The 57671-nt window shown below is 38.7% G+C and carries 50 protein-coding genes, 1 tRNA gene and 1 pseudogene (2 of these 52 running past the window's edge); 27 read left to right on the plus strand and 25 right to left on the minus strand.

What is annotated here, in order from left to right:
- Both K2F45_RS20890 and K2F45_RS20895 read left to right on the plus strand, forming a co-directional pair.
- Positions 1-5, plus strand: partial view of a nuclear transport factor 2 family protein gene (locus K2F45_RS20890; RefSeq protein WP_248932365.1) — the end only. 370 nt of this gene lie to the left of the window's left edge; the window shows 5 of its 375 coding nt (coding positions 371-375); its start codon lies off the left edge, out of view; its stop codon occupies positions 3-5.
- Positions 6-64: 59 nt separating this feature from the next.
- A complete protein-coding gene (locus K2F45_RS20895; protein WP_420833009.1) occupies positions 65-1159 on the plus strand; it encodes a DKNYY domain-containing protein in 1095 nt (364 codons plus the stop codon).
- A 104-nt stretch (positions 1160-1263) separates the two neighbouring features.
- Here K2F45_RS20895 and K2F45_RS20900 read toward each other — a convergent pair whose 3' ends face one another.
- Positions 1264-2193, minus strand: a complete 930-nt coding sequence (locus K2F45_RS20900) for a ketopantoate reductase family protein (protein WP_248932367.1) — start codon at positions 2191-2193, stop codon at positions 1264-1266.
- Positions 2194-2446: 253 nt separating this feature from the next.
- On the opposite strand from K2F45_RS20900, the gene K2F45_RS20905 reads away from it, so the two are divergent.
- Complete coding sequence (locus K2F45_RS20905) at positions 2447-3628, plus strand: MFS transporter (protein ID WP_248932368.1); 1182 nt, start codon at positions 2447-2449, stop codon at positions 3626-3628.
- A 97-nt stretch (positions 3629-3725) separates the two neighbouring features.
- Here the strand turns inward: K2F45_RS20905 and K2F45_RS20910 are convergent, their stop codons facing one another.
- Together K2F45_RS20910 and K2F45_RS20915 are read right to left on the minus strand one after the other, a co-directional pair.
- Positions 3726-4109: a YidH family protein gene (locus tag K2F45_RS20910; RefSeq protein ID WP_145330970.1), complete on the minus strand. Its 384-nt coding sequence runs from the start codon at positions 4107-4109 to the stop codon at positions 3726-3728.
- 209 nt (positions 4110-4318) lie between these two features.
- The gene (locus K2F45_RS20915; protein ID WP_248932369.1) at positions 4319-5530 is read right to left on the minus strand and encodes an enolase C-terminal domain-like protein; all 1212 of its coding nucleotides are present in this window, start codon (positions 5528-5530) and stop codon (positions 4319-4321) included.
- A gap of 395 nt (positions 5531-5925) precedes the next feature.
- Between K2F45_RS20915 and K2F45_RS20920 the strand changes: the two are divergent.
- Positions 5926-6378 (plus strand): annotated as a pseudogene (locus K2F45_RS20920) (NAD-dependent epimerase/dehydratase family protein); the annotation flags it as partial.
- Here the strand turns inward: K2F45_RS20920 and K2F45_RS20925 are convergent.
- The 5 genes from K2F45_RS20925 to K2F45_RS20945 all read right to left on the minus strand — a co-directional run bounded on the left by K2F45_RS20925 (position 6367) and on the right by K2F45_RS20945 (position 11461).
- Positions 6367-6798 carry a hypothetical protein gene (locus tag K2F45_RS20925; RefSeq protein WP_248932370.1) on the minus strand — a complete coding sequence of 144 codons (432 nt, stop codon included), beginning with the start codon at positions 6796-6798 and terminating at the stop codon, positions 6367-6369. The pseudogene K2F45_RS20920 and the gene K2F45_RS20925 overlap by 12 nt on opposite strands.
- 214 nt (positions 6799-7012) lie before the next feature.
- Positions 7013-7669, minus strand: coding sequence for a CPBP family intramembrane glutamic endopeptidase (locus tag K2F45_RS20930; protein ID WP_248932371.1), 657 nt, complete (start codon positions 7667-7669; stop codon positions 7013-7015).
- Between the two features lie 99 nt (positions 7670-7768).
- Positions 7769-8401 (minus strand): VIT1/CCC1 transporter family protein, encoded by a 633-nt coding sequence (locus K2F45_RS20935; RefSeq protein WP_248932372.1) that lies wholly within the window; start codon positions 8399-8401, stop codon positions 7769-7771.
- A 216-nt stretch (positions 8402-8617) separates the two neighbouring features.
- Positions 8618-11029, minus strand: coding sequence for a TonB-dependent receptor (locus K2F45_RS20940; protein ID WP_248932373.1), 2412 nt, complete (start codon positions 11027-11029; stop codon positions 8618-8620).
- A 3-nt stretch (positions 11030-11032) separates the two neighbouring features.
- Positions 11033-11461 carry a PepSY-like domain-containing protein gene (locus K2F45_RS20945; RefSeq protein ID WP_248932374.1) on the minus strand — a complete coding sequence of 143 codons (429 nt, stop codon included), beginning with the start codon at positions 11459-11461 and terminating at the stop codon, positions 11033-11035.
- Between the two features lie 357 nt (positions 11462-11818).
- Between K2F45_RS20945 and K2F45_RS20950 the strand changes: the two genes are divergently transcribed.
- The 9 genes from K2F45_RS20950 to K2F45_RS20990 all read left to right on the plus strand — a co-directional run bounded on the left by K2F45_RS20950 (position 11819) and on the right by K2F45_RS20990 (position 23851).
- Positions 11819-12898, plus strand: coding sequence for a fatty acid desaturase (locus tag K2F45_RS20950; RefSeq protein ID WP_237241780.1), 1080 nt, complete (start codon positions 11819-11821; stop codon positions 12896-12898).
- A gap of 139 nt (positions 12899-13037) precedes the next feature.
- Positions 13038-13601: an RNA polymerase sigma-70 factor gene (locus tag K2F45_RS20955; RefSeq protein ID WP_237241782.1), complete on the plus strand. Its 564-nt coding sequence runs from the start codon at positions 13038-13040 to the stop codon at positions 13599-13601.
- Positions 13602-13622: 21 nt separating this feature from the next.
- Positions 13623-14222, plus strand: a complete 600-nt coding sequence (locus K2F45_RS20960; RefSeq protein WP_248932375.1) for a hypothetical protein — start codon at positions 13623-13625, stop codon at positions 14220-14222.
- Positions 14223-14231: 9 nt separating this feature from the next.
- Positions 14232-15434: a hypothetical protein gene (locus tag K2F45_RS20965; protein WP_075993759.1), complete on the plus strand. Its 1203-nt coding sequence runs from the start codon at positions 14232-14234 to the stop codon at positions 15432-15434.
- A gap of 132 nt (positions 15435-15566) precedes the next feature.
- Entirely contained in the window at positions 15567-17990 is a 2424-nt protein-coding gene (locus K2F45_RS20970; protein ID WP_075993760.1) for a TonB-dependent receptor, read from the plus strand.
- 23 nt (positions 17991-18013) lie between these two features.
- Positions 18014-19237 (plus strand): DUF4374 domain-containing protein, encoded by a 1224-nt coding sequence (locus K2F45_RS20975; RefSeq protein WP_145330488.1) that lies wholly within the window; start codon positions 18014-18016, stop codon positions 19235-19237.
- A gap of 121 nt (positions 19238-19358) precedes the next feature.
- Positions 19359-20057: a DUF4198 domain-containing protein gene (locus K2F45_RS20980; RefSeq protein WP_248932376.1), complete on the plus strand. Its 699-nt coding sequence runs from the start codon at positions 19359-19361 to the stop codon at positions 20055-20057.
- Between the two features lie 7 nt (positions 20058-20064).
- Entirely contained in the window at positions 20065-21420 is a 1356-nt protein-coding gene (locus K2F45_RS20985) for a PepSY-associated TM helix domain-containing protein (protein WP_248932377.1), read from the plus strand.
- A 73-nt stretch (positions 21421-21493) separates the two neighbouring features.
- Positions 21494-23851 carry a TonB-dependent receptor domain-containing protein gene (locus K2F45_RS20990; RefSeq protein WP_248932378.1) on the plus strand — a complete coding sequence of 786 codons (2358 nt, stop codon included), beginning with the start codon at positions 21494-21496 and terminating at the stop codon, positions 23849-23851.
- Positions 23852-24195: 344 nt separating this feature from the next.
- Here the strand turns inward: K2F45_RS20990 and K2F45_RS20995 are convergent, their stop codons facing one another.
- Positions 24196-24543 carry a winged helix-turn-helix transcriptional regulator gene (locus tag K2F45_RS20995; RefSeq protein ID WP_075993765.1) on the minus strand — a complete coding sequence of 116 codons (348 nt, stop codon included), beginning with the start codon at positions 24541-24543 and terminating at the stop codon, positions 24196-24198.
- A 103-nt stretch (positions 24544-24646) separates the two neighbouring features.
- Here K2F45_RS20995 and K2F45_RS21000 point away from each other — a divergent pair, with 103 nt between their 5' ends.
- The gene (locus K2F45_RS21000) at positions 24647-25534 is read left to right on the plus strand and encodes an NmrA family NAD(P)-binding protein (RefSeq protein ID WP_075993766.1); all 888 of its coding nucleotides are present in this window, start codon (positions 24647-24649) and stop codon (positions 25532-25534) included.
- A gap of 206 nt (positions 25535-25740) precedes the next feature.
- On the opposite strand, the gene K2F45_RS21005 is transcribed toward K2F45_RS21000, so the two are convergent.
- On the minus strand, positions 25741-28554 hold the full coding sequence (locus K2F45_RS21005) for a PAS domain S-box protein (protein WP_248932379.1): 2814 nt from the start codon (positions 28552-28554) through the stop codon (positions 25741-25743).
- 598 nt (positions 28555-29152) lie between these two features.
- Between K2F45_RS21005 and K2F45_RS21010 the strand changes: the two genes are divergently transcribed.
- On the plus strand, positions 29153-29875 hold the full coding sequence (locus K2F45_RS21010) for a ferritin-like domain-containing protein (RefSeq protein WP_248932380.1): 723 nt from the start codon (positions 29153-29155) through the stop codon (positions 29873-29875).
- A 21-nt stretch (positions 29876-29896) separates the two neighbouring features.
- Entirely contained in the window at positions 29897-30730 is an 834-nt protein-coding gene (locus K2F45_RS21015) for a ferritin-like domain-containing protein (RefSeq protein WP_075993771.1), read from the plus strand.
- Positions 30731-30799: 69 nt separating this feature from the next.
- Here the strand turns inward: K2F45_RS21015 and K2F45_RS21020 are convergent, their stop codons facing one another.
- The 3 genes from K2F45_RS21020 to K2F45_RS21030 form a co-directional block, all read right to left on the minus strand.
- A complete protein-coding gene (locus tag K2F45_RS21020; RefSeq protein ID WP_075993772.1) occupies positions 30800-31636 on the minus strand; it encodes an anti-sigma factor in 837 nt (278 codons plus the stop codon).
- A 2-nt stretch (positions 31637-31638) separates the two neighbouring features.
- Positions 31639-32205: an RNA polymerase sigma factor gene (locus tag K2F45_RS21025; RefSeq protein ID WP_075993773.1), complete on the minus strand. Its 567-nt coding sequence runs from the start codon at positions 32203-32205 to the stop codon at positions 31639-31641.
- 297 nt (positions 32206-32502) lie between these two features.
- The gene (locus K2F45_RS21030) at positions 32503-32877 is read right to left on the minus strand and encodes a hypothetical protein (protein WP_248932381.1); all 375 of its coding nucleotides are present in this window, start codon (positions 32875-32877) and stop codon (positions 32503-32505) included.
- A gap of 385 nt (positions 32878-33262) precedes the next feature.
- Here K2F45_RS21030 and K2F45_RS21035 point away from each other — a divergent pair, with 385 nt between their 5' ends.
- From K2F45_RS21035 to K2F45_RS21050, 4 genes are all read left to right on the plus strand, one after another.
- The gene (locus K2F45_RS21035; protein ID WP_248932382.1) at positions 33263-34252 is read left to right on the plus strand and encodes a preprotein translocase subunit SecD; all 990 of its coding nucleotides are present in this window, start codon (positions 33263-33265) and stop codon (positions 34250-34252) included.
- Between the two features lie 162 nt (positions 34253-34414).
- A complete protein-coding gene (locus K2F45_RS21040; protein ID WP_248932383.1) occupies positions 34415-34858 on the plus strand; it encodes a hypothetical protein in 444 nt (147 codons plus the stop codon).
- A 194-nt stretch (positions 34859-35052) separates the two neighbouring features.
- The gene (locus K2F45_RS21045; RefSeq protein WP_248932384.1) at positions 35053-36111 is read left to right on the plus strand and encodes a hypothetical protein; all 1059 of its coding nucleotides are present in this window, start codon (positions 35053-35055) and stop codon (positions 36109-36111) included.
- A 194-nt stretch (positions 36112-36305) separates the two neighbouring features.
- Positions 36306-36387 (plus strand) — tRNA-Leu (locus K2F45_RS21050).
- A 64-nt stretch (positions 36388-36451) separates the two neighbouring features.
- On the opposite strand, the gene K2F45_RS21055 is transcribed toward K2F45_RS21050, so the two are convergent.
- Both K2F45_RS21055 and K2F45_RS21060 read right to left on the minus strand, forming a co-directional pair.
- The gene (locus K2F45_RS21055; protein WP_075993777.1) at positions 36452-36835 is read right to left on the minus strand and encodes a hypothetical protein; all 384 of its coding nucleotides are present in this window, start codon (positions 36833-36835) and stop codon (positions 36452-36454) included.
- 249 nt (positions 36836-37084) lie between these two features.
- A complete protein-coding gene (locus tag K2F45_RS21060; protein WP_075993778.1) occupies positions 37085-38053 on the minus strand; it encodes an ROK family protein in 969 nt (322 codons plus the stop codon).
- Between the two features lie 257 nt (positions 38054-38310).
- Between K2F45_RS21060 and K2F45_RS21065 the strand changes: the two genes are divergently transcribed.
- Positions 38311-39603 (plus strand): TIGR00341 family protein, encoded by a 1293-nt coding sequence (locus tag K2F45_RS21065; RefSeq protein WP_075993779.1) that lies wholly within the window; start codon positions 38311-38313, stop codon positions 39601-39603.
- Between the two features lie 143 nt (positions 39604-39746).
- Here the strand turns inward: K2F45_RS21065 and K2F45_RS21070 are convergent, their stop codons facing one another.
- On the minus strand, positions 39747-40439 hold the full coding sequence (locus K2F45_RS21070) for a CPBP family intramembrane glutamic endopeptidase (RefSeq protein WP_075993780.1): 693 nt from the start codon (positions 40437-40439) through the stop codon (positions 39747-39749).
- Positions 40440-40515: 76 nt separating this feature from the next.
- Between K2F45_RS21070 and K2F45_RS21075 the strand changes: the two genes are divergently transcribed.
- Positions 40516-40965 carry a helix-turn-helix domain-containing protein gene (locus K2F45_RS21075; RefSeq protein ID WP_172840727.1) on the plus strand — a complete coding sequence of 150 codons (450 nt, stop codon included), beginning with the start codon at positions 40516-40518 and terminating at the stop codon, positions 40963-40965.
- 13 nt (positions 40966-40978) lie between these two features.
- Here the strand turns inward: K2F45_RS21075 and K2F45_RS21080 are convergent, their stop codons facing one another.
- A complete protein-coding gene (locus K2F45_RS21080) occupies positions 40979-41470 on the minus strand; it encodes a hypothetical protein (RefSeq protein WP_075993782.1) in 492 nt (163 codons plus the stop codon).
- A gap of 169 nt (positions 41471-41639) precedes the next feature.
- On the opposite strand from K2F45_RS21080, the gene folE reads away from it, so the two are divergent.
- On the plus strand, positions 41640-42311 hold the full coding sequence (gene folE / locus K2F45_RS21085) for a GTP cyclohydrolase I FolE (protein WP_075993783.1): 672 nt from the start codon (positions 41640-41642) through the stop codon (positions 42309-42311).
- A 66-nt stretch (positions 42312-42377) separates the two neighbouring features.
- Positions 42378-43388: a CobW family GTP-binding protein gene (locus K2F45_RS21090; RefSeq protein ID WP_075993784.1), complete on the plus strand. Its 1011-nt coding sequence runs from the start codon at positions 42378-42380 to the stop codon at positions 43386-43388.
- A 91-nt stretch (positions 43389-43479) separates the two neighbouring features.
- Here the strand turns inward: K2F45_RS21090 and K2F45_RS21095 are convergent, their stop codons facing one another.
- Positions 43480-44967: a SusD/RagB family nutrient-binding outer membrane lipoprotein gene (locus K2F45_RS21095; RefSeq protein WP_248932385.1), complete on the minus strand. Its 1488-nt coding sequence runs from the start codon at positions 44965-44967 to the stop codon at positions 43480-43482.
- Between the two features lie 23 nt (positions 44968-44990).
- The gene (locus K2F45_RS21100) at positions 44991-48158 is read right to left on the minus strand and encodes a SusC/RagA family TonB-linked outer membrane protein (protein ID WP_248932386.1); all 3168 of its coding nucleotides are present in this window, start codon (positions 48156-48158) and stop codon (positions 44991-44993) included.
- 458 nt (positions 48159-48616) lie between these two features.
- On the opposite strand from K2F45_RS21100, the gene K2F45_RS21105 reads away from it, so the two are divergent.
- The 3 genes from K2F45_RS21105 to K2F45_RS21115 all read left to right on the plus strand — a co-directional run bounded on the left by K2F45_RS21105 (position 48617) and on the right by K2F45_RS21115 (position 53003).
- Positions 48617-50656 (plus strand): M13 family metallopeptidase, encoded by a 2040-nt coding sequence (locus K2F45_RS21105; protein WP_075993787.1) that lies wholly within the window; start codon positions 48617-48619, stop codon positions 50654-50656.
- 251 nt (positions 50657-50907) lie between these two features.
- Complete coding sequence (locus K2F45_RS21110; RefSeq protein WP_075993789.1) at positions 50908-52716, plus strand: glycoside hydrolase family 2 protein; 1809 nt, start codon at positions 50908-50910, stop codon at positions 52714-52716.
- A 110-nt stretch (positions 52717-52826) separates the two neighbouring features.
- Positions 52827-53003: a DUF6496 domain-containing protein gene (locus K2F45_RS21115; protein WP_167450483.1), complete on the plus strand. Its 177-nt coding sequence runs from the start codon at positions 52827-52829 to the stop codon at positions 53001-53003.
- A gap of 58 nt (positions 53004-53061) precedes the next feature.
- Here K2F45_RS21115 and K2F45_RS21120 read toward each other — a convergent pair whose 3' ends face one another.
- The 6 genes from K2F45_RS21120 to K2F45_RS21145 all read right to left on the minus strand — a co-directional run.
- Complete coding sequence (locus K2F45_RS21120) at positions 53062-53469, minus strand: hypothetical protein (protein ID WP_157626181.1); 408 nt, start codon at positions 53467-53469, stop codon at positions 53062-53064.
- Between the two features lie 178 nt (positions 53470-53647).
- Positions 53648-53851, minus strand: a complete 204-nt coding sequence (locus K2F45_RS21125) for a DUF417 family protein (protein WP_083663729.1) — start codon at positions 53849-53851, stop codon at positions 53648-53650.
- Complete coding sequence (locus K2F45_RS21130) at positions 53844-54578, minus strand: YoaK family protein (RefSeq protein WP_088162525.1); 735 nt, start codon at positions 54576-54578, stop codon at positions 53844-53846. The genes K2F45_RS21125 and K2F45_RS21130 overlap by 8 nt, the downstream gene beginning before the upstream one ends.
- Before the next feature lie 39 nt (positions 54579-54617).
- Positions 54618-55430, minus strand: a complete 813-nt coding sequence (locus tag K2F45_RS21135; protein WP_248932387.1) for a glycoside hydrolase family 16 protein — start codon at positions 55428-55430, stop codon at positions 54618-54620.
- 197 nt (positions 55431-55627) lie between these two features.
- Positions 55628-56479, minus strand: a complete 852-nt coding sequence (locus tag K2F45_RS21140; protein WP_248932388.1) for a universal stress protein — start codon at positions 56477-56479, stop codon at positions 55628-55630.
- A 229-nt stretch (positions 56480-56708) separates the two neighbouring features.
- A protein-coding gene (locus K2F45_RS21145; protein WP_070566904.1) for an NAD(P)-dependent alcohol dehydrogenase crosses the window boundary here: on the minus strand, positions 56709-57671 show its 3' portion. 63 nt of this gene lie beyond the right edge of the window; 963 of the gene's 1026 nt are visible here — the last part of the coding sequence; its start codon lies off the right edge, out of view — the gene reads right to left on this strand; the stop codon is at positions 56709-56711.

Genomic DNA, 57671 nt, shown 5'->3' on the forward strand with positions numbered 1-57671 from the left:
CTTAATAAGGAAACGGAAAACTGAAAATTCGGTTTTCTAATTTTGTCGTTGTAAATTTATATAGATGGGCATAATAAATAATAAATCTAGGATTATATGCAATGCAAAAATGAAAAAATATATTTTTTTTCTGGCTTGTATTTTACTTTGCTTTTTTATTTCTTGTCGAAATATTGGCAAACCTGTTGATAAACAAAAATCCGGTTCTTACTTCATCGATTCAAAAGGGCAGATAGCTTATTGTCAGAATGGAAATTGGTTTAGTTTGGGCATTTCGCAAATGCAGGCTGATACAAAGTCATTTGAGGTTTTGTCAGAAGATATAGCTAAAGACAAAAATGCAGTATATTTTCGTGGCACGACTCAAAAACTTGTGGACAAGAATTCCTTTTATGTCGACAATCAGATTCCAAAAGATCGTTTTCATGTCTATTATATCGATCAGGCTCTAGGTTTTAATATCATCCAGGGAGCAGATCCAAAAACATATGAGCTCGTAAAGGATCATATAAACTGGGCACGCGACAAGGACCATTACTTCTACAGTAATGACATGATAAAGGCAGATCGGAAAACCTTTTCGTTCGTCAATGACTATTTTTTAATGGATAAAGATTCAGTTTATGTCTCTCCGAATATAGGTACCTTTAAAGCAGTTGTTGCTAACTCCGGAAACATTGAAGCCATAAACAAATATTACATAAGAATTGGCAATACAATTTATTACCCACCATTTCAGCAGGGATCAGATGTCATAACGAGGTCCTTTAAGACCATTGATAAAATTCGTGTACTTGATCAGGATCATATTAGTGTTGACAACAAAACGATCCTATTCAGGGGGAAAAGCTTCAGATATGAACAGGTAAATGCTCCTTCCTTTGCGTTATTCCCGATTGATGAAAAGAATGATGTGTATGGAAGCAACTCCTATTCAAAAGACAAGAATAATGTGTATTATAATCAGGAAATAATTCCAAATGCCGATTTTAAAACGTTTATACCTTTAGGTCACGATTTCGGAAAAGACGCAAAAAATGTCTTTTATCAAAAACAGCTGCTTGAAGGAGTAGATGCGCATAGTTTTAAGAAGGACGGTGATTTTTATAAAGACAATCGAGGCAATAAATTCAGTGGCCTTACAGGAAATAAAATCTAATCAGCTTTCTTTTGACAGCTAAACCTACTTTTTGTATTCAAAAAAAGCTTGTCCAGAGGAACTTATCGATTAAAATTTCCAACTTGCAAACTATTTTAATACAGCTAGTCAGATTTTAGGCGCAATACATCAAACATGCGTTGATATTCAGGTGTCTCGAGATTATACTTTTTAGATTCACGAATAACGTAAGCTGTCAAAGATGCCAACTCTGTTTTCGGTCGTTTATTAAGATAGTCCGTATGCATGGATGAAGTCGCATCGTAAGGCATTTTTCCCATTTTGTCCAACGTCATATGTACAATATGATCAGCAATAACAACTCCTTTTTCCTGAGCTAATGCTGCAACCTCCTGAATAAGTTTAACAACCGCATCTTTCTTTTTTGGATCTTCCATTATCTGACCAATAGAACAATCAAAATAAGAAGTAGCTGTGGCCATAGCGGAAATAAAAATAAATTTATCCCATATTATTTTCTCAATTTCATCGGAATAATTCACATGGATATCAGCCTGTTGAACAAGATGATATAACCTATCCAGTCTTTCATCATGTTCTCCATTCAATCCGAAACTCATTGTACCCCATTTCCCTGTCACTTCAATTACTCCGGCAGCCTTTAACCGGGACACAATATAGGCGCAACCATCCACAACCAAATTATTCGGATAATATCTGTTGATACGTTCTTTACTGTCCACTCCATTCTGTAAGGGTATAAATACTGTATCTGCACTCACACACGGTCCTATTAAGGCCATAGAATCTTCAAGATCATAAGATTTAGTACAAAGAAAAATGTAATCCATTTTTGTGAAGTTTTCAGCCTCACTGGAAGCCTTATAAGGCTTCGCTGTAAAACTTCCCTTTTCTAATAACAGCTTTAAACCATGTTGGTTAATCTCCTCAAGATGGTTACCTCGCGCCAAAAAATTGATATGAATATCAGTGTTTTCATACTTACGCGCTAACATACCGCCAAAATATCCGCCTACTCCCCCCAGGCCCACAATTAGTATATGCTGTTCCATTAGTTTTTTTATTTCGTATTCCTTATCTGTATTCAACCCTTAAATAAATCTAAAGTGAATATAAAGGAACTTTTGACAACACACAACTTATCAATGTCAGGCGGAGATCAATTATTCAGGAACAACTTTTCTTTTACCATTACTTACAAATTTGTTAGTAACACACAAATAGCCGCTTTACACCCAGAAGCAAGTATTTGCCTTTACATTTGCTCGTATAATTAATCATGTACAATACAATAGGTTTTTATTTATGAAAAAATACGCATATATCGGAGCTTTGGGTTTTCTCGCAGTAATCACAACCGAGTTTGGCATTATTGGCATCTTGCCCCAAATAGCCGATCATTATCATATCAATATCGACAAAGCAGGTTATTTATTAAGTGCTTTTGCCTTGATCATTGCCATAACTGGGCCATTTATGACATTGTTGGCTTCGGGATTCGACCGCAAGAAAGTCATGTTAACTGCCATCGCTATTTTCTTAGTCACGGCGATTGTCTCTTCATTATCCCCTCCTTTTTGGTTATTACTTACTGTAAGAATTCTTCCTGCCTTTCTCCAACCTGTCTATATTGCGACAGCATTGTCTGTCGCCATTTTAAAAGGGGGGAAGAAAAATGAAAATGAACTTATGAGCATTGTTTTTAGCGGTGTTGCAATTGCTATGGTGACAACAGTCCCCTTCGCCACCTACATTGCCAGTCTCTACTCCTGGACATATTCTTTCACGATACAGGCCATTGTCAGTATAATAGCACTACTGGCGATCTATTTTACCATTCCTTCTTTGCCTGTAAAAGAAAAAAAATCCTACGGTAGTCAGATGAAAATATTAACCAAACCCATTTTTATGGTCAGTACCGCAATGAATTTCTTTATGGTATCCGCTTGGTTTTCTACCTATAGTTATTTCGCCGAATATTTAAACAAAGCAAAGAATATGGACAGTACCATGGTTAGTTATATGCTATTTGTATTTGGTATTATTGGAGTCATCGCCAACTGGGTGGCAGGGAAAATGCTCAACCGAAATATTACGTTTACCACAGCATTCTTCTTATCGGGTACACTTATTATTCCTTTATTACTGTATTTTTCAGATGGCAATATGTTCGCTACGGTCTGTACGATTGCCTTATGGGGATTTCTTTATTCTCCTAGCTTCTTAAACGCATCTACCTATATGATTTCTTCCGCTCCCGAGGCGCTAGAATTTGCCAATAGTCTAGCGACTTCATTTGGCAATCTCGGGGTAACTTTGGGAACTACCGTAGGTGGCTGGATTATCGTTTCGAAAGGTGTAGAATTTTCGCCCTGGCTTACGATGGGTTTTGGGTTTCTCGCCTTTCTGATGATCGCCCTACGACAGTTTTTAGAAAAACGTGGCACAACAAATCAAATCACCGTGGTACAGTGTACACAGCAATAATATATTTTGCCGGTATTATAAATAGCCAATGCACGACAATTTAGATCTAGTTAGCCTGGATAATCATTCCAGCGCGAACTGGATCTAATGCATCTCCTTAAAGACCGTCGACAAGATACCAGCTCAAAATAATACCTATGACAAAAATCAATATGGCCACAATTGTAATACTATTTGAAGTTTGAGCGAAGTTCTCCTCTTCAATTTGTTTGTTTGTTTTACGATATTTAAAAAAGGCGACAATAACCGTCAATGCTCCAATGACTACAATAGAAACACCAACAGCACCCGAATGTTCATGCTGGGATCCTGCAACTACATCTTTTTTTAAAATGAGCTCAATCTGACGAATAAATAGTGAAAACTTAACAACCACAAAACCGAAGCCCATAATGCCCAGGCTTGTCCGGATCCAAGCAAGGAAAGTTCGTTCATTCGCAAGATGGTCATTTATCTTCTGGGTTACAGTTTTATTAGACATTTGAAATAAATTTTGATCAACAAAAAGTTAAAGGAATTTTAAAAAGTATTTCATAGCCTTAACCAATACTTTATCGCCGTGAATATGCTTCAGCACATTTATTTCACGGGTTAGTAAAGATGTTAAGGTTAAGAAATTCCATTGTTCGCTCCTCTATGAACGTTGCAAAACTTTGAAAGGTTTGAAAAATAATTCAAAGCTTCTTTCTTTCAAATCTTTTTTAGCAACGGCATACCGAACCCTGCAGATGAGGAAGGAATAAGTTTCCCATCTTTGACGAGATATCCCGACAAATCCACATCATCAGATGTACTTGTAACTCCTTCAATGGTTACGGTATTTCCGAGCCCTCCGGCTAAATGCGCCGTATAGTAGCTCTTGAGAAGCGATCCCCAGGCATGTGGAGATGCTTGCGCTCCGAGTTGTATTAACTTTGGCATTAAATTCCTCCAATTCGTAAATCCAAGGCCTTCAATATCCGTAAGGTGGACATCCAGCAGTTTCTTTTCAAATAAGGTTCTCAGCAAGTTCTGATCAGGATCTGCTTCGCCATCCGCCAGCAAAGTATTTATGCCTTCTGATTTTAAAAAGCCACTAAGCTTTTGATAATCCACCACCGTTTCATGAAAAGGTTCTTCTATCCAAAAGAGATTTACCATTGGGATACCTTTTAAATACTGAATAAACTGGTCTGATGTAAAACCGTTATTTCCATCAACTAAAATTCTGCAGTCGGGAAATGCTTCTGCCACTGCTTTTGTAACCTCAATATCCCGTTGAAGTCCTTTGGAAAAAGGCATCCATTTATGCCCCCTTCCAATTTTTAACTTGAATTGCCTGTAACCCACTCCATAATCATATTGGCATTCCTCAAGAATACGGTCAATTCCTGATGGTCTATCCGCTGGTTCTAAGTCATCGAAATAGATCATACCACTATAATAATCTGTTATGATCGGATCTTTTCGACCAAGTATTTCATAAACAGGTTTATTTAAAATGACTCCTGCGAGATCATGAAGAGCCATATCAAAGGGAATATGTGTCTGCAGCAGTGTACCGACTTTGGGAGAAAAAAGATCTGACATTTTCTTGCCTATCAATTCTCCCGAAATTTTTTCAGCTTCACGTCTTGAGCCACGGAGTGAGGCCCAGCCCATTGCTCCCTGATCTGTCCTTATAACACATATTTCCACATCAGGTCCATAACCATGTAGGTCGAGACGGGCATTTTTCCCCACAAGCCTCGGATAATTCATCTTTACGGTAGAAAATCTGATATCTTTTATCTTGTGATAGGACAGTACCTTGTTTCCTGGTTCAGCATCAGAGGAAAATAAAATTTCATTTGCGTAACCTTTATACAACGTAGCTGAGGCAATGCCAAAATTCAGCGCCTGAATAAATGTTCTTCTTTTCATAGTTGATCTATTTCGATTATCCGAAACCGTCAGGAAAGACTTGTTTCTAGTTTTTTCCTTTACACCAGCGTAGGTATAACTAGCCACCTAACCAAAGCTTTATAATTAGTTTATAAATATCCACATGAAAGATACTACATACGCGTTTGTATTTATTGACAGGGCGTATCAATTGCTGTGCAATTTGTATCATTTTTTTTATCAATGTCTCTGACGTGTACAATTTCCGTATGACTATCTTTACCGCTTCGAGCGGCCTTATTACCTCATACCAATACCGCATAAAAAATTTGCATATAAATACCTATATCTTAAATTTTCCTTTATTTTGTATACATGCGCATATTGGTAACAGGATCTTCGGGAAAATTAGGAAGTGAACAGTTCGGAATCTACGTCTTGCTGGACACGATGTTACGGGAGTTGATTTATTAGAAAGCGATACCACTGATCATTGTTTAGATGTACAGCGAACTGAGGCAGTTATTGAATTCACAAGTGGTTATGAAGCCATTATCCATACTGCAGCGCTGCATGGTAGACATATGGATTTGAATTATAGCCGACAAAGTTTTATAGATACCAATATAACAGGAACATTAAATCTGTTAAATGCCTGTGTAAAGAACGGAATAAAGCGTTTTCTTTTTACCTCTACAACCTCCATATACGGCAATGCACTTGTTGATGCGGAAAAAGCGGTGTGGGTTACAGAGGAACTTATAGCCCAACCTCGTGATATTTATGATATTACTTGGTTACACTCCGCAGTATACTTTCGAATTTCTTCTCAATCAACTTCAATAAAACAGCAAGACGGCACTTTAGTTATTGATCTACACCGATAAAAACGCCTTCATTTTATTTATTGCTTGCAAGGAAACAGCTAAATCTTTATTGAGCACGATTTGTCCACTTGATTTTTCCCGAATAATTAAATTAGCATATTGTGTTCTAAATAATGAAAAAAGTGGCCTTTCCTTTAGCGGTAGATACTTTTCAACAATAGAAACTGCGTAACTATCGAAAACATATTCTTTTTTTCCAATGCTTATCCGGTCACTGAATAACGTACAGCGGTTTTGCCGATAGGTGGAAACAAGTAAGGCGGGTAAAAGAACAAATCCAAAGAGAGCGAAGGCCCCAAAAGATATAACCGTACTTGTACCTGAGATAATTCCCAAAAGATTATAGATTGATCCGAAAATAATAAAGGGCGCCAAGACACCATAAAAAATAAGTGTACGCTGTGATAGATTGATTTTCATACTAATTATAAAAAATTGATTTAATACACCAAAATAGTTAAAAGCAAATGAATCTCCTGCATAATATAATTATCGCTTTGATCTCCTTAATATTCGTCCACTATCAATAAATAAGGGTAATACTTTTGCCATTTTTAATCGGGAGTTTTTCTATCGTCAGGTTCTTGTCGAAGCTTACAAAGCATTTGAAACAAGTCTCAAAAAACGACAAGATCTATATAAGATTTCCAAATTTTCCAGTATAGATTAGGATAAGGGTAATCATATCGAATAGCGCATGTGAAATGATTGAAACCCAAAGATTATTATTCCATTTTTTATATAAGATACTCCAGTAGAATCCTCCCAAACAAGCAGCTATAACAGCAAATATATCTTGCTGCAGATGATAGAGACCGAAAAGAATACTGGTTATCACGATAGGCAACCAACGTCCCATTCCTTTAAACAATCTTTTTTCGAGTATATTCTGGATACAGCCCCGAAATACAACTTCCTCATAAAATCCACCAATAATCCAAGCTGCAACAATTGTCATGATCAATCTTGCCATACTACTCCTGATAAAATTATACTCCATATAATCGGGAACATTAAATAGATGTTTGATAACTGGAATATATATTATCTGCATAAATATTACCCAGGCTAATGCAGAGAGAATTCCTAAAAGAATAACACGCGAAGAAAGGTTTTTCTTATTTAATCCCAAATCCTTCAATGACCTGCCTTCTCTTCTTAAAACAAGAAAAATTGCTAAAAAACAAATCACTGCATAAGAATAAAAAGGTAATGGCACAGCATGCGGAAATACGACAAGAAATAGGATGAACCCGATATCCTGAATTATTGAAAATGCTTTGCTTTTCATAGCTTGAGTTATGAAGTGCGTATTATCTTCAAAAATTTAAGCAACCGTAACGCCGAAGAAATGTCCTATTAACGCGGTCACTCCCATTGCTATCGTTCCCTAGAAACATATTCTGCCTACTGCAATTCCGATACTCGAGCCTCCAGTCTTGGCCGCAATCGCTCCAAGAACCATTAAAAAAATAATCGTAAAACCATACTGCAGATAGACCATCTGCCTAATTGGTGCAAGCAATGAAACCATAAATGGAAGTAGCGCTCCTAACGCAAATGAGCCCAGAGATGCCTGTGCAGCTTGTAGAGGTTTAGCTTGTGTAATCTCATTGATACCCAATTCATCATGTGCATGGGCGCCCAATGCATCATGTGCAGTTAGTTCGCGTGCAACCTGTAAGGCGGTTTCTTGACTGACGCCTCTTCTTTCATAAACTTTGGCTAATTCCTGTAGCTCGATTTCAGGCATTTCTTCAAGTTCCTTTTTCTCACGTAGGAGATCGGCCTTTTCGGTATCTTCCTGCGAGCTTACGGAAACATATTCTCCTGCTGCCATAGACATTGCTCCCGCAATCATGCCCGCTAATGCTGCCAAGACAATGGTATTGCGTTCAGGGCTCGCCGCTGCAACTCCAATCACAATACTCGTCGTCGATAATAAGCCATCATTGGCACCTAACACAGCAGCGCGAAGCCACCCAACCCGGTTGACATAGTGTTTTTCTAATGGATGATGCATATCAGTATGTATTTGTGAAAGATACTTAAATTTAGCAATTATATTTATTTAAAGCTACTCTGATCTCACTGTAAGTCAACAACCTATCAAATTACCTACAGTGCCATCCTGATTTTTTTCAATTGTGGTTATGCCTTTTAACCATTACCTTTCAACATTTCGCAAACTTTATTCTACTCAGGAGCTTAAAGAGAAGGTGTAAAGAATCTTGCTTCTTTAAAATTTATAATTATATCCTAGTCTCAGCACCTGCGTTTCGTAATAATCATGGCTTGTATAATTAAAACCAATACCATCTATTTTTCGCTTAATAACCATCGTATTTAATAAATCCGTAGCATTAAAGAAAAGCTCGCCTTTTCCTTTTTGAACGGATTTTTTTAGTCCGGCATCTATTGAAAACCTCGATTGGATTTTTCCCTGCGGTATAATATCCGGTGCCAAATAAATTGCTGTAATCTGCCCATCCCATCCTCTTGCAAAACGAAACATATTGTTAAACTTCAAGTTACCTGAAAGTGCAGTCTGCCGATCTGCTGAAAAAGTATTGGGTTCGGGATAAAGGTTTTCTACTGTAAAGGCATTGATTTGGTTTCGATAGAGATTACCATTAATACTAAAGGAGTAAATTGAAGATACTTTTTGATTCAAGATTGTTTCAATCCCCGTATTGAAGCTCTTTCCTGCATTTTGGAACACAGCATAAATTAATTTACTGTCCGGAACAGTACTCGATATCCGTGTAATAGTTCCATCAGCGAAACGGTGATACATTGCGGCGTAAAAGTAACCATTGCTCCAGGTGTTCTTATATCCCAGTTCGACAGAATTGGTAAACTGAGGACGCAAGCCTGGATTTCCAACCTTGATAATTTCAGCATCATCATACTTTGGAAAAATACGAATGTCAACTTCATTAGGTCGGTCCACTCGCCGATTATAAAAAGCCGAAAGCTTGTTATTGTCGTTAAGTTTGTAGGCCAATCTCACATTGGGAAAGGGTTGCGTATAATTGTACCCATCGCTTTTATAGGTGTTATGATTTGGATTTACATCATATTGAATTTTCACATATTCTAGACGCAAGCCTAATTCAGCCTCCCATTTTTCATTTTCGAAAACATAATTCCCATACACTGCTGGTATTAATTCTTTGTAATTTGCCCAGCCGCCAGCATTCATATCAAAAACAGAGTTGGCGCCCGGTTTAAACTCCATATTAGTTGGAATATTCCGGTTTCTCACCTTTATTCCGGTTTCAATACGTCCATATTTCAGCGGTTTGATATAATCTACATTAACATCATAAACCTGTTCGTCGGATAGCAGCTTAAAAGAGTCTGTTCCCTTCGAAGAAGGTAGATAATTGTCATAGAAGTACTTTTCGTCTTCGCGATGAAATGTATAATTAAAACCAACATTGAGCAAATGCCCGGCATCTTTAAATTTGTGCTGATAAGAAGTTGTCGCCATGGCTGTTGTCTTCAATTCATCTTCCAAAAATTGCCAAAGACGCAAGCGTGTTGAAATATCAGCATCGAAAAAAGGTTGATCGCCCCGGTCAATAATCTTCTCACTTCCATACATCCCCGAAATAGTCAGATTGTTCTGTTCGTCAATATGCCAATCTATCCCCGCTTTCGTCGTTAGAAAATTCGTATTCCGATTTCGTTTCAGCTGTGAGTTAATAATTGTACCATCTTCATATTTACGAGTTACAAATTCATTCTTGTTCAGTGTCTGTGTATAGAGATTATCGGCCTGTATGAAAATGTTGACTTTATCTTTTCTGTAATTTAATGATACACTGGGATTGATTTTAGGTGTTAAAGTATATTGTGGTCTTATGGTTGGTAGATTCTCCTTCCGTATCCATAATGAGCCCAATCCAGAACTGAAACCAACTTTACCATTAAATCCATTTTGATTACTTTTCTTCATAATGATATTAATAATACCTGCATTCCCGTTGGCATCATACTTCGAAGAAGGATTATTGATGATCTCTATTTTATCTATCGCTGATGACGGAAGATTATCCAACCCAGATTGGCTACCAAAACCTGTCAAGGCAGTTTGTTTTCCATCGATAAGCACGGTGACTTTGTCATTGCCTCTCAGTTGAACTTTGCCATCCTGAACCGTGATTCCGGGCAAATTTTGCATCGTCTGCAAAACAGAACCGCCGGTCTGACTTATATTATCGGCAACGGAATAGATTTTCTTATCCAGTTTATTACTTACATGACCTGCCTGAGCAGTCACGGTAACCCCTTTCAATGCGATGGAACGCTCCTCCAACTCGATCGTTGGGATATCCAAAAACTCCGAAAGACTACCAACAAATAGGGATTGCTTCTTATCCTCAAACCCTGTAAATGAAATGTTTAATTGGTAATTTCCTGGCTTAATTTTGGAAATGGTAAACCGGCCTTCATCGTTTGTCATCGTTCCGGCGATAAAAGCGCCGTCTTTATCAGATTTGACCACAACATTAACGTATTGAATAGCCAATTTATCCGTCTTATTTTTTATAATACCTGAAAGGGTAACAGACGATACCTGTGCAGAAACAACCGAAGAAACTATGACTAAAATAAAAATAAAAAATAACCGTAATTGAACCATAATCTAATCCCTAACCTCCTGTAGAAATTTACCCTTATCATCAAAAATTAAGTCCCTACCATCGACTTCAGCCTCATAGCTAACATTATTTCTAGCGTCAGTAATTTTGGCTGCTTCTTTGATATTTTTATGGGAATAGTTTTTGATTACATAAGCTTTAGCGTCTGCAGGAAGCTCTCCGGCGGGAATTCCAACCTCGGTTTCAATGATATGTCCTGCGGCATTTATAAGGACGGAATAATTAATTTTCCCATCCTTAAATCCAGCTTCATAATTTCCCTTTTCTTTTTCCCATTTTACAGACTTTACATTCGGGTATTTCTGTTGAAACGCCAGCCTAATTACTGATGGAACTTTCTTATCTGAGACTTCTTGAGCTTTGACCAATGATACACTTACCATCAGAGCCAAAATAAAAATTAATCTTTTCATGTTCTTTTTTATTAATGATTTCATAAAATTCAAAAACAATTTAGAAGAAATTTAGAACTCAATACCAACCAGGATGATGGAAATTGTAGAGCAAATGAATAGCTATTATCTTCGGAGATTACTCGGTGCTTGTTCGGTGCTTGTTCGGAACTTCTTCGGTGCTTCTTCGGTTCAGAGCGAATAAATAGCGACTAAGCTCCGAGGAAAAAACGTCGATTGTATGAATGAATATCGAAAACTATATAAGATTAAACTTACCGCGTATGGGATTCGCTTTCCCTACAGTATTTTATTTTTCCAAATAGCCTGATACATCTTAAGGATATGTTAAACTTTTCGTATTAACACTTTTTAACGATGTTAAATGGTAGCTTTAGCAAATATTATAATTTACATCAACCACAAATGCCCTTTTTAGACCATGTTCTGCAAGTTCCTACCTACGGATGGAAAGACAACGATGGAAACCTCGTAAAGCCAAGCAAAAAAGAAATTTTCAGCGAATTCTTCAAACGCCTCAATATTTTTAAAGATAAAAGAAATTGGTTACCCTTTTTTAGCTGGCTAAAAGTAGCTTGCCTCATCCCCTTTTTTTTCATCTTTTTGGTGTACCACTTCAGTTGGTGGACTGTCTTGGCAGCATTTATCTACAGTATGATTGTAATGGGAACCCATGGTACGATATGGCACCATCGATTTGCAACACACGGCGCATTTAAATTCCGGAACGGATTCTGGCGTTTTTTCACACAGAATCTGACTATTAATGTAATTCCAGAAGAAATATATGTGATTTCACATCATGTTCATCACGCAAAATCTGACACCCCTGGTGACCCTTATAATGCCCAGGCTGGTTTTCTATACTGTTTTTTAGCCGATGTAAATCATCAGCCTATTGCTAAGGACCTTACGGAAAATTCATATAACCGTGTCAAATTACTGATGCGACATACAGGTGTAACCGCCAATAGTTATGCACAATATCGAAAATGGGGGTCGTACGTAAATCCTTCTCATGCTATCGGATCCTGGATACTAAACTGGGCTTTTTGGTATGCCATTTTCTATTTGATCGGTGGCCACGCGCTTGCCTGTACACTCTTTGGCGCGGCCGGTTTCTGGGCAATCGGTGTACGGACATTCAACTATGAAGGCCATGCAAAAGGTGAAGACAAGCAACGTGAAGGTATTGATTTCAATGAGAAAGACAAATCAATAAATCAGTTATGGCCCGGCATTGTAGCCGGTGAATGGCACAACAACCATCATTTATATCCTAAGAGTGCGCGGAGTGGTTTTAAACCTTATCAGATTGACCTCGCTTGGTGTTATATCAAAATGATGCATAAACTCGGCGCAGTCAGTAGTTATCGGGATGACAAGAAAAGATTTGACGAACAATATCGTATCCCCTACCTAAAATCTAAGGAATAATCAATCGCTCTTAATTATAGTTTTAACCTGTTACCGGCTTCAGCTGGATAGCACGAGAGCAACTAAGTCAACGTAGCGCGATATTAGATTACCGCATTTTATTTGGAACAAGTCTAAATAGAGTGTATATTTGGGTGCTTTGAAAACCTCCGTACGTAAAATAGAGATCAACAAACAACAATTTGAAGAGTTCTTTCAACTGTATTGGAAGAGAATGTTTTCATTTGCGCTTAAAAGTGTAGACAATGAAGATGATGCAAAAGAAATTGTTCAAGATGTCTTCAAATCTCTGTGGGAAAGAAGATATCAGCTAGAACTTCAGGATGCGGAGCGTTATCTATTGCGTTCGGTTAAATTAAAATCACTAGAATTTCTTCGGAATAAAGGAAATAAAGAGAGACATCATGAGCTGATCTTAAATAGCAAAGCAGCATCTTACGAAGACAATTATATTTATTACAAAGAACTCAAAAATCACTTGGATCAAGCTGTTGATTCTTTACCCAAACAATGCAAAAATGTCTATAAACTGAGTCGCGACGAAGGGTTAACTAACAAAGAGATTGCAACAAATCTACTTATTTCAGAGCGAGCAGTCGAATATCATATCAGTAAAGCATTGTCAGTTATCAAAATAAGACTTAAAAAGTATTGCAATATCAATATTGCGAGATTCCTATTAATTACTTTTTTGTACTTTTGAATATACGTGGATTATCAAAAGATGGAAATCAACCAAGAAATACTTAAAAAATATGCTTCAGGTGAATGCTCTGAAGCTGAAAAGCATGCGGTTGAAAAATGGTTGGATAATAATTCATGGGATAGTATTGCGGAAAATAACCATGTCGATGAACTAGTTGGATCTGACATGTGGAATAAAATTAATGCCGATGTATATCGATATAGAAAATTCCTTTGGGCCAAAATTACTGCCGCCGCCGCAGTTCTTGTAATCGGTTTTTCTGTTTTCTATCTATCTCCCCCTGCTCTGGATAATCATACCTTTACCAATACATCAATTGAGAATAGCAAGCTCTTTACCGAAGATCATTATGATTTACAGTTAAGTAAAAATAGCACGGCCAATATTGATCTGGTCAATAAAAAACTAACCTTCAGCGGAGACTTTATGATCACACCTAAACGGGACTTTGAGCTTGTGGATAGCACCCATAATGTTCTTGTATTTAAGGCCGGGCGAGAATACTTTGTTTCTGATTCTCCGGATTTTGGTAAAATCGTTGCTTTTCAAAAAAGTGATTTGGCATTCCTCCCGTCCAATATGCAGATTAAAATTAGAGAACAATTTCAAAGCATTTAATAGGCAAACATGAAGCGATTAGTATTGTTGTCTTTCCTTGCAACTTTTATTTTTTCTTGTAAACAAATTTCCAACAAAAACATAGATCCTGATTTTGTTTTTTGTCTGTTCAACAAAGATGAAAGCCCAACCAGTTTGTTTTTCTCCGAAAGTTTGGAGGATACCCGACAACCGACTTTACAAATTCCTTTGTCCAGCTCACGAATTCAGGAACGGGAATATATCTATAAAAATGGCTTCTTTTATCGGTTGTCAAGCCAAACCAGTGTATTTACAAAACATCGATTACAGGGGGCGTCCTTGGTCCTTATTGACAGTATACAATTAAAAAATCGCGACTTTGAAACCATCACCTGGAAGGATGACAACAATTTAATTGCGCTATGTCGAGAGGATCTTATTGCAAAAAAAGCCCAGGCTCGACTCTATCAGATTAATGTTGCAGAGATGAAAATTATTAAGGAAGATACCATCACACTTCCCTTTGCAACAAAAGAATATAACGCACTACACCTCGGGCTTGTTGATATTGAAAACAATAACCTTTGGCTGGCTTATTCCTTCTTCAAATCACGCGGGAAATATGGACATACCACATCTGATACGACCTATTACGCCACAATAAACTATCCTAGCTTTACATTGCAACAAATTCAGAAAGAAACTCGTTCGACCTATCCCGGTGGCTTCAACATCATACAATCCTATAGTTTTAAAGACGAATTAGGGGACTATTATTTCATGACCAATCCTGGCATAGCGCTGGGCAATAATTTAAGGCTTCCAACAGCAATTTTTAGAAAGAAGAAAGGGCAGCAGCTCGTCGATCAGCACTTTATGATCAATATTTCCAAGGCAATTGGTAATCATGCATACGGGATCTGGTATGTGGGCAACGGAAAGGCGATTGTTCGCAATGAACAGAAGAATTTATACACCGATTTTTCCAATTATCACGCAGTTTATCAGTTCGAATATAGACTGGTGGATTTAAAATCTGGTTCCATCGAAAGAATTCCGCTCCCATTGGATAAAGGTACCCAAAAAGAGAATGTCTGGAGTGACAAAAAGGATGTTTATATAGCGATAGATGATGCAAATGATGAGCATCGTGTATGGAAGTATAATTTGCAGACAAAAGAAATCTCCAAGGGGATCCAACTCCCCAATAGTACAAACTTTATTGTACGCATGGATTATTTGAAAAAATAATCTATAGTTCTTCAAAAAAAACAAAGCTCATAATCAACTATTTGCATATTTTTCAAAAAAAATAGCTGAAATCAACATTCGGTAAGTGATCGGTATAGGCAACTCTCTTGTATATACTTAATCTAAATAAAAATGTTGAAGTCAACATCTACTTTTTTACTCTTATTAATTTTTACCGTATTTACACAGGCCCAGACCTCCCAAAAGAACGTTATTTCAGGTTTTGTCAAAGATAATTTTGGAAGACCAATCCCAGGTGCAACAATACTTCTAAAAGATCAGGTCAATGGTACCTCATCCGATGTAGATGGATATTATAAGCTACATACGAATATCCCGAACAAGGCCATCATACGTGTCACTGCGGTGGGATATAACTACGAAGAGCGACCTCTAAACGGGAAAAATATTCAGGACTTTCAACTTATCGAGGATCGCAATTATATCGACGAGGTAACCGTAACAGCACATAGGAAAACTGAAAATGAGCAGAAAGTAGCGGAAATAAAGCGATCGGGCTTTAATGTCAGTGTCATTGACATGAATAAACATGCCAACGAAGCTGCCAATTTAACACAGGTTTTAAAGCGCGCCACAGGAGTTACTATTCGTGAAGATGGTGGATTAGGCTCCAACTTTGTATTCCGTATCAACGGGCTCGATGCAAAAATCTATATTGACGGTGTTCCCATGGAAAACTTTGGGTCATCGATGTCCTTAAATAATATTCCTGTCAATCTGATTGATCGGGTCGAAGTTTACAAAGGTGTTGTTCCTGCTTTTTTGGGTTCCGATGCGCTCGGGGGTGCTGTCAATATTATTACAAAGCGCCGAGCAAGACCTTATCTGGATCTGAGTTATTCCTACGGCTCATTCAATACACATCAGGCAGCCGTAGTCGGCACATTTACCAATCCCAAAAACAAACTTTCCTTCCGGATGAATGCATTTTACAATCATTCCGACAATGATTATAACATGTATACTAACGAAAAGTACAACGTTCTTATCGAGAACACTGTCGACAACAAGTATGTCACGATCCCCAAAGCCAAGCGTTTTAACGATGCTTACACTTCAGCCATGGGACAATTGGAGGTCGGTTTTCGCGACGTATCCTGGGCTGATCAGTTCTATGCAGGTCTGACCTATTCACAAAATCACAAAGAAAACCAGCTTGGGGCCTCACTTAGCAAAGTGTTTGGCGGAGCATGGTCTGAAAGCAAATATCTGATGCCAACCCTGAGCTACAAAAAAAGCAATTTTCTGGTCAATCGCCTATACGCAGATATTTTTACAAGCTATAGCTACGATACCCGCTACGTGCGGGATACAGCTATGTACAATTACGATTGGTCTGGAAACTGGATCTCGAATTACAATGCCACAACCCCGAATCCCCAAAAAGATACAAAGTATAATTTGTCAAATTATCTCGCGCGCGTAAATCTAAACTATGACTTTGATGAAGCGCGTAATCAGAGTTTAAATTTCAATTACAATTTCAATAGCAACGATCAGAAACAATATGAACTGATTGGCAATTATGACCGGTCTGGTTTGCCATCCTACTTGGGCCGACATATTTTGGGTTTGTCATGGCAAAACCAATGGTTTGACAAGCGCCTATCAAATGTTTTAGCCGTAAAATATTACCGCATGAATGCCTCAAAAGATATTGACGAACGCACCTTTGATGCAAACAACAATTTGATCAGCGGTGGGATAATCAGTCAAAAAAAGCAAGGGAATTACTACAGCATGAGTTTAGCCTCACGGTATAGGATAACCAAGGATGGCGGTTGGAAACTATCTTATGAAAGAGCATACAACTTACCTTCTATGACGGCTCTTTATGGTGACGGTATCAATACAACATCCAACTGGGATTTAAAGCCCGAACGGAGTGACAATATCAACACTGGGTTTTACTACAATACGTATATTAATCAAAATCACTTTCTGAATGTCGATTTAACAGGTTTCTATCGCTTGGCAGATAACTATATAACCAGCCGTGCGGTCATGCAGAATGGAAATGCCTATTTTCAAAGCTATAACGAACCTGGAGTAAAGCTCTACGGCTTTGAGGCCGAAGTCAAATATGGCTTTAAAGATCTTTTAGCAGTTACCCTGAATGGTTCTTACGATAAAGCTACTTACAACAAAAAATACACAGACGATTCAGACAATAAACAAATTAGCCTCACTTATGGCAAACAACTCATTAATCGCCCTTGGATCTATGGAAACGCTGATATAAGCCTGATCCAGAATAACTGGTTTCAGCAAGGAAGCAGAGTGCAACTCTCCTACTTATATCAATACACGCACTGGTTTTATCTGACAGAATCATACTTGGGATCACTTGAATCCAAAGATCTCATCCCTTCCCAAAATATCCATTCTGCGGTACTTAGTTACGCTTGGGACCGGAACAAATACAATGTATCCTTTGAGGCTAGAAATTTAACAGATGAAAGAGCATACGACAATTTTCGACTGCAACGACCTGGACGTGCATTCTACGTCAAGCTGAGATTATCCATTATGTAAAAAACAAATAAATATATATTTTTATGAAAATCAATAAATTCGCCATCGCAATATTTGCTGCGACTGTGTTATTTTCTTCCTGCAAGAAATCACCTGACACCACTTCACCTGATGAAACTACACCGACTTCAAATAGCTTATATAGTGTATGGGTGACGACCGCAGCGGGTTCATCTTACCTGCTTACCGCAAATAATTTAATGAAAGATACCCTGCTCACTCCGAACAACAATCAAGGAATCGATATTACCTCTCACCTACCAGCAGCATTCTATGCCATTTACGCTTATGCCTATGAAGGTAAATATTACCTGTCAAATGATGGAACAAGATTTAGTCAATTTGAAGTAGTCAATAGTAAATCTTGGAAAGAAACGAACAACTACGCTTTCCCTGGAAATTTCTATCTGGGAAAAGTACTAAAAGATATTAGCACAAAAGATGAAATGGTCATGACTAAAACAGCTGGTACGACCAATAAAGTGAAGAATGTACTGGAACAACCGATTTATTTTATGAATATCAACAATATGACAATCAATAAAACAATTGGTATAGAAATTCCAATGATCACTTTTAACCCCAAAACTCCGGAAGGAAAAGATCATAATCCATATATCGTACCGACGAGCTTCACGCAAAGAGGCGACAAATTATTTGTCGGACACAAATACAGAAGCAATGAAACTCGTAAAGATATCATCGACACGGCCTACATGTATGTGTGTGATTATCCGAGTTTAGCGAATGGGAAAATTATAAAAGATGGCAGAGGAGGCTTTGCTGCGGGACACTGGGAAGTACAGACACTTACTTTTACAGATGATAATAATGATCTATATATTGTAACCAAAAAGACTGATGCTGCTACCTATGGTTTACTGCGTATCAAGGCAGGCCAGACTACATTCGATCCAGATTACTTCTTCGACTTGAAAGACTATAACGTTTTCAGCAACAACATTTCACAAGTTCAAAAACTAGGCGATGGCAAGGTTTACATCAGTCCATTTGTGGTCGATCCGGCAAATAAAAAGATTGTTGCAGATCTTCGGATTTTAGTTGGTGGTGGAGAATCTAAAACAACGATGAACTTTATGGAAAATGGCAAATTGTACGATGTATTCAAGACAGATGAGTCTAAATGGTATGTGTATGAATACGATCCAACAAAAAATTCGGTAAAACGCGGTGCCGAGATCGATCCAGGAATTACACAGGTTTATCACTTGAACAAGCTTAAATAAAACGCCACTTAGTTTAGGAAATACCTAGTCGATGACACCTTCAAAACTCGAGTACTCGATGATGAAACGTGCAAAATCGAATCTAGGTATTTCTAAAAATATAACTCCTAGTTTAAATCAAATGAAAACAATACTCATTAACCTCTTCACATTTTTTATTGTGCTGTCAGCTTCGGCACATGCTGTCTTTATTGAAACTTCGCTGAAAGGAACCAAAGGAAAGCTCCATACGGTAAAAATCGTTTATGGTGAACCCGATGAACATGAGCTTATCTCAAAATGGTGGTGGTATAAAGATGGTACGCAGATTACGTTGACATTAATTAAACCTGATGGAAGCACCTCATCGTTAACGACTGCCGCACAAGATAATCATCTATCGGCCTCATTCATTCCTGACCAAGAGGGCATATACCACATTTCCCTAAAAAAAGATACAGATCGGACAGAAGGGGCCAAAACACAGTATCAGATTAATGCGATAGCGACAATCCAAGTCGGAAATTCCATTATTGGAAATACAGCAGCCCATATCGACAATGAATTGTTTGTCTTTACGAACAACATAGTTTCTAAAAATAAAAAAGAGCTGTCGTTGACTTTATTCGAAAAAGGTAAACCTGCAGCAAATACAGCTGTTCAGATCATTGCACCCAGCGGATGGATTAAATGGCTGCAGACAAATGACCAGGGTATAATCAAATTCACGCCAGAATGGACTGGTAAATACTTTGCGGAAGTATCGAAAAGGGAAAAAGCTACAGGACAAGACTTTGAAGAGTATAGCCGCGCAAGCTCAATGAGCTTTGCCGTAAACTAATGTGGACATGGCCGTAAGAAAGAAGAAAAATAATTCGCTGTTCAGGCAGATCAATAATTGGTTGCACCTTTGGCTGGGATTAATTTCAGGTAGTATTGTATTTGTGATCTGCCTGATGGCCTGCCTTTGGGTTTTTAACCATGAGATTATCGATCTTGTTATTCCGAAAAAAGAAAGGCAATATATCCTTGCTTCCAGCCAGTCCTTGATTTCGCCCTCAAGGATTGTCGGAATAGCAGACTCACTCTATCCTAATGCTGTAATAAGGGGCATTACCTATACCCGGGATCACCCCATTTCCTTTACCCTCAAAAAAAAGGAGCAAGAGAGCAAAGGCAGAGAAGCTAATTCAAAAGCAAACGCACAGGTGCATCTATTACACCCATATACAGGCCAATATCTAGGTTTGCAAACAGAAGACAATTCCAAGGAAGCGCAGTTAAGAGAAAAATTGAACAGCTTTTTTGCATGGACGCTGAGTGGACACCGTTTTCTGTGGCTTCCCAGAGAAATTGGTCGCCCCATTGTAAACTATGCAACCTTGGTCTTTAGTATTACTTTAATCACAGGAGTGGTCTGGTGGTATCCAAAAAAATGGACAAAATCAACTCGGGAAAAAAGCTTTCGGATCAAATGGAAAGCTGGTTGGAAAAGAATTAATTTGGATCTGCATAATGTGGTTGGCTTTTATTCTTTTATTTTGATTCTATTATTGGCCATAACTGGAATGTATTATGGTATCGAGTGGTTTAACAGAGCCTTGTATTGGTCAACAAACTGGGGAACGCCGCTAGCCGAAAGAACTTCTGTCCAATCCGATTCAACAAAAATTGGTCAAATAACCCTTTTTTCGACAGCTTTTGATCGCGAGATTGAGACGATTTTAACCCAATATAAAGATCCACACTACTTGACAATCACCTATCCAGACAAGGAAAAAAAGGACGCTACGATTTCGGTCTATATTCGCAATGACATGGATCGACAGTATAACAATCGCTATTATTCATTCGATCAGTATACCGGGGCATTTCTACCCAATAACATTTCTTTATTCAACAAGGATTTTGCCGAATTAAGTGCAGGTGAAAAATTCAGAAGACTCAATTACGATATTCATGTGGGGTCAATTTGGGGATTCCCCACAAAAATGCTGGCTTTTGTACTCACCTTTATAGCAGGTACGCTTCCTATTACAGGCTTCATTATATGGTACAATCGCAAATGGGGAAAGAAAAAAGGCAGCAATAAATTGGGCAGGGAGTTGCATAGCGGGGAAGAAATGGACGTATCAAATACGAACATACAAACAACAATACGAAAACCACCGATTCGTTTCCTTCCAAAATCCACAAACCTTTAGGTTTTCGAACCACTACTATTTAATTTATGCTTAAACCGGTTCTTTCTCGAAGAGGACAAGGGACACGATTATTATGACGAAATCTACATTATTATCTATATTACTTTCAGGCGCTGCCACTGGACTTGTCGCGCAAACAAAGTTATCTGGAAAAATATTTGACAAAGACGGGCATCCAATCAAAGGTGCCACAGCCAGTCTTTTACATTTAGCTGATTCTTCCCTGATCATGCAGGCAGATGCAGCTAAGGATGGCTCATTTCTACTACATACGCCTAAAAATGGAAATTATCTTATACGCTATAGTTCAATCGGCTACACAACAGTACATAGTCGAGCATACCAGTTAGCTGGAACCGAACACACAGCGCCCCCCATTTTTTTACAACCAGTTGAACATCTGATGGAAACCGTACATGTTATTGGAAAGCAAGCTAGTGTACGTCAGTATGCCGATAAAATGGTAGTTGATGTCGAAGGAAGTGTATTAGCTGAAGGCAACAATGTCCTCGAATTATTGGAGAAAACACCGGGTCTTGTTTCGGATGGGAAAGGAAACTTTTCAATTCAGGGTCGCGCAGGTGCTAACGTACGCATTAATGGACGTGATATGTATGTGTCCGGTGAACAGCTTGCCAGTATTTTACGCGGACTGCAAGCATCCGAAGTCTCCAAACTTGAACTGATCAGTAACCCTTCGGCACGTGAAGATGCCGCGGGAACTGCCGGCATAATTAATATTGTGACCAAGCGAAATGCAAAGGCCGGCTTTGGGGGTGATGCCTTCATTCGAGCTGGACAGGGCCGACAATTTTATGGTGGTTTGGGCGGTGGATTACACTACAAGGTGAATGGGCTAGATATGTACTTGCAGGGAAATAAGAGCTATGATCGGGGTAATAGCCATAATCTTACAGAAAGAAGTTTTTTTAACCAGGGTAATTTAACCTCCTTTCAGAGACAACACGAACGTAAGAAATTAGATGATGCCAGTTTTCATAGTGTTCGTGCTGGGGCAAAATATGAATTTTCGGATGGTGGAGTTTTGGATGGAAGTGTACACTGGATGACGGGCAATTATAAACCCTATGCATCTATCGAGATGGATACCTGGGATTATCCAGCCAATATTCAGACAGCGCATGCAATCAGTAACAACCGTTTTGACGAGTCGTTTAAAAACTGGACATTTAATATCAATTATATTAATAAATACGAAGGAGAAGATCACTTTTTAAAATTCAACTTTGACTTTGCTCCACACGGAAACGATTATAATAACCGGTTTGAAACCGATCAGTTTAATTTGCAAACAAACACGCAATCTTCAACAGGGAGGACAAATATTCAGGACTTGAGTAATACGACCTATTCCGGAAGACTTGACTACAGTAAACAGTTAACAGATTCAAGCAAAATTGAGCTCGGCTGGAAAGGAACGTATTTTTTTATCAACAACGATGTCATAAATACGCTATTGGATAATGGCAAATGGATACAGGACAATGCTACCTCCAATCGCTTTCAATACACGCAGCATATCGAAGCGTTATATGCCATCTACTCTGGCAAATACAAACGAATAGAATATCAGGCTGGCCTGCGGGGAGAATATACATTTATAAATGCCAATCAGGTCACGTTGGACAAAAAAAATGACCAGCGCTATTTTGATCTGTTTCCAAGTGGATCATTGCTATATCATCTAAATGAGAAAAATACACTAAGAACATCCTTTAGCAGCCGTATTGAAAGACCGGGTGATCATGACATCAACGTATTTCGAATTTACGAAGATGCCTATAGCTACAATGAAGGAAATCCTGACCTGAAACCCGAGAAAAGCTATATTACGGAAATTGGTCACGGTTATAGGAACAAATTGTTCACCACAGTAGGTATTTCATATGGACGTGACATGATCAACTGGATTATCCGCCAAGGCGATAAAGTTGGTGAAAACTTGTCGAGACCAGAGAACATTGGACGCTATATGAACTACAGCGCAAGTGTAATGTATAACCAAACATTACGGTCATGGTGGACAGCAAGTCACTATATCAATGCATTTTACAACAACTATTCCGGAGAAATTGGAAATGTAAACCTAGATTCTAAAGGCTCAAGCTGGACAGCGAACAGCCGGCATACGCTGCAATTTAAATATGGATTTCGCAGCGAAATTGCATTTTATTATCGATCGGGAATTACTACTGGACCTTCCCGAACCGATAAAAGGTATGGTATAGATGTCGCCGCGGAGAAAAAAATGTTTGGAGATCGCGGCATGATCAAACTGACCGCAAATGGTCTGCTCAGAAATGCGAACCCGCAGTTGGTTAGTGAATATGGAGACCTTAAGGTATTTTATGCTGACTTTCCGGACAACAGAAAAGTCTTATTGTCGCTGAGCTACCGATTTGGAGACTAAAGAAGGTGGACCTGCAATTTTGTCATATTAAGTAGACTGGCATAAAAAATGTAATACTATAAATTCATAATTTAGGTTTATAATTGGTTAGTTAAAACGCTTGAATTTCCCCGATTCAAGCGTTTTTTGTTCCTAAAAATTAGCTTATAGGGTCTAGGAGACCTTCATCGGTATTCGCCATTGCCACCGGTCTACCTTGTATCTTCCAAGCCGGGAAATAATAAAACCTGAAAAATGGAAACACATTACAAAAATCACATTATATTAAACCTATATCCTGGCGAAAAGCATCTGCATTTGTCAAACAATCTTATCTTTAATAGCGATAGGAAAACGGTAAATGATTATTGATTTTCAAGTGCCCAATTGGCCATTGCCTGAATAACAGGAAATAAACCTACCCCTGCCGGACTTAATCGGTAGATCACAAAAGGCGGAACAACGGGTTTTGCCTCCCTTAAGATCAATCCATCCGCTTCCAATTGTTTTAAACTCTGAATGAGCATTTTTTCTGTAATTGCAGGGATACATTTTTTAAGTTCACTATATCTCTTACAATCCGTAGACAGATGATAGATAATAATTGGTTTCCAATATCCGCCGATCTTATCCATTGTGAAAGTTACAGGGCATAATTCCGCTGCAATTTTTTTGTTTTCCTGAATCGTCGATGTCTCCTTAATTGCTGTCATGATTGTCTTGTTTTTGCGTTCAGTACACTTACTATAGGGTAAGTACTTCCTTAAAAGAAAGTACAAATGTACTTTTGTATTATCACATATAAAAAATTAAACGATGAAAATTACAATAACAGGTTCTTTAGGAAATATAGGCAGACATTTAGTCGATATTCTTATCAAACAAGGTCATGAGGTAAGTGTAATCAGCAGTTCTCCTGAAAGAGCGAGCGAAATTGAACATTTGGGCGCTAAAGCGCTTATTGGTTCTATCTTAGATGGTCCTTTTTTAACCGCGAGTTTTTCAGGTGCAGATGCTGCTTTTCTGATGACTCCTCCCAATTTAGGTGGCCAACATATTGTTGAGAATACCGCAAATGCAGGAAAAGCCTACGCGACAGCCATAAAGTCGGCTGGCTTAAAAAAAATAGTGATGTTAAGCAGCGTTGGTGCTGATTTTGATGCTGGAACAGGACCAATTCGCGGTTTGCACCAAATTGAAGAGATATACAAAACACTACGCGATGTTCATATCACCTTTTTGCGTGCCGGATATTTCTACACGAATTTTTATAACGATATTCCATTAATCAAAAACGCAGGTATTGAAGGATCAAACTTCCCTGCAGAGCTAAAAATTCCATTGGTTGATCCTTTAGATATTGCTACTGCCGCAGCCGATGCGCTCCAAAATTCAGAAGTTGGACATCACGTGCGTTATATTGTTAGCGATTATGTTTCAGGAGCAGAAATTGCCCACACATTGGGAGATGCTATTGGTAATCCAAACCTGCCATGGATTGAATTTACCGACGAACAAGCTTTGGACGGTATGTTAAAGGCGGGACTTCCAACAGAAATTGCATCACTCTATGTAGAGATGGGGCAGGCAATCCGTGCAGGAAAATTACAACAAGATTTTGAAATTCAGGGTCAGCCTATCTATGGTAAGATCCAATTAAATCATTTTGCCATTGATTTTGCTAAACGATTCCAAAAACTATAGATCAATAAAAAAGGGTATTTTAAGTTGTAATAACTAATAAGATCGGCCCTTTTTTATTAAATTTAATAGAGATGAGCAGGATAATCAATCGGACTCATCGCTATTAAATCTATTGAACTAAACATCCTGCGCAGCTCTCTGAATAGGCTATGAAAAGCTTGAACTTCCTTCGTATCATACCATTAAAATTATCCATGTGCCTAAAGTTAAACGGAAATACTCTTTATTAAAACAGAATACAGGTCCTCAGGTTTAACAGGTTTGATTAACCAATAATTTATCGCCAGAGAATGACAAAGCGGTTCTATATCTTTCTCTTCAGCACTAAAAATGGGAATGATGTTCTGCTCAAAATTGTTATTAAATTTTTTTTCGCGAATATTCTTTATTGTTTCGATACCACTGATAATAGGCAATTGATTGTCGATCAAGATAGCGTCAAAACAGCGCCCCCCTTTTAACATCTGTAATACTTCAAATCCAGTTTTTGCCTGTACGCAATCAATATTCTTTAAGGATAACATCCGAGCCAAAGCATTTCGTTCAGATTCTTCTTCTGCAACAACGAGTACATTCTTTATTTTTTTCAATTCCTCCCACTCATTTATTTCCCAGATAGAACGCACCTGAATATTGAAAAAGAAACGGCTGCCAACACCTAAAGTGCTTTCCAATTTCAATTCACTATCCATCATTTTAAGCAGTTTATTGGATATAGTCAATCCTAATCCAGTTCCGCCATAACGTTTAGTCATCGAGTTATCTTCTTGCGTAAACGCATCAAATATCCGCTCCAATTTATCCGCTTTAATACCTATGCCTGTATCTTTGACACTAAAGCACAGAACAGCCTGGTCAGCATCATGTGATTCTACTGTAATGCTTAGTTCAATGGTTCCTTTCTCGGTAAATTTTGTGGCATTACTTAATAAATTCATCAATACTTGCTTGATGCGAAGAGCGTCAACCCAGATGTAATGTGGTACATCGGCCGCGATATTCAGATAAAACGCTAGATTTTTGGTTTTGATCTGCAGATTAAGAAAGTTCGTCAACTGAATAACCAGGTCGTGGAGATCGGTCTGTTCAATTTCCAGTTCTAACTTTCCGGCTTCAATTTTAGAGAAGTCCAAAATGTCGTTTACGATCCCAAGCAATAAATTAGCGGATTGATCAACGATCGTAAGGTATTCCCGTTGCGTATCCTCCAATGCTGTTCCAAGCAATAGATCGGTAAAGCCAACAATGCCATTCAGCGGTGTACGAAGTTCGTGGCTCATATTTGCCAAAAATTGTGATTTTGCTGCATTTGCCTGCTCGGCTACTAATTTTGCCTTTTCCAGCTCCTCGCGTTGATGAATAATCCGACTAATATCTGTCGCAATCGCAAGATAACCGATGACATTGTCGTTAATATCCCTAATATGAGTAACTGCTAAGGAAACATATAATTGAGATCCATCTTTTCGACAATAGGTCCACTCGCGCTGCTCAGCACCGTGCAGCTCTGCCATATCTACAAAGAGCCGAAGTTTATCTACTGAATGTCCCAATTCGACCTCCAGTTCTTTCGCCCTCAAAACAAGTTCCTCTTCTAGATGAAAGTGTGCAAGACCAAATTTACCAATCACTTCTTCACTACGGTATCCCAAGAGGTTTTCGGCCCCTGTATTAAACAATGTAATTACACCAGCATTGTCGGTCGCAATAATACCGACAGCAGAGGTTGCTTCCAACACTTCTGCAAGTAATTTCTTTGAATTGGAAGACTCTGCTTCGATACGTTTACGCTTATCAATATCCTGAAAAGTACCGTATAAACGGACACAATGACCATTTTCAAAATCGGCATTTCCCAAGGCACGTATCCATAGTTCATGACCGGTGAAGGTGACAATCTCAAGTTCTAAATCCCAAGCTTCTCCCGTAGCGAGTGCGTGTTCAATTGCAGTCTGTATTTTTTTTCTACTTGATCCCTCTTTATAGAACTGTAATGCAGTTGTCAGATCTGGTTCATAGTCTTCAGGTGCTTCATGAATCTCTCTCGTAATTTCGGACCATACTATCTTCCCATCAGCAGGTGTATATTCCCAGCCCCCAATTCTAGCTACCCTTCCGGTCCGTATCAATGTGGCCTGTGCATGCTTAAGTTTCTTTTCTAGAAAATGTTCTTCTGTAATATCTACTGCATTACCAATCACATAAGGTATTTTTTTTTCACTGGCCTGGAGAATATTGTTAAACATCCAGATACGCATGTCACCCGAACGAGTCATGGTACGCATTTCTCCTTTGATTGTTCCATGCCGAACAATCGCATCCAGGTAGTTTTGTAAATTCTTGTGCCCCTCCGATGGAACAATATCAAAAAGTGATAATACCTGAATCTCATCTCTCGTATAGCCTAAGATCCTGGCTCCAGCATCATTGACGGTGATGAAATTCCCTTTCAGATCATGGGTACACATAAGCCCTTGAGAATTATCGAAAAATGCTTTCAGCTTTTGTTCACTTTCCTTGTATTTTTCTTTCTCCTTTCTGTTGATAATAAGCGTAACAACTTCATCCCGGAGAAGGGTTAGAATTTCTTTTTGATGCTGGTCGAGTTGCCTTGGAACCCGATCGATAACACATAGCGCACCTAAGGCATAGCCATTGGGATCGATTAAAGGTAAACCAGCATAATAACGGATATTTGGTTCTCGGGTAACAAGCTCATTGGATTTGAAACGTTCGTCTTTTTCAGCATCTTCAACTTCCATCAGTTGATCTTCTTCTAGGGTATACTGGCAGAAAGATACATCCCGTCTGGTTTCTTCAGTCTCCAAACCAACGCGCGACTTAAACCACTGTCTGTCTTTATCCACCAAAGAAATCAATGAAATAGGTGTACCACATACAAGCGATGCGATTTTCGTAATGCGGTCAAACTCTTCCTCGGTTGCGGTATTTAAAATTTCGTATTCGTGCAATATGCGAATCCGATCTGATTCATTCTTTGGGCATAATTTAGCAGTCATTCAAAAGCTTCTATTGTTATTAATGTTATCTTCGAATTCCTTATTGGTCCTCATGTATAGCTTGCTCTAGCGTACAAATGATTTTACACTATTTTTTAATCATTGATTTGAATCATTCCCACGCCCAACTAAAATATATTTTGTATTAACACTCCTGATTCTATGGTAAAACATCGAAAACCAGCGCTAGTAGCATGATAAATATAAACATGAACACCGCTACGTTAAAATAGTTTTAAATAAAAAAACAAACTATTAGATTAAAAGTCTACCAACAATAAGTACTCCACTCCCGCCTACCTTTTGCGCTTAAAATTATCCAAAGCCAACTGTTATCCTTTCCTAATAACACGCCATCTGAAACGAACATGCAATAAATGTAACGAATAATATATACCTGAGTCGATTGAAAATAGAAATCATCGAAATCTTTTAGGATTGTTCTGTCTTTGGCGCCCATAAAGGAGAAGATTATATCAGTTTTTCAATGCGAAAAAAATATTTTAAAAAAAATTGAACTTGTGAAATCCAAGCTTTCCAAAAAGTCGTAAATGGGTATAAGTACAGAGAAAAAATTATAAACTAAAAGACTTTTGTTATGGAAAAGATAACCTCCCACAACGAAACACTATTGAACTCCAATAGTGACATGGACAAAAGAGATCTCAGACGAAGAGACTTTTTAAAATATGCAGGAGCCAGCGCAGCGACATTAGCCATACTCGGTATGTCGAGCTGTAAAAAAGACCACGACGATGGTATGGATAACGGCGGCAAGGGCATGTATTTTGGCAGCGGCGACATTGCTATCCTAAATTATGCCTATGCACTTGAACAACTTGAAGCCGCATTCTACATCCAGTTAGTCAATAATCCCTATAACGGTATGACGGATATGGAAAAATCTTTTTTCACCGATATCCGTGATCATGAAATTGCACACCGTGAGTTTTTCAAAGTGGCCTTGGGTGCAAAAGCCATTTCAAGTCTCGAATTTAACCTAGCTGGCGTCAATTTCAGTAGCCGTGAAACAGTACTGGCAACAGCAAAAACATTTGAAGACCTTGGTGTTTCGGCCTACAATGGTGCTGGTTGGCTAATCAAAGATGTCAATTATTTACTATTGGCAGGTAAGATTGTTTCCGTTGAAGCACGACATGCTGCTTGGGTCAGGGATATGATCGACAACGGCAGTTTTGCCAATCAAGAAGTAGTGGATTCAAATGGTCTTGATCTCGCAAAGAGTCCAAGCGTGGTGCTTAGTGCCGCTGCACCATTTATTAAGTCCAAGATTGATGTTAGTGATCTACCAACCTATTAATTCACCCAAAATCTGATTATCATGAATCTCTTAAACGTTTTTGAACAAATAAATGCTGTAGATCCTGAATTCAGCGATCGTATCAGCCCTCGCCGTGAAGCAATCAAAAGTTTGGCTTCCATGAGTAAAAAAGTAACCTTGGCTGCCCTGCCCTTTATGATAGGTGAACTCTTTAAAAAAGCCTACGGTGCCACTGCGCCCACAGATGTAAATGGAGTACTCAACTATGCCTTGACATTGGAATATCTCGAAGCAGAATATTATACAATGGGTGTTGCCAAAGCAGGTCTTATCCCCACAGGTAAACCACTTGGTGCGATAACCACCATTCGTGACCATGAAGTTGCACATGTGAATTTTCTTAAACAGGTACTGGGAAGTAAAGCTGTTTCAAAACCAACCTTTGATTTTACTGCTGGTGGCACTTTTGGCAATGTTTTTAGTGACTATGATACATTTTTAGCTGTCGCACAAGCATTTGAAGATACTGGTGTAAGAGCTTATAAAGGCCAGGCGGGAATTTTACTTGGCAATCGCGTTGTACTGACTGCTGCGCTGCAGATCCATTCGGTTGAGGCAAGACATGCCTCCCATATCCGTCAAATGCGCCGTGCCCGCGGAGGTGGAGCCGCCAATCAAAAACCTTGGATTACGGGAGGCAATGACAGTGGTATAGGAGCAGTTGTCGATCCGGTATATGCAGGCGAAAATAATGTGACACAAGCGGGAGTGGATATTACGACTTTGCCAGGCGCCTCGGGGAAAATTTCGACCAATGCGGCAACCCAGTCATTCGACGAACCTCTAACTGCAGAAGCTGTACTTAATATTGCAGGTTTATTTATAAAATCCTAACAAAAGACGTAGTTTACCTGTTTTAGCGTGTCCTGATCGGTTTATCCCATCAGGGCATTTTTTTATATATTATATACTCCCCATCACACATAATGCACTGAGCGTTGGCGCATCTTTTCCGCCTTCATCTTCCAGTGTAATGGCAAAAGCCTGAGCTTGGGGAATATCGAGCATCTTACTTGCCGTGTCTCCTTTTGAATCCAATGGAAAAACACCTGCATTAACAGGTTTACCGTCAACCATCGCCCACAACTGATATTGCTTTCCTTTAGGTGCAACTGGCATGTGCTCAATGCTTAGATAAACTGCCTTTGATGCCTGATCCCAAAATACCAAGGCACGGTAATCGGGTTTACTTTCTACGCCCTTAAGAGGGATTGTTTTGATCGCTGGGTTTTGAACGAGTGCCCATTTGTTCTGTAATGTCGCTACTTTTTCTTGTTCAGCATCAAGTAAGGACGTCGTCTGATTTAACTTATTTGCTGTATCCTGTTTGCGTTGATATAAGAAAATATTAGCACCAATACTAACAGCTAACAATAGACTCGCTGCAACCGTCCACGTATAAGACCGAGCACCGAGCGTTTTCTTGTCGGCACCGATAGCAATTACTTCGCTATCGCCTGTCGAAGCGGGCGCGAGTACTTCGTTGACTTCCTGATCTTCGCTTGGCACAAGATTTTCCGCTATGAGTTTATTCCATATCTCTTGTTTGAACTGCATAGGCATCTCCATCGCTTGGCTATCAGCCAACTCTTCGAGTGCAATTTCTGCTTCGATGATGGCTTGTTCCACTTCGACATTATTTTTTCGAATACAATTCAAGATGCTCACTTCCTCTTCAGAAGCCAGCCCCAAAACGTACGATTCAATAATCCCCGACGATATGTATGCTCTAATATCCAAAATTAACGATACTCCTTTAGTAATTGTTGTAACTGTATAAATGCCGCTCTGGTACGAGTTTTTACCGTTCCCAGCGGGACATCAAGTTGTTCAGCTATTTCTTGTTGTGTATATCCTTCATAGTAGGCCATCTCAATCAAGATACGCCATTCAGGCTTCAATTTATCTAAAATATTTCTGAATCCAATAAAATCTGCTTTCGTATGTAGTTCGTCCTGACTTTGATCTTGTTCTTCCTCCCTATTTACGATATTTGAAAGCGGTTGGTTTTTCTGTTCGTTTACGATCGCTTTTGATTTTCGATGATCGAGGGCTGTATTACGGGCAATGTTGATCATCCAGGTATAAAGACGGCCTTTTTCAGCATCGAAAACATCGATGTGTCTCCAAATTTTGACAAATACGTCTTGTATGACTTCTTCCGCATGCTCAGTTGAAGCCACTATACGACAAACCACACCAAAGAGCGCATTGGCATAGTGATCGTAAAGATAACTAAAAGCCTGCTGATTCTTCTTTTTCAACAAAAGAATCAATGTTTCTTCAGAAAGATTGTGTAATGGACTCAAATTTCACGTTTATAATGATCTAAAGATGGATATTAAAAATCAGAAAAAAAAGCAACTAAAATAAAATAAGTTAAAGTACCTATAAAACAGGTTAAAATACCTACTATACCATAGCATTTATGCGGATAGCATTTGTTACTAATGTTTTACATTGCTCAATTCCTGTTTTTGGTTATTTAATTCCACTAGTAGTCCCACTAGAACGGGATCAATTTAACTTAATTAGGCCAGATAATCAGCTTGTAGTTTTCATTTTCGGCTAACCTGGTATACACAGTTAGATTTACTAAAATTTATCTAATAGCTTAATTTACAAGAAGAATTCCCCTTGGAAATTGGATTTATCCACAGCATATCACATGTTGCCAGATAAAATTCATCAATTAGCTGGATAATCAAATCATCTCTTTCGTTATTAACAGCTAGTCCCACCCAATTTTTTGAGGGAAGATATTTACTTCGGGTCCATTGAACGGGCTGTTCTATTTGTTTTTCTGAACGCAACCATTCTAATCCACTATCATTGAAATATATCTTTTCATTTGACAAATCCATCACGATGAAAGGTCTTTTCTTAAAATAGAAAATACTCATATCAAGATCTGCAATTACATTCATTCGAATATGTTTTTTGAGATGCACATATGCATTTATACGGGTTAGTGTTGACATCTATTTATCTTATTGGCTATAATAAAATCGTCATAAATTTCCATGAACATTCAAAGTAGGCGAAGTGTTCATCAGACGAGAATCAAAGATATTCGAACCAGCGGTCTAAGTGGGGGTATATTTTGTTCTAATAGGTGGAAAAAAATGTTAATGTAGGTTGAAAATACGACGGATAAAACCACTAATTTACCAAGCGAAAGGATATGCGTTAGTTTGCCCCCTTGCAGGTTTCGGCGAATCGTAAAATCCCTGCACGGATTGTAAATAACACCATTGAACCAGCGTTGCAATGGTTTAAATTTGATAAACAACAAAAGATATGCGGAAAGAAAGTAAAAGCACGTCATTCATTAAAAAAATTCTAGGCTTAATTAGTCTTATCCTTATGGTAACAAATAGTAAAGCACAGCAGGTCACGCACTATTTTCCAAGCGGAAAAGATAAGGCAAAGACAATCAGTGGACAGTATGGTGGTAATAGCGGAATTTGTCTTTTTGAAGATGGCAAATTTCTGTTATATGGTTATGCTACATCTGTTTTCGGGTCCTATGTTTTTGAAAAAGATTACCTGCTTTTCTATCCGGATGAGGCCCCTTTATTTCAACTGTATGGGCGTCACAATGCTAACTTCAAAGACAGTACTCGTTTCAATTTGGCAGGTTTTGAAGGCGGGAAAACCTATGTACAATTTGATAATGACAGTACACATCGGGTTTTCAATGACAAAGCAAACTGTTTCAGCCCCCCTTTTGTTCATCAGGAATCCAAACCGGTTCAATCGCTTAAGTTTATTGTACAAAATCAGTATATGGAAGATGATAGCACTTATCAAGTCTTTCAGTATACCAATGAAGGAAAATTCAATGATTTTATAGCTGCTTATAACAAGCCCCAACGTGCACGTCAAAATTTCAGCGCTTACCTATATTTGGCTGAAGGTAATAAATTAGCCATCAGGCTCTCCAATTATGGTGGAGAAAGAGGTTTTTTAAGAGAAAATCAAGACGGTTCAAATCAAGAGCATTGGAACGAAATATTGACCATGAAGAAGGATTATGATCAGTCAAACTATATCGACCCCACAGAAATATTTAGCAATGCACATTACACAATATTTTACCCTGACCTCGAACAGTACATTTTAGATCCTGTCACCAAAAGATATATCAGCAAGTTTGCATCAGACAATGAAGCTTTTTTTGCAGGAAATCCTGAGCAAGACGATCGGTATTTAAATAAGTACATCCGGCAGGGTCTGTCCTTTCTGCAAGATGAAAGATTCGATAAATCAAAACTAGCAAAGACCAGCTTATTCTATACGAGCTGTGACGAACCTGAAAAATCATATCATTATGAAAATGGATCACAGCAATAATTGCCCAAAAGCCACAGCAATGATTCAAATAGGATTTTAGCACTAATAAGCGTAACAAACAGTGGCATAAACGGCGATTAATACGAGCGTGACCTCTTAAATATGGCTTAATTTTGGTAGTAATAACTGGATAACATATACACTAGTTTTATTTCGGCAAAGATGATGAATTATATAACGATTATTATTGGACTGGGAATTTGCTCACTGGCAAGTTGTGCAACTCAAAAGGAAAGTATTGCAAATAGAAAAGAGACAGAAAGTGTATCCTTAGCTGAGGGACAAAGTATATCATTGCGAGAATATCCGATCAAGATCAAATTTAAAGGTATTTCAGAAGATAGCCGTTGCCCTGAAGGCGTCAACTGTATTTGGTCTGGAGTTGCGGTAGCAGAAATTGAGATCGCAGAAAAAGCAACCGAACCCATGATTATAAAGCTCGCCACAATAGATTTACAGGATAGAGGCTATCAAAGAACTGCCAATACCAACGGATATACCATTTCATTACAAGATATCGCCCCTTATCCGAACAAGGAACAAGGGACACAAACGCTACGGGGTAACTACAAAATCTCTGTTATCGTACAAAAAACTGTAAAATAAGCCCTTAGCAGTTTGCTAGCAATCGTCCTATGGCAATAGTCATTGAAGAATGACCCAATTCTATTGAAGAATGACTCAATTCTATTGAAGAATGACTCAATTCTTAAAAATACCAATACATATATTTTAATTATATGCATGGATACTTATTGGTTCATTCCTTGAAAAATAATACCTTTGCCAAAACCTCATTTATGAAAAAGTTTTTTAAATTTATTAAGATCACATTTTTTTCTATACTGGCCATTATTGGGCTATTATTCCTCTATTTTTTCATTTCCAATCGGATATTTATAGGAAATACCAATGCGGAAAATATAGCGTATCTCAAGCTCCATAAAACGGAGATTAAGGATCGTATTGTAGATTCTCTATTCGACAATAGCTTCTATAATTCGGATATTTTTTTACTTGGGGAAATTCATGGCTACGCAGACAATCAAAAGTTGGACAAAGAGCTGCTATTCTATTTGAACAAAAAACTCGGTGTTAAATATTACATTGCTGAGATGGATAGTACAAATGCCAATAAACTAAACAGCTTTTTATCCAAGCCCCTAAAAGATAACGCCCTACTGAAAGATGTGGTTAGCTCCATTCGCAAACGTATTCCGCAACAGTCTAGTTTAGAGCTATATCAAAAATGGGGTGAAATTTATGATTATAACCGTAACCTTGCCGATTCGGCAAAAATCACTGTTATTGGCATAGACAAAAGCTTTACAGCGGATAAATCTGACGTGTCCAGGGATTCAGCTATGCTATTAAATTTGGAAAATTATATGAAAGAACACCATATTAAAGGTAAAAAACTATATGGGCTATTTGGTTTCTTTCATGTTTTACAAAAAGGAAAGGATGCAACTAACGATCCTTTTGCTGCACGCTTGAAAAATAAAGGATATAAGGTATCTAGCTTTGTTAGTTATACCATTGCTAGTGAAATGTATCTCCCAAAGAATCCTCAATTTCCAACCCCTGCAGATGAAAAAGTAGATTGGGTAAATGCAAATGGCCCACTTATGCTCGTGAAAGGCATTCAGGATCTAAAAGAATTAAGTCGACCAAATAGTATATCATTGTTTAAACTCAATGCTGCACATTCACCCTATGCTACTTCTCAAAATTTAATAACTGTAAAATCACGGCTTTTTGGCGAAAATATCATACCCGCTGAGAAGACTCATACAACTGATTTTTTTCAATATGTATTTTTGTTGCGAAATTCAAAGGCCTTAACAAAACTTGATTAGGACAGCAAGCATTTCATCGAAAAATCGGGTAAACAGGCCGTCTGTAGATCATGTGATCAAAGAGACAAGTATCCTAATGAAAAATATTCCATTCATAAACAGGATGATCCATATTTAAAAGAAGGAATCTAGCTTATCGACTTGCAAGATATCACTTTGGTTTTTATATTTGCGACATCATAATAAATCCTAATGCGGAAGTGGCGTAATTGGTAGCCGCACCAGACTTAGGATCTGGCGCCGCGAGGCGTGGGGGTTCGAGTCCCTTCTTCCGCACAAAAAACTCCCGAGCTCATAAGTTCGGGAGTTTTTTTTAGAAATTAGTTCTTAGCTACACGATTTAAACCGACCAGTCAAATGGTTTTGTACAAGGATCGCATTCAAATTTTAAAACCTTGCCTAGACTTTTGGCTTTTTTTCCTTTTTTCACAAATACATACGCTAAATCTACATATTCTTCCACTTCCACTCCGCTTTCATCTCTACCTTTTACGATAACAGAATAATATTTCCCGTCAGGATATTGCTTGTAAAATACTTCGTTTACAGTAATCTTTTTTGGTGTTTGATTGTCGCAGCAGCTACACCACAAAATAACAATGGGCTCTTTCTTAAGATATGCTACTGCGGTTTCCGCTTGTTTTTGTGTTAGGGCCTGTAGTTGGTCGGCTTTTGAAAATAAGGCTGTGCATAGCAACAAAAGAAGAAAAACGGTCTTTTTCATACAAATAGTTTAAAGTTTAAAAGAATTCATCAGCAAAGACTATGCCTTTAGATACACGAAAAATAACAACAGCTTTCCTTAGGTATGAAATAGTCGGTTATTTCTTTGCCAATTCTGGGCAGTGTATTGGATTTCCCCTAACAGAAAGACCTTACAAATTTATAAATTAACAACTTAAAAAACCTGTTCTCAAGATACAAACGGTATCCCTAATAGATGGTGTTAGTATCTTGAGAACAAATTGATATTTTATTTTTCCCAAACCAATGCACTTGCGCCAAGAATAGCAGCATCAGCTTCTTCCAATTCACTAAAGACAAGTTTCACTTTATTCCTAAACAAAGGAAAAAGATTTCTTTCCATATGCAGCTTCGCAGGTTTTAAGATAAAATCACCAGCTTTAATTACCCCCCCAAATAGGAGAATTGCTTCAGGAGATGAAAACATCACAAAATTGGCCAAGGCTTCACCAAGCTTCTGCCCCGTATATCTAAATACTTCGATGGCAATTGCATCCCCTTTCAAAGCACATTCATGAACAGTCTTCGAATTTATAGCATCTTCTGGATACTGATTTAGCATCGACTCAGGAAACTCAGCTCTCATTTTCTTTGCCGTAATCGTTATTCCTGTCGCTGACGCATAGGCTTCTAAACTTCCTTCAGAACCTGTGCTCCAATGCTTCCTTCCTCCAGGTTTAACAATGGTATGGCCTAATTCTCCAGCAAATCCGTCATGACCATAGATAAGCTTTCCACCGGCGACGATACCGCTGCCGACACCTGTCCCTAGGGTAATCATAATAAAATCTTTCATTCCCCGCGCTGCACCAAAAAGCATTTCACCATAGGCTGCAGCATTGGCATCGTTGGTTATGGTACAGGGAATGTTAAACTTAGCGGTCATTAAATCACTGAATCGAATGACACCCTTCCAAGGAAGATTGGGCGCATGGTCTATGGTTCCAGTATAATAATTCGCATCCGGAGCACCGACGCCAATTCCATCAAAGCTATCTTTACCACCAAAATTTTCAATTAAAGGAGATGCTTTTTCATACAACGCATCGATAAAATCCTCTACTGTCTCATAATCATCTGTTTTTATGCTTCCCTTTTCAAGTACTTCACCGCGATGATTGACCACGCCAAATTTCGTATTGGTCCCTCCGATATCTATTCCCAACGCTACACGTCTTGATAAATCTATTAATGACATTTCTATTTCTTGTTTCTTAGTTCTAAAATTACTAAAAGATAATATTTTATGAGCAGTCGACAAAATCTTCTTGCCATTTTATACCTGTAGGGAACGCTATTTATGGTCACAAGCAATCCGATCAAAGTTGGATGTATCCGGCATCGCTACTTTATTTTATCGCCTACGCACAACAAATTACCAAAGGCGGCATAGTTTTAGCACATTAAGAATAGTTTAGGCCCTATATTTATATTTTTTAGTACAACAATAAATTTATGAATAAAATATTACGATTTTTTGATCTACACCAAGGTGAAGAAAAAAAGGAAGCTGTTCTGGAAAATGTTGTCAGTAATATTTCTTTTCGCGGAGCTAATGCCTGGATTCTAGCCTGCGCGATTGTAGTGGCGTCTGTTGGATTGAACGTAAATTCTACTGCCGTCATTATAGGAGCCATGCTGATATCTCCGTTAATGGGGCCAATAGTAGGAGCTGGATTCGCCTTAGGGACTTTTGACTTTCCGTTATTAAAAAAATCGCTAAAAAATCTACTGATCGCCACATTGATCAGCTTAGTCGTGTCGTTTATCTATTTTCTTTTAAGCCCCTTCAAAGAGGCACAATCTGAGTTACTAGCACGCACATCACCCAATATTTACGATGTCATGATTGCAATCTTCGGTGGTCTGGTCGGTGTCATAGCCATTACAAGAGTGGATAAGGGCAATCCAATTCCTGGAGTAGCAATTGCAACAGCCCTGATGCCTCCACTCTGTACCGCGGGCTATGGGCTCGCAATAGGCAATTTCAGCTTTTTCGCCGGCGCATTATTCCTGTATATAATAAACTGTGTTTTTATCTGCATTTCGACTTTTGTGATTGTCAAATATTTACGGTACCCCAAAACACATTATGTCGATCAGCAACGGGAAAAAAGAATTACACAAAGTATTACCATCATCACAATTATACTTGTATTGCCGAGCGTATATTTTGCATACAATCTACTGCAAGAAAAAAAATACACAAACAAAGTAAATCAGTTCGTTCAACAGGAATTGAGCAATAAAGGTTATACGGTTATTTATGAAAAACTGGAGATGAATGGTAATCCAAAGAAATTAGAACTGGCTTTCTTATCAAAAAAATTCAGCAAAAAAGAAGTTGAGTCTCTACAACACAGCATGGAAACATTTGGGATTACCAATACCTCGCTGGTTATTCATCAGGACAGTTTAGACCTAAAATCGAGTATTCTTAGCGAAATCGATAAGCGTACCGCTGCTGTAAGTGAAAAAGACCTTACCATAAGAGCGCTCAATAATGAACTTACCAAATACCAATTGGCCAATCCACAGCTCGATCGGGATATCTTGGTATTGTTTCCCGAGCTAAGCTCCTATAGCATTGGTATACAACAACATTACAGCAAAAAAGATAGCTTAGCCAACCTTGTCGCATTTATTTATTCTACCAAAACTCCGCTACCTCAAACACAACGGGAAAAGCTACAACAATGGCTACAAAATCATTTTCCGAAAGATAGTGTGGAAATTATACGTAAATAGACTTGAGTCAGCTCGTTCTATGCCGACAATCTGACGGTTTAAACAAGCGTAAGAGCTATGTTCCATCAGCAAAGAACGAATAGCGAAATACTCACATCCAAATAGAGAGCTTGATCAGCAAACCATAGGATGCGAGCCGACAGTCAGGACAAATTATCGGCAGCTTTTAGGTGTTTAAGAAAAATGCAGCACAACAGCGGAAAACCGATATAATAAGTAACGAGAACGAGCAAAGGCAAAATCCCCTCGGGTTTGACAGGATCTACTGCATACGTTTTTATCAGGAGCTGCAGACCGATATTTTTTTCTTTCGAAAATAGAATCATCGTTGCAAAATTATAACCAAAATGCAAAACGATCGGATACACTATTTTACTGGTTTTAATATAAATCTGCGCGAATAAATACCCCACTATACCAGTCGATACAAGGACTTCCAGCATCTTAAAAACCTGCCCCACGATACCGTACGAAAACCAGTGATAAATGCCAAAAGCCAGCGCTGTGATCAATGCAGCTTTCCCCTGACCACAGCGTCTCATAAGAATATATAATACGGCTCCCCTAAAGATCAATTCCTCAAATACTACCGCTTTTGATACGTAATAAAGACTGCCAAAAAAATCAGATACCGTATAATTCGGATTTAGTTGATACGGATTTCCGACTAAATAAGCAATACTCAAATAGAGAGCAGTAACGTATATTATGGGACCAAACAGACAAAACAGGAAAGATCCGACCTTTGAGGAAAACCCCAGAACCTGAAGGTTCCGCTTGCAAAAATAACCCAGCAAAAACTGGGAGACGACCAATTCAAGAGCAATAGCGATCATGATTTTTTTTACACAAAGCTATAGCCTTAAATCATTTAATTTCACGACATTTGAATACGCCGCAAAATGTCATAAAATGACCAATAAATCCAGCAAAGAGAAAATAGCGCTTTTGATCAAAAATGCCCGTATCAGTAAAGGATATTCCCAACAGCAACTTGCTGATCTTGTCAAACTGAATCTTCGATCTGTACAGCGCATCGAAAAAGCTGAGGTTCTACCAAGGGCTTATACCCTCAATTTAATGGCAGTGCAGCTTGATCTCGATATTGCACTATTGAAGGAAACCGAACCTGTACATGAGATCCTCGAGAAGAAAGTAGCACAACAAACAAAACCCGCGTTAAACAAAGCTCAAAAACTCATTGTGAGTATAACCTCAGGCATACTCGGCATTTTATTAATATCCGCCTTTCTTTCACAATCGACGAATTTTCCGGAGACAAGTTTCGAACTATTTTTACTGCTTGCGGTCGCTGTGCTTATCTATGGAATCATTCTTTGGTGGACCTGGCGGAATCGTTAGCTTTTGATAATCCCTACTGTTTTAAAAGAGCTGCATCTCTTATAAAGATTTCAACCCTGCTCCGATCTTTCTCATTTAATTTGACATAGCCTTTTACAATAACAGGATTCTCTTTTAACCACACTTTATTGTTGTCGCTCAGCGTAACCTCCACCATCGGTGGAATACCATTTTGGCCACAAAACATACATTGCTGCACTGGCAAGACCGACAAAAGGAACCTATTATGGCGAAGGCCGGCCCTTAACGGTACCATATAGCCTTGCAACTCTACCCTTGTTCCATCCAGTTTCGCAAGCTTACTCGGAAAATAAGGGGTGTAAACCGTCTTGCCATTAACCTTGTTCACTTTATAGAGCATGGTGTCAAAAGTTTTCCAAACCTCATTCATCATAGGCTTATGATCGACCAAATGTTGTGATTCCGTTACCCCTTGAGAAAAAACTGGATTAGTTTTACTTCCTGCAACAACAAACAAAAAAACTAGAATAAATTGCTTAAACATAACGCATTAAAGATTTACCTATCAAATATAGTTAAAAAACAGTAAAAGCAACTATATTGCATTTGATGATTTTTAATTATATTTATAATACGAATAGCACTATGAAATGGCAACTCCATTTGACAATAGACAAGAGGTATAATCAGCACGATTTGATAAAAATTAATTTATGAACACATTATTAAAAAAAGATGCAGCATCCAATCCGGAAGATTTAGGAGACCAACACATGATGACTTCAATGGATACTCCCCTGCGACCCGATGCATTTGATCGAACAGACGAAGAAAAAATCAGCAAGATATCTCAACTTTTTAAGGACATCATGTATGAACTTGGCCTCGACCTACAAGATGACAGTCTGAGCGGAACGCCCCATCGTGTAGCAAAAATGTATATCAACGAATTGTTCCATGGCCTTAACCCGGTTAACAAGCCCAAGCTGTCCACCTTCGAAAATCGCTATGGCTACAATAAGCTCTTGATAGAAAAAGACATACGGGTAAATTCAGCCTGTGAACACCATTTTTTACCAATTGTGGGACGGGCACATATAGGCTATATCCCCAAAGACCGCGTAATAGGGCTGTCAAAAATAAACCGTATTGTAGACTATTATGCGCATCGGCCACAGGTGCAGGAACGCCTTACTTTACAGATTTACAATGAACTCAGATCTACCTTATCAACAGATGATATCATTGTTGTGATTGATGCAGATCATCTGTGTGTTTCCGCAAGGGGTGTCAAAGACACCAGCAGCAGTACAACAACACTGGAATACAGCGGTATATTCTTATCAGAAAGTAAACGCAACGAATTTTTCAATTTATTGAAATAAGGTCTGCCTTTCCCCGACTTTCGTTGGGGAGATACCAAAAGCAGATTAAATGTATAATCATCGCAAATGAATACAGCCCATGCTCGCCCAGTAACCATTTTAACTGGCTTTTTAGGTGCAGGAAAGACGACTTTTCTAAATGCGCTAATGAAATCCTATCCGAAAAAACGCTTTGCTATCATTGAAAATGAGATAGGACAACTAAATATAGATAGTTCCTTGCTCAATGAAAACTATGGACAATTGGTAGCGCTCCAAGAGGGGTGCATCTGTTGTACGATGAACGATGAACTTTACACCGCACTCGAATCGCTCTATCAAAAACAGGACAGCTTTGATGAACTCGTTATTGAATGTACAGGTCTTGCCATACCCGATGCTTTAACAGAACCTTTTACAAGGCATCCAGTGTTTAAGAACTACTTCCCATTAAAAAAGATTATTTGCTTGGTTGATGCTGCACTTATTGAAGATCAGATCAAGGAAAGGGATGAAGTGTTACGGCAAATCACGGCTGCCGACGTCATTGTCATTAACAAAACCGAAGCGGTACATTCAGCATATTTGAGCTATTTAAGCGACTACTTAGCACATGTAAACCCATTAGCGCAAACTCTCCAGTCAACAGTAACGGAGGGGTTTCCTTTCGAAATAATTGAGGAAATAAAGTACACAAAAAAAATAGAGGCCTTTTCTTTTCTGAAGAACGTTAATCTAAGCAGTTCACTGATACTTGGCAAATCAAGTCTGGCAAAACAACATCTGAGCGATATTGCAACGCGCGCCTATACTTTTGCTGAAGAATTTAATTTCGTAAACCTATTTCTCGGTTTGAGCAAACTCGTCGGCAAGTATCCAAACAAAATTTACCGAATGAAGGGAATTGGTTATAAAAAAGATGAAGACAAAAAAATCATTATACAGACCGTCGGTTCACGTGTCGATATCGACTACGGTAACCATTGGAAACAGGATGAAAGAAAAATGAATACACTGGTATTTATTGGAAAAGAACTGGATAGTCTCTCCATACAAGATCTCCTGATACGTATGTTGACCATCAAAGAGAAGCAATAAACGATTTATAGAAACAATTGTCTACGTAAAAAGACCTCTCGGACACAAATCCGAGAGGTCTTTCCATGACTAATTACGCTTACTTTGTATTTTATTTAATAAGCCAAATAATGTCATTTTGGGTATCTGATCCATTAAACTGACGTTGCAAAGCTTCTTTCAAGTAAGTTTCGTTGGTACTGTATTCGGTCTTCGGATATGCCCACCGTTTCGGTATCTGGTTATTATTGGCATTCGAAGGTCCTATATCAAAAACTGGCACTCCTGTCCGGCGCTGCTCAAAAAATGCCTGTTTTCCTGAGTTTTCAAAAAATGCCACATACTTTTGTGTTAAGATCTGCTTTAACCCTTCCGCATTGTTCCCTTTGTAAGGATTTGCCTGTAAGAATAAATTGATCTTGTCTTGAGAAACTCCGTAAAACAGCATCGACTGACTTATCCCCGACTGAAATCTTACCGCAGCATCTCCGCTAGCCCAACCGCGATTGATACCTTCTGCAAGGGCAAATTGGACTTCGGAGGCACCAAGTTGAATAGATGGAACCCCAGACGGCGAAGCGAGCCAATAATCGAAATTGATCATAGACAGCTGTCCATCCGCAGCTTGTTTTAGCAAGGTACTCTGTAGGTCGCCTGTTTTCCCGCCATTGTATACGTCGAAGGGGCGCGTAGGATCAGAAGGCATCGCCGAAGCCGGCAGTGCCTGAATCAACAATCTTGGATCCTGTAAAGTCTTTAAAATATTCAGATAGGTTGCTCCCAACGTGTTTCGCACATCCTTTTTTATAATCACACCGTCTGTTGGCCATAGCGGATAGGTGTTAATATTATTGTAAAGGAGTTGAAAATTATCCCGATTTTCAAGAATCAGCGGGTATTTGGTAGGATTTGCCAAAACTTCAGCAAAGCGTTCCTTCACCCGCAATGCGGGACTATCATCGGCACGTTTGCTGAGGCTAATTAAAACACGTAGCTTAAACGAGTTGACCAGCTTCTGCCACTGCTCAGGCTTGCCATTGTAAAAGAAATCGCCATCTAATATATTGCCTTTTTCTTTGAGATTTGCCAGTTCATTATTTGCCTCCTCAAGCCAGCTAAGCACTTGCTGGTATACCTCCAACTGGGTATTGTATTTAGGGGCAAAATTGCCAGCTGATTCACCTTGCAGAGCCTCTGTCAATGGAATATCACCAAACATTTCAGTCGTTCGAGCAAAGAAATAAGCCTTGAAAAATTTGGCCATGGTCATATAAGCAGCACTCAATTCAGGAGTTTTCGCAGCTTCGATTTCCATACGGTACACATCACGCAATATACCATAGGGCGTTTCAAAAGAGCCTGTAGTCCATCCATAAGGCTGCCCCGCATAATAGGCTTCATTTTGTGTCATATACTGATTATGTCGATGATCTTCACTCCATGGCGCATCATAAGAACGCATGAGTATTCCCGTAAACAAAAGTTTTGGAGCAGGATTATATACAGCCGCAGGGTCTTTTTGTAGATCCGTTATCTTTTTACAGGAACTGAAAGAACACCCGAACAGGAGAAGAATGAGAGTGGATTTAAAGTACTTCATTTTTAAAAATTTTGACTAAGTTTTTAGAAGGATGCATTGAGATTTAGGCCAAAGCTCTTTACTGATGGTGTCTGGTAGTCTGAGCTAGCACTGGTGAATTGATCCAAATCCATATTTCGGGTACCTTTTCCCGTGAAATACAGCAAATTCCTACCGACCACTGAAACACTTGCACTGCGGAAGAATCTGGAATTTTTCAACAAGTTGGCAGGCACATTATAACTGAAAACGATCTCCCGTAATTTGACAAAGGTTCGGCTTTTGGCTGTCATTGGTCCCGACTGATAGTAATTAGTGGCCCAATTTTGCCACAACACAGCAATGTCATTTGGGGCAAATTCTCTTGTATCGGAGATTATCTTACCATCCTGATCTGTATTGAGCTGCCCCTTGACTATTTTTAACCCATTGGTCATGACAGTTCCTTTATAATCTTTGACGTCCCTATTTTCCCAGTCCTTTAGACGATATTCATTTGCTGATTCGGGATGTGTTCCCGATCCCCACTGTTTGGCATCCTGCACATTTTTTATTAAACCACCAAAGCGGCCGTCCACAAGAAAACTAAAACTGAAATCACGATATCGGAAACTATTGCTGATACTGGCCGTAAATTTATTATCACTATAACCTATTCTGCTCACATAAGGATTGTAAGCTGGCAAACCATTTGTACCCACAATTGGCATTCCTTTTTCATCACGCTGAAAATCATTCACGTAATATCCGTCCCATCGTTCACCAACACGAACATTCCCCGAACGCGTTTGATGCCCATCGATGTCGTGTAGCCAGGCATGATTTGTTGATGCATTGACCGTTACATTCCAGCTAAAATCTTTCTGTTGAATCAAAGTCCCATCGATACTCAGCTCGATACCTTTGCGCAATAAAGTCAACCCATTGGTTTGTCTGGCTCTTACACCCGAAGTAACCGACGTAGCCAATTCGATAATCCTGGGACCTTCCAGGTTTCTAAAAAAAGCAAAATCGAAACCCAAACGGTTGTTAAATAAACGAGTTTCCAAACCTATTTCCGCCGTCTTCACACGCTCTGCCACGAGATCCGGGTTCGGTAATACATCGGTATATGTTACGCCGGTCATTGAATTGGCCCAACGACCATAATTACTGTATGCCGGCAAAAGTTTATAAATATCGTACTGGGCCGATTCATTGACGAAATCACTCGCAACGTTAGCATATGCTCCACGGATTTTTAATGCGGAAATAACCTTGGGCAAAGTGATCATCTGTGAAATCACAGCGCTTAATGAAGCCGATGGGTAGAAGTAGGTGTTATTCTTTACCGGCATCGTCGAAGATTTATCAAATCGCCCCGTTAGATTTAAGAATAACATACTTTTATAGTCTACATCCATGAATCCATAGACACTTCCCACCTGACGCAGGGCGCGATCGTTAGTAGATACCGTGGGCATGATCGAATTACTTAAGTCATAAACACCGGGCACAGTCAATCCACGATCTGTACGTGCAAACAGCGATTTGACACTGACGGTTCTTAAATTACCAAATACTGAGCCTGAGAAGCCTATGTCCTCGGCAATACGATTTTGGTATTTTAAGGAAACCTCTGTATTATTTTCCCAAAAAGTATCATAGGTTTCCTGATAACCACCAACACGGCTTCCACCGATAGTATAATTATATAGGTTGGCAGAAATTGGAATTTTAATCGTTCTATTCCGATTCCAGGTACTAGCACTGGTACGTGCATTTAATGACAATTTATCATTAAACTTGTAATTAGCCGACACGTAACCGTAGATATCATCCTTATCATAAGTCCTCAAATTTTCATAAGCCGTCATCCAAGGATTGTCATAAATGGTGTATTCACGATTGTACTGCTGTACATTTTCTTTCCCAGGCTGCCAATAGTTGCGAAGATCATCAATATCATAATCTGCCGCTCCCCATAACGTAAGAATGTAAATAGGACTATTTGGTCCATAAGCAATATTTGGATAATTTGGTGAATACTGCTTATTGTAATTTATGCTCGCATCGAAACGGAGCTTACTACCAGCGTTAATGCCTCCGGTAAGATTTATATTGGTGCTTCCCAATTTCGTGTTAGGCGTAGTTCCCCGTTGAAACATCTGAGACGCAGATAAGCGTAGATCACCATGATCATTTTTGGTCGATATAGCAATATTGTTTGTACTCAAAAGACCATTCTGAAGAAATTTCTTCAAATTATCTTTTCCTCTGGCCTCCCAAGGTAAGGGAATAAGCTGTCCTGTTTTTGGATCTATCGGGCTGTTATATTGCGGAATAAGTTGTCCTTCAAATCGGGGTCCCCAAATGTTGTAATCGTTGTCATTGATTCCACCCCCACGACCATCTTTAAAAGCATATTGATAATTTGAACCCGGGCCATATTCGGTTTGAATTTTTGGTATGGCATTATACCCCGTCTGCAATTGTGTACTTGAATTAAATTCAACCTGAAAACCCTTATCCTGTGATTTTGCTCGTTTTGTCGTTATCACAATCGCTCCATTTTGACCTCTGTTCCCATATAATGCCGCAGCATTTGCCCCTTTTAAGACAGAATAGGATTCGATATCATCCGGACTAAGATTCCATGAGTCGGTATTAATCGGCATGCCATCGACCACAATAAGAATATTGCTCCGACCACGTAACGTGATACCCGGGTCTCCAAATAAGTTTGTACTCGGTGTAATTGTTAAGCCAGACACGCGTCCAGCTAAACCAGAAATAGCATTTGGTTCCCGAGCTTTAACCATATCTTTGCCTTTTATTTCCTGCACTGAATAGCCAATAGCCTGCTTTTCTTTTTTGATACCAAGCGCAGTTACAACCACCTCATTGAGGGATTGTTGGTTCGGTATAAGCGAAATAACGGATGAAGATTGATTACCAACAATGAAAACCTTGGGAAGATACCCCATGTAGCCAATTCTTAGCGTATCACCGATATGTGCATCGATCACAAATTTACCGGAATGATCCGATGAAACAAGCTTAGCTAAATGAGAATTACGAATTGTTGCGCCATGAATAGCGACTTGACTCAATGAATCGACCAGTCTCCCCTGGAACGATCGGGTCTGGCTAAACCCCTGTGCAGCCAGCATGGCCAATGACAATGTTAGACCAGTAACTTTAGGTGAAATTGAATAGGATAGTTTGAACATAATCGCTTACTTATAGATGAAAATGTAAGCAATATTAAACATCGTTTATTAATACTAAACTAAATTCATATTAAGTTTAGTATTTCCATATTAAGTTCAGTATTTCTTCTTGTCCTAAAATAGCTTAGCTAAGTCAGATAGCGGAGCGTTCAACAACACATCAATGGATGTTCTTAAAAAAAATATATCCATGTTATTCAATAGCAAACGAATAACATGCTACTCTACCCGATTAGTTTAATAAAATGACAGATAATGATCAAATTTACTTGTTGCTGAATTAGAATTTTCCGTCATTTGTGTAAATGATTTTTTTAGCTTAAAAAAAATCACAGCTAATTATTGACATGGCTGCTACAAATCGAATTACCCGGAGCAAATAACATAAGTTATTTTACCCATAATTTGTGCGTACTCCCAGATTGAATTATTGAAAATCATACAACATTAAAACAACAATGAAAAAATTAACACTCGCCCTAATTTTCTTGGCTGGAGTCTACACACAGCATGCGGAAGCACAGACAGCAGGTACAGGACCCGACAAAGGACTTGATCTGAGCTTAATGGACAAATCTGTACGTCCACAGGATGACTTTTACAACTACGTAAGCGGAACCTGGATGAAAACGGCTAAAATTCCTTCCGACAAACCCACTTGGGGAAGCTTCAATAAATTGGCAGAAGATACGGACAACAATTCGATGAAAATTCTGAACTCACTTTTAAAAGATAAATTTCCTGAAGGAAGTGAGGGCAAAAAAATACAGGACCTGTATGCTTCTTACATGAACTTACAGAAAAGAAATGCAGACGGTATTAAGCCGATTCAGGGAAATTTAAACAAAATCGACGCGATTAAAAACCTAAAAGATCTTCAGAATTATCTAACTTCCGTAACGAAGGAAGGTGAAAATAATTTCTATGGCTGGGGTGTCTACGCTGATTTAAAAGATTCAAAAATGAACGCGGTCTACTTAGGAGATGCCTCCTTAGGACTAGGAAGAGATTATTATCAAAAAGAAAATGAAAAAAATACCGAAACTATTGCCGAGTATCAAAAATATGTAGCTTCCATGTTAACAGAATTGGGCTATAAAAATGCTGATGCTGCCGCAAAAGGAATAGTTGACTACGAAAAAAGCATTGCGAAGACCTACTTGACCAATGAACAAAGCCGTGATAATACGTTACAGTACAATCCACAGACCATGGCAGAGTTAACCGCCTTGGTTAAAAATGTAAATCTACCTGAGTACCTTAAAAAAGTAGGTGTCAATACGGAAAAAGTAATCATTGGGGAATTAGGTTATTACAAGAACTTCGATAAATTGGTCAGTGCACAAAACCTTCCTGTTATTAAAGATTACTTAAAATTCCATATGATCAACGGTAGTGCCTCTTATTTAAGCGAAAAATTAGGAGACATGCGATTTGCTTTTTATGGTAAGTATTTAAGAGGTCAACAAGAACAAAGAGCATTAAATAAAAGAGGATTTGAACTGATCAATTCCACATTAGGTGAAGCTTTCGGAAAATTATATGTCGAAAAATATTTTCCAGCTGAGGCTAAAGCACAAATGGTTGAATTGATCGACTATTTAAAGAAAAGCTTTGCAGTCCATATCAACGATTTGAGCTGGATGTCTTCGGCTACAAAAGGAAAAGCGCTTGAAAAACTAAACAAATTCACTGTAAAAGTTGCCTATCCGGACAAATGGAAAGATTATTCTAAATTGAGTATTCTATCTGAAAATAAAGGCGGTAATCTGTATGCTAACCTCCAAAATATCACCACATGGCGATATGAAAAGGATCTGGCTAAAATTGGCAAGGCTGTTGACAAATCAGAATGGGGAATGACTCCACAAACAGTAAATGCCTATTACAATCCCGTAAACAATGAGATCGTGTTTCCGGCAGCTATTCTTCAACCGCCATTTTTCAACCCACAAGCCGACGCAGCTGTTAATTTCGGTGGTATAGGTGCGGTAATTGGCCACGAAATGAGCCACGGATTTGACGATTCAGGTGCACAATTTGATGCGGACGGAAACTTGGTAGACTGGTGGACACCAGAAGATAAAGCCAATTTTGAAAAAGCAACAAAAACACTCGCAGCTCAATACGATAAATATGAACCTGTAAAAGGCACTTTCGTCAACGGAACATTTACAAACGGTGAAAATATCGCGGATTTAGGCGGTGTAAACATTGCTTACGACGCACTTCAACTATATTTAAAAGATAAGGGAAACCCAGGTGAAATAAGTGGATACACGCAAGATCAACGCTTTTTCCTAAGCTGGGCAACTGTGTGGAGAACCCTATCCAGTGAAAAATATATGGTCAACCAAGTTAAAACTGATCCACACTCTCCAGGATATTTCAGAAGTTTTGGCCCATTGATCAATGTTGATGCTTTTTACAGAGCTTTCGATGTTAAACAAGGAGACAAACTGTACAAGTCACCAGAAGAAAGAATTAAAATCTGGTAATAAGCATTATACAGGAACTGCCTCAAAAAAGGCAGCTCCTGTAGTTTGTTTAATCCAACATATATTTCTTTTGCGAACCAACCAACCAACCAACCAACCAACCAACCAACCAACCAACCAACCAACCAACCAACCAACCAACCAACCAACCAAGCCCAATATGAAAGCGGCACTAGTAACATTTCGTTTATAATTCACTAAATCATTTTAGTATACTTATATTCATATTCTGAAAAACCAAGAAGTATACCATGATAAAAACCAAAACCTCAATTTTTGTGCTGGCACTATCGCTCTTCGGTTGGCTTAATGCTTTGGCACAACAGCCACAGCTTTCAACCCCATGGACAGCAATAGCCAAGCAAACAGAAATCCCACTTTCCGAATATCCACGTCCCCAAATGGAAAGGAACGAATGGCTATGTCTCAACGGTAAATGGGATTATATAGGTGGAAAGGACGCTCCGAATGCGCTGAATCCTGCTGCCCCCATTTCCTTTGACCGCAGCCGAGAAAGCATTCTTGTCCCCTACTGTCCAGAGTCCTATTTATCCGGAATACAACGCAAACAAGAAATTAATCTGTGGTATCGTAAAAATTTCGAGCTACCTAATCATTGGAAAGGGAAAGATATTATACTCCATTTTGGTGCAGTGGATCACGATGCGACCATATTTGTAAATGGAAAAAAAGCTAGTACTCATTCAGGTGGCTACGACTCCTTCTGGATCAACATCACTGAGTTTTTAAAGGCCGGTCCAAATAACATTGTCGTTGCAGCACATGACAAGAACGACGGTAAGTATCCTTCGGGCAAAAATGGACCTCGAGGCGACTATACATTTTCTTCTGGCATATGGCAAACTGTGTGGATGGAACCAGTAAGCAAAAACCATATACAGGGAATCAAATTATTACCTCAAGTAGCAGAAAAACAACTAAAAATAAAGGTCACTAGCACAGCCAAGGCAAAAGTTACAGCCATCGTTTCTTCAGAAGGAAAAGAAATTTCAAAAACGGTAATTCAGTCGGGCATGGAATTTAAAATCCCGGTAGAAAATCCAAAACTTTGGTCTCCTGACTCCCCCTTTTTATACGATTTAAAATTAAGTATACATGGGAAGAATGGAGAAATTATTGACGAGGTTAAGAGCTATTTTGGTATGCGTGATATTAAACTTGGTAAGGTAAACGGAATTGTAAGGCCGCTATTGAATGACAAATTTGTGATGCAGCTCGGTCTCCTGGATCAGGGGTACTGGCCCGATGGAATTCTAACAGCACCTACGGAAGAAGCTCTCAAATATGATATCGAGTTTACCAAAAAAGCTGGTTATAACCTTATTCGTAAGCATATGAAAACCGAACCCCAACGGTTCTATTATTGGGCAGATAAAATGGGACTGCTCGTGTGGCAAGATATGCCTTGCCTTTGGTATCCCGATGAAGATACTACGATTTATCGAAAAGCATTTCGTGATGAATACAAGGCCATCATTGACGACCACTACAACTCCCCATCCATTATCGCCTGGGTTCCTTTTAACGAAAATTGGGGCGCTTTCGATGTTCGCAATATTACCGACTGGACCAAACAATATGACCCTTCACGTTTAGTGAACGGTAATTCGGGATTTAACAACAATCCATCTTACCAAAAAGCTTATGGTGATCCCGGAAATGGAGATTTTGTTGACACCCATATCTATGTTGGCCCCAAGGGTGCCTCAGAACCTGATCCGAAACGGGCTGCTTCCCTTGGAGAGTTTGGTGGCGTAGGCTTATTTGTCCGCGATCACATGTGGCCCGTCGAAAACAATGCCTATGCATACGAACCCACTATAGAGGCACTCACAGACCGTTATATATTCCTAATGGATAATGTCGAACAATTGCTCAGATACAAAGGACTCAGTGTTGCTATTTATACGCAAACTACAGACGTGGAACATGAAGTCAATGGTCTATTGACTTACGACCGTAAAATACAAAAAATGGTTCTTGAAAGAATAAAAGCCGTCAACCAAGCCGTGATTAAAGCTGGAAATGAATTGAATTAGCGGATACAGATGCTCGCTATTTCGCTCTCAAAGAATTTTCAAACGATTCAACTGAAACAGCTGTTCTTTTTGCAGAAGTGTTTAATAACAGATCAAGGTGTAACACTATTATGGCAAAATATTCAGAAAAAGCATCTGAGAAAGTTGAAAAGACGATGCACGAAATGAAAGAGGGAAAATTAAAATCTGGTAGCGGAAAAAAGGTAACATCACGAAAACAGGCGATTGCTATCGGCCTCTCCGAAGCCAAAAAAGAAGGTGCCAAAGTACCCAAAAAAAAATCCTAGCAAGCAAACTTGCTAGGATTTTCTCTTTAGACCAAATTATGCTTTTTCATGCGGCAATCTACAGTAAGGATTTTTTCTTGTCTGTACCATCATAAGGATCTGACAAAACATTTTGACTATCCTCTACATCTATAAAATTTTGATTTACATCGACGGGTGTATAAATATGAACACTGCTTCCATTTCTTTTTTTGAGATAATATTGAATCTTTGTTGTATCAATATTGGTCACATCTGAAGCTGTCCATATCATTTTATGACCTGCACCATCAATCGTTATTACTGTATCATTGCCACGAGCGATGATACGCTGCAGTCCCAATTCTCCTTTTCGATCACCTTCTCTTGTCAACAAATGTGTGTTCCCATCTTTATCAATCATCCTGATCTGTTGATTATTGTTGCATCCAACTAAAAGGATGAAACTAAACAGAAGAAATGAAAGGGTCGTTCGTATTATTTTCATATCGTTCGTGGTATAACTCAATATAGTTTAACGACGAGATACAAAGATGCTGCCAAAATACAGCTGGCATCAAAGATACCTTCCAAAAGTTGGCAAATATAGCTTGATTCACTATTCGCTAGTCTGGGCAAACCGCAACTATTTCATAAAAAAGCATCTATTCGCGTTGATCCTAAATCTACTTTTCCATCAGGCGGTCAACACTATATGCTCCAATAATCAACGCTGCTGCCAACATAATTACATCTTTCAGTACTAATCTTCCGGCTACAGAGAAATAAGGAAAAGCATAATTCGGTGAAGGAAAATCCCCATCAGATTTGGGCACAAGTGCTTCCGGTGTTGTTATTAGGTTAGATCCTGACTCAAAACTATTATTCATCCGCCCTTAAGCTTCGCTTCAAATGATAAAACTTAAGCAGAATATGGTCATACCATAAGGCAAACAAAAGCATTGTAGCGGGTAACATTAATGTTTTCAATTTAAAATATTGAAACATAAAACCTCCTATAATTCCCCCGAAAAAAAAACCACCAATAATCATCAACTTAAGAAAAATACTTTTGTGTAATTTCACTTTCTCAACAATTTCTCTATAAAAAAGCAACTGTGAAATTTCAATACCAAGATCAGTAAACAATCCGGTCAAATGCGTCGTTCTGACAACGGATTGTGACACCTTCGTTACCAGAGCATTCTGAAGTCCCATAGCAAAAAGCAGGGCAAATGAAATTATTGTTGGCAAAGTTGGCCCTGCTTTAAATAAAGCTGGGACCAGTCCTACGCTAATTAAGATAATAGACTCGATACAAATTGGAATGATATAAGCGTTATGTGATTTCTTTTTTGAGGCTAATTCTACAATAAAACCTGAAACGGTAGCTCCCATTAAAAAGAAAGCAATATATAACAGATAAATCAAAGCCATCTTGTAATTCATTAAAATCAACTGTTCTGAAAAAAATGCGAAGTGACCTGTGACATTTGTTGTTAAAGTGCCAACGGCAAGAACACCTGTAATATTAACCAGGCCTGCAACACAAGACAAAATAGAGGCTAACTTCAAATTATGAGTATAATTCCTTCCTCTCCCTTGATGCCTAAACATTTGAATTAATCTTTATAAATTACAGAAAATAAGATTCATTTAAGGTTTCAGTAAATCATATACCCTGACATAATCCACCTCCATCTCAGCAGGAAATGCGCTACTATCGACACCTTGCACACCGCCCCAATCTCCACCAACGGCCAGATTCAATAGTAAATGAAATCTTTTATCAAATGGCCACACGCCATTGCCTTTTCCTTCATTCGGAAAACTATAGATCTGAACATCATCCACGAAACCCCGGATATACTCGGGGGTCCAGTCAATCCGATAATCATGAAACTCCGATGTTGCCTGATTAATTCGCTTCATCACTCCTTTTTGAGTTCCAATGGAATGATTATAGTCCTTTGTATGAACGGTAATATGTATTGCATTCTCGTCATAACCGACATGCTCCATGATATCTATTTCCCCCGAATGTGGCCATCCTCCATAAACCCAATCTGTCGGCAACATCCAAGCGGCTGCCCACGTACCTTTCCCTTTCGGTACCTTGGCTCGGACTACAAATCGACCATACAGAAAATCGCCCTTGTTCTTACTGACCAGCCTAGCAGAAGTATAATCCAACCCCTCATATTGTTCTTTTATTGCAGTAATACGTAAAACACCATTTGCCACACTTGCATTTTTCCTGTTTGCAGCTGTATAGTATTGAAGTTCATGATTTCCCCAGCCATTATGCAAGGAGCCTACATCATACCCCCATTTTCTTGCGTCCGGCAGACCATTGTAATCAAACTCATCGCTCCAACTGGGCGTTTCAGCAAACTTATATTCTCCTGCATGCGTACTATCGGGACTTGCGGAAAGTATGGTGATTAAAGGAAGTATCCAAAGGCTCATTATGTTTATATTTTATACAACTATGTATAAAGCTAATGAAAAATACGAATACATTACTTCATATCGGAGAGGCGATTTAAATTTCAGTTAGCAATCATAAAATCACGGCTATTAACTTTAGTGCAATCATTTTCTACTTACTAAATCGTGTACAATTAACCAATGGATAGTAATAACAAGGAGGAGATTACCGACAATTAATATAAATTACGCTTAAAAAAAGTAGGAACCGTCAGATTACGATAAATTGCTTTCGTAAGATTTCTGGAAAATATACTTTTGAAAAAACTTTTAGGAATGTACGACACAAGTAAAAGATCAATAGCTTCGATTTCTACCATGTAGTCGATGCAACGCGGTAAAGGCATATTGTAATCTAAGCGATTGACCGCGTTTTTTTCCACATAATCAATTTTATTAAACGAGAATTGGGTGGATAGCTTTTGTTTCCAGTCTTCAATATCTTCTCGTTTTGGAGAGATATACTTTTGTGTTACGTGCAAGAGACTGAGATTGAATTTCTCCGGTACACGTAAGATGAAACTGTCAAGTAGATCATATTCGGACGCTTTAAAATTGCTCAGTAATCCGATATTTTGTAACCTAAATTTTTGGAACATGATGGGTACTGCCAAGACACCGATTGGACTCTTTTTTATCAGGGCAAAGGTATTGCTTCCCAAGACCGCATTTTGTATCATACCTTTACCCTTAGCTCCCATAACGATAAAGCGGTATTCCTTTTCTTGTAGTAAGTTTAGTACCGTTTTTTCCAAGTCGCCGAGCAAACTTACGGTTTTACTGCTGAGATCAGGAAATTCATCGTCGATACGTGTCTGCCAGTCCTTGAGCATGCCTTCAGCCTCTTCCTTCTGAGGCGTCAAAAACATATTCTCCATTTTAGCATGGACACTGTCTTTTATTGGGATAGTATAAGTATGCAGAAGCTCTACTGTCCAGTTAAATCTTTTAGCCAGATTCGCCGCATAGCGGATAGCGGTCCATGAATTTTCAGAAAAATCGGTGAGTACGAGAATTGTTTTGTCCATAAATATTTTGCAGATAAATCAGCGCAGATTACTAGTATTACAACAGTAGAGAATGCAGAAGGTTTTTAATAACCAATCAAAAGAGAGACTTTCAAAAAAAAAGGTTTTCAAACGGGGAGAATGAAAACCTTAAATAACCAATTATAAACCTAAATTATGATACAACAAAGATAAGCATCAAAAAGATAAAAACCAAAATAAACTACCAAAAAGATAGACTTTTTTTTTACTAAGGAATCAGTACAGCCCTTCCTTTGATCTTACCGTTGCGCATTCGATCATAAACTTCGTTAGCCTGATCAAGCTTAAACTGCTCAATTTCAATATGAATCTTCCTTTGCCTAGCCAAACCTACAACTTCCATAAGCTCAACCCGCGAGCCCCAATATGGGTTTGTCATACTCACACCAAAAGGAAGCCCAGACATATTGTACTGGTAGTGTCCCCCACCTAATCCAACAATTGTCAGGTCACCATCCAAACCAACAACCTTTGTTCCTAGATCTATAGTCGATGTTGCGCCTACAAAATCAATCACTACTTTAGCTTTTTTAATGCCGGTAATCTTATTGATTTGTTCGGCTGCATTTGCATCCTTCGAATTGACCACATAGGCTGCCCCCAGTTCTTTAGCAAAGGCTAGTTTTTCTTCGGTGACATCACAGGCGATAATTGAACTCGCGCTTACTTCATTTAGTATTTGTAATGCAACATGGCCCAAACCTCCAACTCCGATTACAACTACATATTCATCTGCCGTTAATTTACCAATAGAACGTTTTATCGCCGAATAAGGTGTAAGTGCCGCATCCGTTAATGGCGCAGCAATGACTGGATCTAAGTCATAAATTGGGACCAGTAAGCGCGAAGAAGGGACAAGCATATATTCCGCCATCCCGCCATCTAGGCCTAGCCCACCACCATAAGCCATTTCAGACTGGTGATCACAATAATTTTCTTTTGATTGCTGACAGGGTTTACAGTGCCCACAGCCCCAAGGACCATAGACCAATACCGCATCACCTTTTTTATAGTCTTTTACATCAGATCCAACTTCTTCAATCCAGCCCGCATTTTCGTGTCCCAAGGTAAACACCGTACCTACAACGGTCCCCTCATCTATAATGTGAAGATCAGAATGACAAACACCTGCACCACCAATTTTTAGTAATACTTCATCGCCCTTAGGAAC

Source organism: Sphingobacterium siyangense (assembly GCF_023277505.1).
Lineage (GTDB): Bacteria > Bacteroidota > Bacteroidia > Sphingobacteriales > Sphingobacteriaceae > Sphingobacterium > Sphingobacterium siyangense.

Coding starts and splice junctions, on each gene's coding strand:
- folE (WP_075993783.1), top strand. CDS start 41,640: ATGAACACATTATTAAAAAAAGATGCAGCATCCAATCCGGAAGATTTA.
- K2F45_RS20995 (WP_075993765.1), bottom strand. CDS start 24,543: ATGACAGCAATTAAGGAGACATCGACGATTCAGGAAAACAAAAAAATT.
- K2F45_RS21015 (WP_075993771.1), top strand. CDS start 29,897: ATGAATCTCTTAAACGTTTTTGAACAAATAAATGCTGTAGATCCTGAA.
- K2F45_RS21135 (WP_248932387.1), bottom strand. CDS start 55,430: ATGAGCCTTTGGATACTTCCTTTAATCACCATACTTTCCGCAAGTCCC.
- K2F45_RS21120 (WP_157626181.1), bottom strand. CDS start 53,469: ATGAAAATAATACGAACGACCCTTTCATTTCTTCTGTTTAGTTTCATC.
- K2F45_RS20925 (WP_248932370.1), bottom strand. CDS start 6,798: ATGAAAATCAATCTATCACAGCGTACACTTATTTTTTATGGTGTCTTG.
- K2F45_RS21045 (WP_248932384.1), top strand. CDS start 35,053: ATGAAAAAGTTTTTTAAATTTATTAAGATCACATTTTTTTCTATACTG.
- K2F45_RS21115 (WP_167450483.1), top strand. CDS start 52,827: ATGGCAAAATATTCAGAAAAAGCATCTGAGAAAGTTGAAAAGACGATG.
- K2F45_RS21060 (WP_075993778.1), bottom strand. CDS start 38,053: ATGTCATTAATAGATTTATCAAGACGTGTAGCGTTGGGAATAGATATC.
- K2F45_RS21090 (WP_075993784.1), top strand. CDS start 42,378: ATGAATACAGCCCATGCTCGCCCAGTAACCATTTTAACTGGCTTTTTA.
- K2F45_RS21080 (WP_075993782.1), bottom strand. CDS start 41,470: ATGTTTAAGCAATTTATTCTAGTTTTTTTGTTTGTTGTTGCAGGAAGT.
- K2F45_RS20905 (WP_248932368.1), top strand. CDS start 2,447: ATGAAAAAATACGCATATATCGGAGCTTTGGGTTTTCTCGCAGTAATC.
- K2F45_RS20970 (WP_075993760.1), top strand. CDS start 15,567: ATGTTGAAGTCAACATCTACTTTTTTACTCTTATTAATTTTTACCGTA.
- K2F45_RS20960 (WP_248932375.1), top strand. CDS start 13,623: ATGGAAATCAACCAAGAAATACTTAAAAAATATGCTTCAGGTGAATGC.
- K2F45_RS20915 (WP_248932369.1), bottom strand. CDS start 5,530: ATGAAAAGAAGAACATTTATTCAGGCGCTGAATTTTGGCATTGCCTCA.
- K2F45_RS21070 (WP_075993780.1), bottom strand. CDS start 40,439: ATGATCGCTATTGCTCTTGAATTGGTCGTCTCCCAGTTTTTGCTGGGT.
- K2F45_RS21110 (WP_075993789.1), top strand. CDS start 50,908: ATGATAAAAACCAAAACCTCAATTTTTGTGCTGGCACTATCGCTCTTC.
- K2F45_RS20985 (WP_248932377.1), top strand. CDS start 20,065: ATGGCCGTAAGAAAGAAGAAAAATAATTCGCTGTTCAGGCAGATCAAT.
- K2F45_RS20990 (WP_248932378.1), top strand. CDS start 21,494: ATGACGAAATCTACATTATTATCTATATTACTTTCAGGCGCTGCCACT.
- K2F45_RS21125 (WP_083663729.1), bottom strand. CDS start 53,851: ATGAATAATAGTTTTGAGTCAGGATCTAACCTAATAACAACACCGGAA.
- K2F45_RS21005 (WP_248932379.1), bottom strand. CDS start 28,554: ATGACTGCTAAATTATGCCCAAAGAATGAATCAGATCGGATTCGCATA.
- K2F45_RS20935 (WP_248932372.1), bottom strand. CDS start 8,401: ATGCATCATCCATTAGAAAAACACTATGTCAACCGGGTTGGGTGGCTT.
- K2F45_RS21010 (WP_248932380.1), top strand. CDS start 29,153: ATGGAAAAGATAACCTCCCACAACGAAACACTATTGAACTCCAATAGT.
- K2F45_RS21100 (WP_248932386.1), bottom strand. CDS start 48,158: ATGTTCAAACTATCCTATTCAATTTCACCTAAAGTTACTGGTCTAACA.
- K2F45_RS21035 (WP_248932382.1), top strand. CDS start 33,263: ATGGTAACAAATAGTAAAGCACAGCAGGTCACGCACTATTTTCCAAGC.
- K2F45_RS21065 (WP_075993779.1), top strand. CDS start 38,311: ATGAATAAAATATTACGATTTTTTGATCTACACCAAGGTGAAGAAAAA.
- K2F45_RS21075 (WP_172840727.1), top strand. CDS start 40,516: ATGACCAATAAATCCAGCAAAGAGAAAATAGCGCTTTTGATCAAAAAT.
- K2F45_RS20940 (WP_248932373.1), bottom strand. CDS start 11,029: ATGGTTCAATTACGGTTATTTTTTATTTTTATTTTAGTCATAGTTTCT.
- K2F45_RS21000 (WP_075993766.1), top strand. CDS start 24,647: ATGAAAATTACAATAACAGGTTCTTTAGGAAATATAGGCAGACATTTA.
- K2F45_RS20950 (WP_237241780.1), top strand. CDS start 11,819: ATGTTAAATGGTAGCTTTAGCAAATATTATAATTTACATCAACCACAA.
- K2F45_RS21140 (WP_248932388.1), bottom strand. CDS start 56,479: ATGGACAAAACAATTCTCGTACTCACCGATTTTTCTGAAAATTCATGG.
- K2F45_RS20900 (WP_248932367.1), bottom strand. CDS start 2,193: ATGGAACAGCATATACTAATTGTGGGCCTGGGGGGAGTAGGCGGATAT.
- K2F45_RS21055 (WP_075993777.1), bottom strand. CDS start 36,835: ATGAAAAAGACCGTTTTTCTTCTTTTGTTGCTATGCACAGCCTTATTT.
- K2F45_RS21105 (WP_075993787.1), top strand. CDS start 48,617: ATGAAAAAATTAACACTCGCCCTAATTTTCTTGGCTGGAGTCTACACA.
- K2F45_RS20930 (WP_248932371.1), bottom strand. CDS start 7,669: ATGAAAAGCAAAGCATTTTCAATAATTCAGGATATCGGGTTCATCCTA.
- K2F45_RS20965 (WP_075993759.1), top strand. CDS start 14,232: ATGAAGCGATTAGTATTGTTGTCTTTCCTTGCAACTTTTATTTTTTCT.
- K2F45_RS21030 (WP_248932381.1), bottom strand. CDS start 32,877: ATGTCAACACTAACCCGTATAAATGCATATGTGCATCTCAAAAAACAT.
- K2F45_RS20895 (WP_420833009.1), top strand. CDS start 65: ATGGGCATAATAAATAATAAATCTAGGATTATATGCAATGCAAAAATG.
- K2F45_RS20910 (WP_145330970.1), bottom strand. CDS start 4,109: ATGTCTAATAAAACTGTAACCCAGAAGATAAATGACCATCTTGCGAAT.
- K2F45_RS21095 (WP_248932385.1), bottom strand. CDS start 44,967: ATGAAGTACTTTAAATCCACTCTCATTCTTCTCCTGTTCGGGTGTTCT.
- K2F45_RS21040 (WP_248932383.1), top strand. CDS start 34,415: ATGATGAATTATATAACGATTATTATTGGACTGGGAATTTGCTCACTG.
- K2F45_RS20980 (WP_248932376.1), top strand. CDS start 19,359: ATGAAAACAATACTCATTAACCTCTTCACATTTTTTATTGTGCTGTCA.
- K2F45_RS21130 (WP_088162525.1), bottom strand. CDS start 54,578: ATGTTTAGGCATCAAGGGAGAGGAAGGAATTATACTCATAATTTGAAG.
- K2F45_RS20975 (WP_145330488.1), top strand. CDS start 18,014: ATGAAAATCAATAAATTCGCCATCGCAATATTTGCTGCGACTGTGTTA.
- K2F45_RS20945 (WP_248932374.1), bottom strand. CDS start 11,461: ATGAAAAGATTAATTTTTATTTTGGCTCTGATGGTAAGTGTATCATTG.